Source organism: Dawidia cretensis (genome assembly GCF_018598175.1).
Lineage (GTDB): Bacteria > Bacteroidota > Bacteroidia > Cytophagales > Cyclobacteriaceae > Ohtaekwangia > Ohtaekwangia cretensis.
Genome location: NZ_JAHESE010000018.1, coordinates 57,672 through 115,342, shown reverse-complemented (window position 1 = coordinate 115,342; position 57,671 = coordinate 57,672). Strand labels below are relative to the sequence as shown.

The following is a 57,671-nucleotide window of genomic DNA, read 5'->3' as shown; positions in this document are numbered from 1 at the left end:
TATCCGGATGGAAAAAATTAAACCCATTATTTCCACCGAACATCATTTTACCATCCTTGGTTTTAAGTGCTGCATTTTGGATAAACTCATTCCCTTGTAGGCCATCGGTGGCCTGGTAGTTCCTTACCCTGTTTGATTTATAATTGAATTTGAATATTCCTTCCAATGTGCTTATCCAAAGGTTGGCGTGGTCATCTTCAATAATGGATTGTATGACGTTATTGGGAAAGCCGTTTTTAGTAGTGAAAATCTGGGCTGTAGCAGTTTGCGGATCAAACAGATTTAAGCCATTCACCGTACCGACCCAAAGGTTACCGGCCTGATCTTCAAATATTGAAAGAATATTATTATGGCTCAGACTTCCTGGTTTGTCATCACTGTAAAATCTGGTAAAGCTATTGCTGGTAGGGTCAAATAAATTCAAGCCACTGTCCGTTCCGATCCATAAATTTTTCTTTTTATCCTCGTAAATGGCGGTGACTACATTGCTGCTTAAGCTTTTTTCATTGTTCGCGTCAAATTTATATTGCGCAAACCGGCCACTCGCTCTATCCATTAGATTAAGACCGCCAACGTGAGTACCGATCCATAAATTCGCTTTACTGTCTTCAAAAATGTCCCATGCATTATCATGACTTAAACTACTTTTGTCATTAGGATCATGTTTATAGTGAGTGAGTTTATTGGTTTTTCTATCGTACTTGGTGACGCCTTTCAGGTATGCGCTGATCCAAATATTTTTCTGACGGTCTTCGTACACACATATGATCACGTTGCTGCTGATGGTATTGGGATCTTTGGGATCATGTCTAAAGTATGTAAATGTATTTGTCGATGGATTGAACAGGTTAACTCCGCCACCATCCGTGGCAATCCATATTTTTCCATCGGTATCTTCACAAAAACCTTTAATATTGTTATGGCTAAGGCCTGCAGAACAAGGTTCCTGTTGATAGTGTTGGAATTTTTCCAACCGTGGATTACAATAATTGATTCCTCCTCTGTGCACGCCGAACCATAGTGTACCCGTACGGTCTTCGTAGATCGCCGAAACGGTATTGTTACTGATGCTGTTTCTGTTGGCGACGTCGTGCGCATAGATTTCAAAAGTTCTCGTGAGCGGGTCAAAAAGATTCAGCCCTCTATTCTCTGTTCCTATCCATATATTACCCTTGCGATCTTTGTACATGGAATATATCATATCGGCGCTGATACTTTCCGGGCGACGAAAATCGTGTGTGTAGGCCAGGGTAAAAGCTTCCTTTTTGCGGTCAAATAGAACCAGTCCGTTACCCCATGTAGCGATCCATAAATTTCCGTGATGATCTTCCACTATAGAAGAGATCCGGGTTTGTTCGTAATGCTTAAACTTCTTTTTCTTCCGGTCAAAAAGATACAGCCCCAGCGCACGTGCTCCTATCCAAAGGTTACCCTGCGTGTCTTCATACAAACAAGTCGTCGGAATGTTTGCAAGGTGTACGATTTTGTGCTCATTGTTTAAAACATACACCCCCTCGGCCGTACCGATGTAGAGGTCGTTATGACTATCTTCGAGGATGGTATAAACCAGGCTTTCAGGGTGATCAGGATCCAGGCGAAATCTTGTGAACGTATCCATATCCCGGTTATATAAATTAAGCCCGCCACGCGTTCCAATCCACAGATTTTTATCATTATCTTCATAGATTGCAGTGATCATGTTATTGCTCAAGCTGCTGGAATCTTCGGAATCATTTTTATAAACAGTTATTTTTTCGCCATCGTATTTATTGAGACCATTATTAGTTCCAAACCACATAAACCCCTTATGGTCCTGGCCAATACATATACCATGATTTTGCGACAGCCCTTGTTCGCTGGTAATATGATGGAAAACCAGTCGTTGATTTTGTCCACAGACATTGAAAAAGAGAAATACACTCAAGACTATGAGAAGGGTCTTTCTTTTCATCAAATACGCCGTTAAAAAAATACGCTTGTCTATAAAAGATAACCTAATTAGGCCACAAAGTTGCGGTTTTGATCTTGACCGTGCAGATCCATCTAAACACTAGGCGGCTTAAATGCCCCGCTTCAACCACAAGCCTTACCAACCTGGCCAATAGCGACATAAGAAAGATAAGACCTCCTTTTGAAAATAAGAATAGCTGATCACATTTTTTACGCTCAAAAAGGGTCTCATAATCGCCCCGAAAACATGTTGGAACGCTACCTCAAGAAATTCCTTTGTCGTTTGTGGCTTCTTTCCACTGGCTTTTTCAAGTCATTAGAGGAGAAATTAATCCTCTCTGTGCAATCGCTACACGGAAAATAGCAACTCCTTGAATTACCTGATTAGTCACTCCGTTGGTTTTTAACTGCTCGGTAAAGTCCTCCATCCAAGACGACATGTACCGATTGTCTTGTATTAGTTTTGTTAGTCACTAGCCTTGGTTTATTGTGCTTTTAACAACGAAAGAAGATTGTTCAATGGAGCATTAATGGGCAAGAGTCACTTGCGGGGATAGCTGAGGAGCTTGACAAAAAAGCTTGCACCGTTTCCTGGCTCGCTTTCACACCAGATCTCCCCGCCCATTGCATCGACAAATTTCTTTACGATCGACAGCCCCAGGCCCGTGGACGATTCATTGCTCGTTGGTGTAGCACTTAATTTCTGATACTTTTTGAACAACTTCGTCTTATCACTTTCACTTATACCAGGTCCTTCGTCTCGAATCTCGCACAGTGCCGTCGTGTCGTGATGGGTGATTGTGATATAGATGTTCTTTCCCGGTGACGAAAATTTGATGGCATTTGAAAGTAGATTATCAATAACCTGGTCGGTATAGCGCAGGTCGGAATTCACCATGACATTTTCCGGTAAGGAGGTCTGAATCTGGATTTGTTTTCGGTTCACTTCCACAACGGACCGGTTCACGTTTGCCCTTACGACGTCTGAAAAATTTACGGGCTCGAGGATTACATTCAGCTGTGTTGCCTCGATCGCTTCAACATTCAGGATTTTATTGATCATATCGCTAAGACGTACACTACTTTGCTCTATCATATCAAAGTAGGTAGCAGATTCTTCATCGACCTTGCACGTCATCCTGACCAGCGAAATCATTCCTTTGATCTGGTTGACGGGACTTTTTAAATCATGCGCCACAATGCTAATCAGATTGTTCTTTTCTTCGTTTAGCGAAACTAAATCTTCATTCTTGCGTTCGATCTCTTCTTTTTGCTCGGTGATCTTTTGATTCTTCCGCTGTTGATTTTTGAAATTCCGATACGTCATAGCAGCTAAAAAAATCATGATGCAAAAAGCAGCCATGAGCGCGTTCCGAATCCATTTTTCTCTGGCGAGCATTTTTTCTTTCTCAAATAATTCCAGTTGCTTTTGAGAAATTTCATATTCTGTGCGCAGATCCGCCATTTTTTGTACGGCATCAAGGTTATTGACGCTGTCCCGGTAAACAATGTGATTTTTGTAATGCCGGAAAGACTCGCCCGTATTACCTGCGTGCATGTACAATTCTGAAAGTTTCAGACTGGATTCACTGATCTGTTCTTTCAGCCCGTAATGTTGGGCAAGTTGCAAGCTTCTGGTAGCGTAGTGCAGCGCGGTAGGTTTATCACCTTTTTGATGATGGATATCCGACATCGAAAGGAGATATACACAAACGGGGTAATAATCTCCTAATTCTTCCAATATGTGGGTTGCCTCTTTTATTTTCTGCTCGGCCAGGTTGTCTTCTCCAATATTGGCGAGCACCATACCAATATTTCCCAAGCTATACGCCTTTCCGATTAAATAGTCAGCCTTTTGGAAAATGATCTCTGCTTCCCGGAAGTACAGTAATGCAGAGTCATAAATCTTGGCGGTGTGGAATTCATCGCCGGCATTTAAGATGGCAGCTGCCAACGAAACAGAATCATCTGATTGCCGTAACGTTGAAATCGCCTTATTGAAATAAATCATCGCGTTACGATGATTACTGGCGCTACTGTAAATGCCGGCGATTGCTCCATAGGCATTTGCTTCACCTTGAAAGTACTGAGCTTTACGGGCGGCATCTATACTTCTAAGATAGGCCTCCAACGATTCTTCCAGATCGCCCAGCAGCTTTTTGGTATTGCCCTTTAGAAAAAAACCTCTGAACAGGTACAAGTGGTTGCCTGCTGCAGCGGATTGGGTTATGAGCTCTTCGGCATAATAAAGTGCCAGCTTGAGATCTTTAACCTCGTTAAACGCCAGATGCCTCAGTAATTCTAACGTTGCAGTGTCTTGCAGAGTCCCCTTTTTATAAATCTTGGCCAGGCTGTCCGCTACTTTTTGACTCTGACCAGAAACGTCGTGACAAACGAGACAAGAAAGAATAAACAAAAAATAGTACGCGATCCTCCTGCAGGGCATGGCAGTAGGTTACGGATTTACCCGGATTTTTGGGTCGGAGGTGTAAATGGTAGCGTCGCCTACTTTCAGGTAGTTGATGGTATAGGTTTCGGTCACTTCGCTGGAGGGTGGAACGGGATTAATGCTACCCTCCCAGCAAGTAGAATTCAAAGGGGTGGGGTCGGGGCTGAATACATCGACTCCATCGATCTCGGTGATGGCGGTAATCGAGGCTACGCCTGAATTGCCGCTGATCAGCCATGTTACGGTATCGCCGGCCTCTGTCGTAGTTAATCCGTCGTCGGACAATATCAAATCATTGTTGCTCTCAATTCCTGTAATGGTGATGAGGTGGTTTGCCATTTCTTTTTATAGTTGTTGGTAAAAAAATATTTCCAACAAGTTATCCATCCCCTGGCAATTTCCAATTTCGGTGGCATGAATATACTGTATATTTTCAGTGACGTTGCTGAAGGCAGAAACCTGGAAAAGGCCATCGGTGCGACTAGATAGTAATTGTTTGTGTTTGAAAATCAAATACTTACCTGCTATCACTTAGGTCGCTTGTTAAGGTGATACAGGGCATACAGGTGGCCGATTTAGAAATTCGGCGTGTTCTTTCCTGTCCGGAAAGTCGTTAGCGTCCAGTATGTTACCACGTTCCAGATAGGCGACAGTGTACTATGACGGCACGGTTCTACCGCTTGATGCGCTTCCTGATTCGGCTCAAGGAGGGATTGGTGATGCCCAGGTAAGATGAGATATGATAGGCTGGAATGCGTTCGACAATATTCGGATGTTCGTCTAACAACCGAATGTAGCGTTCTTCGTGCGAAAAGAACATAAATTCTTCAGTACGCGTTTGCGCATAGGAGAAAAACAACTCAGCCAGCAGTCTGCCAAATTTACTCCAGCTGGGATTTGAGTTATAGAGGTCATTAAGATCTTTATAGGAAATGGATACGATCTCGGAATCCTCCATGGCTTCTATGAAGTACCAGCAGGGATTGCGTGAAATGAAGCTCCTAAAGGAAACGACAAACTGATTTTCTGAAAAAAAGAAAAGGTTTTTATCTATCTGTTTATCCTGGTCATGATAATAAATACGGAATATTCCCTTCACCACCAGTCCCAGGTCACTGCAAACCATGCTCTGCATGTTGAAGAAATCGCCTTTGTTGATTTTCCGGGATTTCCAGAATGGCAGGCTCTTGTTGATGTCCTCATCTGCCAGTGCTGCGAAATTTCTCAGATACTGGGATAAGGTTTCATTTTTGTTATCCATTTGATTGTCGTATCAGTTTGTAAATAGCGGGCAAAACAGCACCAATTTCGGCAATCACCCGCGGCCTGATTTTAACTTAAGTTAAAATTCTGAAATATTTTTTAATACAGCAGGCTAATGGATGTACGATTATCAGTGAGCCTTGTAAAAATTTTCAGCATACGACGTAATCTTATGGCTGCCTCCATGGGCAGAGGGCAGTGCGCGTCAGCCTTTGTTGATTTTTGGCTCAGTTAAACGACCGTCGAAACTCCAACGGCGAAAGGTTGGTCTTTGTCTTGAAAAGTTTGCTGAAGGAAGCCAGGTGTTCGAAGCCGAGTTGATAAGCAATTTCGCTTACCGACAAGTCGGTGGTAGACAATTTTTCCTTCGCCAGCTCAATCAGTTTATTGTGCAAATGTTGTTGTGTACTTTGTCCGGTTAGCGATTTTAGCAGACTGCTCAGGTAATTGGGTGTAATGTGTAGTGATTCGGCAATATAGGTGACTGTCGGTAATCCTTTTTCGGTCAGTGCGCCGCTATTAAAATAATGGTTAAGTAATTCTTCCAGCCGGTATAGAATGTCGTGGCCGGACATCTTACGCGTGATGAACTGGCGCTGGTAGAATCGTTCAGCATATGTCAGCAGTAACTCCAATTGCGCAATGATCACGTTTTGACTAAACCGATCGATCGCACTATGATACTCATGTTGCATACTTTTGGCAATGCCGGTGATCATCGTCTCTTCTTTGTCGGAAAGATGCAAGGCCTCGTTTGCCGCATAGCCGAAGTATTCATACTGCTTGATCGTTTTGGCCAACGGCGTATTCCACAACAGATCCGGATGGAATAAGATCATCCATCCGGAAGGGTTGTGTACGTAGTCTTTTTCAACGTGTATCGTTAGCACCTGTCCCGGTGCCATAAAATGCAGCACACCCTCATCAAAGTCATGCGGCTGCTGTCCATACAACATTTTCAGGTGAAAGTTCTTCTTTAGGGAGATCGAATAAAAATCGAACACCCTGCTATAGGAACCCTCTGCCGGCGGCCCCAGCGCCTCGAGGTCGATGATCGTGATAAGCGGATGTTCAGGTTTTTGCAACCTGAACAATTTGTGGAACTCGCGGATGGACCTGATGCGTACGACCTGTTTGTTCATGCTACTCTAAGGTAACGCAATTATTTAACGTAAATATTGCCAGCCAGGTCGTCGGCAAGCGACACGTGTGATGGCCGCCATCCTAATTGCTCTTGCGTAACCTTGCTCGAGGCGGGACAGTCTATGGCGATAAAATGAGCAAACGGACCAAAGTGAGCGGATGCTTGTTCCGTAGCGATGGATGCGACTGGCATGTTGAGCTTTGAGCCTATTGCCTCCGTGATGGCTTTGAGCGTAATCGCTTCGTCGCCGACAGCATGATACCGCGCACCTGCCTCGCCGCGCTCCAGCGCTAATCGGTAGAGCCGGACAGCATCCAGACGGTGGACGGCATTCCAGCGGTTCAGGCCTTCGCCAATATAGGCTGCCACACCCTTTGCACGCGCAGTGTTGATGAGCATCGGCACGAAACCATGGACGTCGCCTTCACCATGAACGGAAGGAGAGAGCCTTATGGCCATAGCACGTACCCCCTGCGCTACGAAGGCCAATCCTGCATCTTCGGAAACACGCGGGAACTTCTCCCGGTCGTGCGCGCTGACCATATCTTCGGTGGCCAGGCGCCCTGGGCTGACCAGTGCGGTGCCGGAAGTAATAATGAATGGCCGGTTCGAGCCAACGAGCACCGAGCCGATGGCCTCAATCGCGCGGCGATCTATTTCGCACACCTCTTTGAATCGTGAAAAATCATGAACGAAACCAGCATGGACTACGCCATCTGCGGTGGCTGCTCCGCTTTTTAAACTTTCCAGATCTTCAAGATCGCCGCCGTAAACCTGGGCGCCTGCCGCGAGAAGCGCCTGAGCAGAAGCCTCCGAGCGTGCCAGTCCCAATACCTGGTGGCCGGCATCTATTAATTCCTGAACAAGGGCAGAACCAATGAAGCCTGTAGCTCCTGTAACAAATACTTTCATGTTGTGTTTTTTTACAACACAAACATCACGTAGCGTACGGAAACAGATTTAGCCAAATCTTGGATTGGTTTAGTTAAATCTTGGATAAGGAGATAATGGATTAACGAGAATGACTAGACAACCTTTTCGGCCAATCGGATCTGTAGTTTGACAGCCTTCAACGAAGAGAGTAAGCTGATCCACACGATGACCGCCAGCGTGGCAGACATTCCAATGCTCCGGAAGAGCACGTCTTTCACCTCGTCGCCGTGCAAGAACAAGTCTAGTATATCCGGTATTTCGAGTCCTTCGCGATAAAGAAGTGTGCCGATCGTTATATAGTTTGCCAGCAGGATACAAACAATGTTGGAAAGAACGATAACATATTTCATCGCTGGGCCCTGCTTGCCTTTAAAAAAGACGTAACCCTTAACTCCGAGGAATGCAATGAGCAAGGCCATTACAGCCGCCATTCGCTCTAAGTATACGGCTAAAAGGACCCATGCAACGATACCAGGTGCTGAGAATAAAATCGATCCGACGAAGCCGGCGATATAATTTTTTTCTTCTAGCAGGTTCTGCCGTTCTTGTTGACCTAACTCTTTTTCCTTGATACTGAAACATTGCTGACAAAGCATGACACCCGTTTCGGACTGGTTATAGGCGACCACGCCATCCCGCGAATTGCACGTAGAGCAAGTGTCACCCGCCATTGCGCCAATTGTTGCAAACTGGGCAGCCAGAAAATCGAGCAAGGCATATACAGTCTTACTTTTTGTGAACCGCCACACTTCGATAAACTGAATGTATACGGTGCGCTGTGATATTTCAAACTTCGTGAATCGCAGTATTTTCTTATTTTTTGTCAGTGTCTCCCATAGCTGTTGCCGTTGTTCGCCGGTAAGCGTGCCCATGTCAGCTTCTACATACTTGTACTGTGGATTGCCTAACAAAGGGCCATCGCCGATGGTGAATGAATACCCTTTGTAGAAGCCGAAAACAGAATTTTCGGTTTTATGCCAGCCCAGCGTGCGGGCAATCTTTTTAGCTTTTGGAAATAACATGACTCAGGTTAGCGATGCAAATTTCGGGGTTGCGCGGCGGAATGCAAAACATCGCAAGGATTTTGTCACATCAGAGCTTAACCCTAAAATCACGGGCAGGCTGTGGTAAAATCGCGGGCCAGCCTGGCCGTCCATCCGGCAGGCTTTTATAAAAATAGATACACCACAAGGCACCATCGTCGCCAGCGATGGATTGAGTGATCCATACAGCGACTTCGACACCAATCCAAACAACCAGGCCTACAACGGCATCGGCTGTGAATTTTACCTGGAGTGCGACGAGGTGATCGAAGACTTCCAGGTATTTCAGAGTTCCTGGCAGTTCCGGGTGTTATATCAGATGGCGCAACAGGCCGCCAGCAATCCAAACATTGGAGGCATCATCGAAGAGTATACCTACATTTCGACCGAGCTCTACGACTGTGACGACGTACCCGAAGCACTTGTCAACGAGGAGGGGCGAATAGGCGTACTCATCGGACTGCCGTCAGCCACCGTTCCTTCCAGGGTTCAGTTAAGCATAGAAAATATACGCCTGGTCAATGTAAAGCTCCTGACGCTTTCGGAATTGAGCTACATCGTACAAAACGGCCCCGAAGGAAGAATCAAATTAGGGGAGTTGTTGCTCCAGCAGGAGAAGTCCAGCAAATCGTTTCTGGAACGGCAGTCAGTAATTTGATCCGTAGTCAGCTATTACACCATACTTATCCCAAGACTGCCAGCACAGGTTGTAACTCGCCCGAAGGGGCAGACACGTGGCAAAGCCCTATCATATTACGCATGCCGCGCTCCGGTAAGCCGGAAATACAAATTAGGGCAGACTGCGTAATCGGTTGCGCATAAATCGCCCGTGGTTCCGCACACACGCTATCATAAAGTAGCATCAAGGCCAAAAAAATGCCGAAATCGATCGATTAAGTGTTTATCGATCGTTTGCATAAATAGTAATTGTTTTGTTTGAAATGTCTGATCGGAATCGTAAATATGCAATCGATTGCGCATAATGATGCGTATTTCACCCAATTTCCAACCAATCTAACCTATATGAATCCATATCCACATGTTAAACGATGGGTGTCGAGGGGTTCCGGTCTTATCCTGTTGTGCCTTGTCGTAACCTTGCACGGCAACGCACAGAACAAGGTCGTGACGGGAACGGTCAAAGACACCGACGGCGTACAAATGCCCGGCGTTTCCATCTTTGAAAAAGGCACCAGCAACGGCACAACTTCCGACGTCGACGGCAAGTTTTCCCTCTCCGTATCGCCCGGCGCAGTGTTGACATTTACCTTCATCGGCATGGCCGTAAAAGACGTGGAAGTCGGCAATCAAACCTCCCTGGACGTTGTGCTGGACCACGACGTCAGTCAGTTAGACGAAGTAGTCGTCATCGGTTACGGTACAGCCAAGAAATCGGACCTGACCGGTTCGGTGGTTTCTGTCACCGGCGACGCACTGCGCAAAGTTCCCCTTTCCAATGTAGCCGAGACGCTAACAGGCCGCATGGCCGGTGTACAGGTAACTTCTACGGAAGGCTCTCCAGACGCCGACATCCGCATCCGGGTTCGTGGCGGTGGCTCCATCACACAGGACAATAGTCCGCTATACATTGTCGACGGATTTCAGGTAAACTCCATTTCGGATATTTCGCCGTCGGATATTCAATCGATCGATGTGCTGAAAGATGCGTCCTCTACCGCTATCTATGGATCGCGCGGCGCCAATGGTGTAATCATCATTACAACCAAGAGTGGGAAGCCCGGTAAAGTGTCGGTTAGCTATAATACTTTTTATGGCGCCAAGCGTATTGCCAATACCTTAGACGTACTGCCGGTAGAGGACTATGTCAAGTGGCAATATGAATATGCCGTATTAGACAACGATCCGGGTGAACTCGAGTCGTACGAGGACTACTTTGGCACCTGGGCAGACCGCGATCTGTTTACCGGTATGAAAGGAAACAACTGGCAGGAACAAGTATACGGTCGTACCGGTCATGTCTTTAGCCATGATGTCAGCGTACGGGGTGGGGGTGACAAGTTCTCATACTCGGCCAACTACGCATTATACGATGAGAAGGCGATTATGATCGGCTCAGACTTTCGTCGTAACAACCTAACGATGAAGTTCAACAGCAAACCGGCCGAGCCGGTGGAGCTGACGTTTTCGCTCCGTTACTCGGATACTAAAATCGAAGGCAGTGGCGCAAATGAACAGAACGAAGTATCGGCGTCAGACTCGCGTTTGAAGCATGCCGTCACGTATTCGCCCATCCCGCTGGCGGGACTGACCAACGATGATACGAACGAAGAGATTTCCAGCTATTTGATTAACCCCATCATAGCGACCAACGATAACGCCCGGGAGCAGAACCGTAAAAACTATACCATGGTGGGCAGCGTGGCGTGGAATATACTCGACAATCTGCAGTTCCGATCGGAAATTGGTTTGGACAACGTGCGGTCGCGCGATAACCGTTTTTATGGATTGACGACATATTATGTGCAAAACGCACCAAGCGCCGAAAACCAGGATCATCCGGCGGTGATAATAACCCAGCAAGAACAGACACGGATTAGAAATGCCAATACCCTGAACTATAACTTCAAAGGCCTGCTGGGGCCGGATCATAACCTGAACCTGTTATTGGGGCATGAGACCATTCGTACAGAAAACACACTATTTACTTCGATCGTACACGGCTTCCCGACATTGTTTACAGCCGACCAGGCATTTAAACTTACTACGCAAGGAAAATCGCAAACCACGAACAACTTCTTAAGCCCTGACGACAAGCTGCTCTCATTCTTTGGACGCGCGAATTACGAGTTCAAAGGTAAATACTTACTCTCCGCCACGTACCGCGCCGACGGTTCCAGCCGATTTATGGACGGCAACCGCTGGGGATACTTTCCATCGGCCGCTGCCGCATGGAAGATCTCGAGCGAAGAGTTTATGGCAGGTACCAGCCGCTGGCTCGATCAGTTGAAATTACGCGTGAGCTATGGGGTGGCTGGTAACAACAACATTCCGGTAGGCCAGACGGTACAATCTTTTGAATCGAATACCAACACCTGGATCAACGGGTTTAGCAGCTATTGGTCAGCTTCGAAGTTCCTGGCGAATCCCGACCTAAAGTGGGAAACAACCCATACCCGTAACATCGGATTGGATTTCAGTACGCTGCAGGGACGTGTCAGTGGTACGGTTGATGTATATAAAAATAACACAACCGATCTGCTGGTAGAATTTCCGGTACCCGGCACCGGCTATACCAGCCAGTTCCGCAACCTGGGTGAAACGGAGAATAAAGGTCTCGAAACATCGCTCAAGTACATCGTTGTGGAAAAACCGAACTATGGTTTTGATGTAAGCGTCAACATCAGTTTTAACCGCAACAACGTCAAGTCGCTGGGCATGATGGAAAACTTTGGGCGGAACACCAACTGGGCCTCAACGGAAATCGGAAATGACTTCCTGATCGAAAGGGGCAAGCCCGTAGGCATGATGTATGGCTATGTATCCGACGGCCGCTACGAAGTGTCTGACTTTGAAGGTTACGACGCCGCCACCAACACCTGGATACCCAAGGCGGGGTTGGTTACGGCAGACGACATCGTCGGCAAGGCGGCCCCGGGCATGATGAAGCTGAAAGATGTTAAGACCGATGGGATCATCACCATCGATGACCGGGGGATAATCGGCAATGCCAATCCCAAACACACGGGCGGTATCATCCTGAACGGCTATGTATACGGATTCGACCTGACAGCCGCCTTCAGCTGGAGTTACGGAAATGATATATACAATGCCAACAAGATCGAATACACCTCGTCCAGCCCGCGCTATCAGTATAGAAACCTCAGCACAATCATGGCCGATGGCCAGCGCTGGACGAACATCGACCCCACTAATGGCAATCTTATAACCGATCCGGCATCGCTGGCGAGCCTGAATGCCAACACCACGATGTGGTCGCCGTATATGGACCGGTTTGTCTTCAGCGACTGGGCAGTGGAAGACGGCTCTTTCCTGCGGTTAAATACGCTGACGCTGGGGTATACCGTCCCATCCTCGCTTACCAACCGTTTGCATATTCAAAGCCTCCGGTTATACGCTACTGCATACAACGTATTTATACTTACCGACTATACCGGATTTGATCCCGAAGTGTCGACACGAAGAAATACGGCCCTGACCCCAGGGGTTGACTATTCGGCTTACCCCAGAAGCAGACAACTCGTTTTCGGTTTGAACCTTAACTTCTAAGCGCGATGAAATCAATCATACAAAAAGTAACCTATACCGCTGCAGTCGTCATGGCCAGTGTGTTAGGATCCTGCAGCGATTACCTGGATGCTCCTCCAAAATCATCGTTGGAAACTTCCGTCATCTTTTCGTCACCCGACCTGGCAAAAGGTGCTGTGGATGGGATCAAGCTCCCCTTCGGAGAGACCAACTCCTACCGCGGCCGTTTTCTGCCATGGTACGGTATGAATACCGATGTAGAGTGGTATAACTCATCGCAGACAGCGGGTGACAATGCCGACCTGGCGGTGTACAATGCCAAGCCGAATAATAGTAATATGAATACCGAGAACAACGCCTGGGCCATGATGTACTCCAGCATCGAGCGGGCAAACGTCTGTATTCAAGGCTTGCGTCAGTATGGAAACCCGCTGCCGGGTACAGAAACGGGCTATCTGTTGGGGGAGGCGCTGACGTTACGTGCCATCGTCTACGCCGACTTGCTCAAAACCTGGGGCGACGTGGTAGCACGCTTCGAGCCCATCGTGACCGAGACCATATACTTGCCTAAATCCAGCCGGGACGAGATTTATAAACAACTTCTTGCCGATCTGGAAGAGGCGGCGACCCTGGTGCCCTGGCCCAACGAAACAGATGAAACATCCAGCATCGAGCGGATCAACAAAGCGTTTGTCAAAGGACTGCGTGCACGCCTCTGCCTGGCGGCGAGTGGTTATTCGCAATACCCCGATGGAATTCGTCGAAGCAACGACGCCGCGCTTTCGGTTGCCACGCTGTATCCCCTGGCCTACCAGGAATGTCTGGATGTGATCAACAGCGGAACAGCAAAACTGGAACCGATGTTTGAGACCGTGTTTAAGAAAAACAACCAGGACAATTTGGAAGCGGGCGGCGAGACCCTGTGGGAACTGCCGTTTGCCGATGGTCGTGGCCGCGTGCTGTTTACGTTTGCTGTGCGCCACTTGAGCGCAGACCAACATACGGACCAGGCCCGCGGTGGGCAGGGCGGTCCTCTGCCATCCCTGTTTTACGACTACGACCTGAAAGACACACGACGCGATGTTACCTGTGTGCCTTATCAATATGGAACAGCCGTCGACAAATTCGCCAGGCAGGAGCTGGTAAATCTCAATACATGGTTTTTTGGTAAATATCGGTACGAATGGATGGCCCGGCACGTTACATCCACGAACGACGACGGCGTAAACAAACTATACATGCGCTATGCCGAAATTATATTCATGGCGGCAGAAATTGCCAATGAATTAGAAGGCCCTGCCGTTGCGGCGCCCTACCTGAAGCAGATTCGTCAACGCGCCTTTGCGGCAAGCGATTGGCCAACGAAGGTAGACGCCTATGTAAATGCCTTGAATACAAAAGAAGCCATGTTTAACGCTCTGGTGGAAGAGCACAAATTCGAATTTGCAGGCGAGATGGAGCGCAAGCAGGCCTTGATCCGCTGGAACCTGCTAAAGACAAAACTGGACGAAGCAAAAGCCGACATGCATGCGCTCCAGGATCGAACAGGCGACTATGCCGATGTACCCAGCACTTTGTATTATAAATACGCGGAAGACAAAGAAACGCTCCTTGTATACGGCTTGAATCGCAGCGAAACAGGCAGCGTACCGGCAGGTTATACGCAAACCAAGACCTGGACCGAACTGGTCGATACAAAGATCGAATCCCTCTATGCAGCCGATCCGGACACGCGACAATTCTGGCCCGTCTGGCAGGTGTTCCTCGACGCCAGCAATGGCAAACTGGTAAATGATTATGGGTACTAATACAACAGCGCAGTTTATGAAAAACAGATATATACGCAAGGCCCTTTTTGCAGGTCTCTTTTCCTGCGCCTGTATAGCGTGCGACGACCTGGCGGATCCGGTGATTGAAGAACTGGATGTAGCGCGGGCCTACACGCCCACGGCATTGACCGCCATGATACGGAACCTGACATCGATCGAGTTGACCTGGAAAACGCGTCCCGACGTCGACCACTATGTAGTGGAATTCAGTCAGGACAGCCTGGCCTTTAACTCCATCATTCGCACTGTAACAGTAACGCCCGACGAATTACCACTCGTGGAACCGTTTGGCAGCGAGACGCGGTACTCAGCCCGTGTCAAGGCAGTGAGCGCCGTCGGCGCGGCTGATTCAAAGTGGGCAGAAGTCACTATCGCTACGGCCACGGAGAATATTTTTCTGCCGATAGAGAACGGTGCCATCGGTAAAGCATCGGTCACGTTGAAGTGGCCGGCCGACAGCGACGTAACACACTTCGTGATCAGACCCGGCGACGTACGACGCGATATTGCAGAAGCAGAAGCTACGGCGGGAGAAGCCACGATAACAGGCCTGTCAGAAGCGACCAGCTATACCGTTACGCTGTATAATGCAGCCAGGCAACGCGGGCAGGTAACATTTGAAACACTGGTGGATGGTACTCCCGTGCAGCCGGAAGATGACCTGAGTGCCGTCATAGCGGCAGCCGCATCCGGCGATGTATTGGTACTATACCCCGGCGAATACAACGTGTACAAGGGGGTGATCAATATCGATAAGGCAATCTCCATACGGGGGCTTTATCCGTATGACAAGCCGGTAGTGCACGTACAGTTTGCGTTGCAGCCCGGTAGCGGTAACGTGACGGTAGCCAACCTGAATATGGACGGCACATATCCTACAACCGAAGGCACCCCGGAAACGCCGCTCGACTATGCCTTCGTACATAGCGCATCCGGTACCTTCGGAACGCTGACAGTAATAGGCTGTGAAATTCACGACTACGTAAAGTCACTTGCCTCGGGCGCAGGATCCGTGGTGGCCGAGATCCCGGGTATCTCATTTGATAATTGCGTGGTAACCAACATTCAGACAGTCTCCGCAGACTTCATTGATTTCCGGGGAGCCTATGTCGCCAATGTGACCCTGACCAACAGCACCTTTAACAACTGCGCACCGGGGCGTGACTTCATCCGGCTTGACGCCGCCGCCGGACTTTCCGGAACCGGAAAAACGTCAGCGATATTGATTGACCATTGCACGCTCTACGGTGTCTCTAACACGCAAGACCGCATCGTATACGTACGCTTTGCGAACAATACTCTGGACATCCGCAATACGCTGATCGCCGCCACCGACGGATACTATACTAACCAGTCGGCTTCGTCGCAGCCCGACTGTAGTAATAATAATTACTTTAACGCAGTCGGTTTTCATACGGAGGCATATGTAACCGGCGCGAAGATCGACCAGTCCGGAAACCACACAACGCTAGATCCTGGGTTTGCCGACGCGGCAGCCGGCGACTTCACCATCAGCAGCCAGTCTTTAATTGACAGAGCCGTGGGTGATCCACGGTGGAGAGACTAAACATAATAACAGGGGTGTGTGTTTGTGGGGCACACCCTTATTTTCGTATAATGAGAAAACATGAGGATTATTAAGATAGTAGCCATAGCCCTTGCCGCAATAGCATGTCGTCCTGTTACCGCGCAGCAAAAAACGTTGGCATTTCCCGGGGCAGATGGCTTTGGAAAATATACCAGTGGCGGCCGTGGAGGCAAAGTATATACCGTCACGACGCTGCAAGACGACGGCCCGGGAAGCTTCCGTGAAGCAGTCAAAGCGAAAGAAAAACGCATTATTGTGTTTGCCGTTTCGGGCAACATTGAATTGAAGTCGCCTATTACAATTCATCAGGGCGATTTAACCATTGCCGGCCAGTCGGCCCCGGGCGATGGCATCTGTATTCAGAACCAATCGGTGTCCATCCAGGCGAACAATGTCATCATTCGTTTTCTTCGCTTCCGACTTGGTGACCTGGCAGGTCAGGAAACCGATGCACTGGGAGGTACCAAATATTCCGAAAATGTAATCATCGATCACTGTTCCGTGAGCTGGGCTACCGACGAATGCGCTTCGTTCTATCGAAACCGGAACTTCAGCTTGCAATGGTGCATCATCTCCGAGAGTCTTAATAAATCGGTGCACACCAAAGGCGAGCATGGCTACGGAGGCATTTGGGGCGGCATGGGGGCTTCGTTCCATCACAACATCCTGGCGCACCATACAAGCCGGTTGCCGCGATTCAGTGGTTCATCTACAACGCCCAACCCACCCGACGAGCTCGTCGATTTTCGAAACAACGTGATTTACAACTGGGCGGGTAACAACACCTACGGTGGCGAACGCGGCAAGTACAACGTCGTCAATAATTATTATAAGGCAGGTCCCGCGACCAGGTCTAAGAGTAATTGGATGTTAAATCCCAGCGCGCCGTTTGGTAAGTTTTATGTTCACGGAAACATCTATTACGGCAACGAAGCGGTGTCGGCCGATAACTGGAAGGGCGGCATAAAAGCGGGTGACCTTGACTCCGTACGCGCTACATCGCCATTTAATGTGGAAACGATAAAAGAACAGTCCGCGCAGGCTGCCTTTGACGAGGTTGTAAAATACGCGGGCGCCAGTGTGAAGCGCGACGCCGTGGATAAACGCATTGTACACGAGATCTGCACGGGCACGGCCACATCCGGCCAGGGCGGCAATGGCATTATCGACTCGCAACGCGATGTGGGTGGATGGCCGATATTACAATCGACATCCGCGCCAAAAGACGCCGACGCTGACGGCCTGCCGGATGCGTGGGAAAAAAAACATCACCTGAATGCCACCGACCCGTCGGATGCGTCGAAGAAGTCTACTGACTCGGAATATACCTACATTGAGCGCTACCTGAATGACCTGGTGAAAGATGTTATTCCATAGCATGGTGCCAGTGGTTCACATACGAAAGCTGACCGTACTCTTCCTCCTGCTGTGCATGTTCTTTTCGTTGCGTGCCCAGCGGCAATCCGTGGTCGTGGCACAAGACGGCACCGGTAATTTCCGGACCATCCAGGAAGCCGTCAACGCCGCGGCCAACCATTCACAAACGCGTATCGTGATCGTTGTGAAGAGCGGTACCTATGTGGAAAAGCTGGTGATACCTTCCTGGAAGACAAACATCACATTAAAAGGGGCGGATAAAGAGCACACCATCATTACCTGGAACGACTATTCCGGCAAGGGTGAGATCAACACCTTCACATCGTATACGGTATTGGTGCAGGGAAACGAGTTTCGGGCGGAGAACATCACGTTTGAGAACTCGGCGGGCACCGGGGTAGGGCAGGCCGTGGCGCTACACGTGGAGGCAGACCGCTGTGTGTTCGTAAACTGTAAGATAGTCGCCAACCAGGACACACTATATGCCGGTGTCGACAACAGCCGCCAATACTATCAGAACTGTTACATAGAAGGCACCACCGATTTTATCTTCGGCTCAGCCACCGTAGTATTTGATGGATGTCATATTCATGGAAAGAAAAATTCTTACATCACGGCAGCCTCTACGCCACAGCGACAGCGTTTTGGTTTTGTGTTCAGGAATTGCACGATCACGACATCGCCTGAAACAACAAAGCTTTACCTCGGCCGGCCCTGGCGCCCCTACGCAAAAACTGTTTTTATTGAGTGTAACCTGGGCGCGGGCATTTTGCCGGAGGGCTGGCATAACTGGAATAAGCCCGATGCGGAAAGCACATCATTCTATGCAGAATACAAGTCTACCGGCGCCGGCGCCAGTCCCACGACGCGCGTTCCCTGGTCGCACCAGCTTACAGCAGCAGAGGTCAACGTCTATACGCTGGAAAATATCTTTGGCGATTGGAATGCTGTCGCGCAGGACTGAATCACCGTTATCGCGGCACTTTCGTCGTGCGCCCCCAGGCCCAGTAGAGAAGTACGCCCAGCCCGGGAATAAACACGACGAGGAGAAGCCACAGGATTCGGTTAGACTTCTCTTTAAAACGTCCGCTAAATATGTCGATGATCGTGAAGATAAAGAAGGCCACCCAAGCCAACGCCAAGATTTTCTCAAAAAAGCTGTTTCCGATGTATGCTATCATAAGTTGAATAATTCGGGGTAACCAGTCGGCCGGCGCACCAATACTCACTATTCAACACAAGCGCAGCCAATACAATAATAGTAAGTGAAGCTCGCGGATACCCTAAAATCTCCATAAAAAAATAGGAAAGCGCTACAAGTTACTCGTAACGCTTTCCATAGGCTCTGAAAGTCGGCAATGTTTAATTAATAGAGATACTGCAGCGCGATTCTATCGGCCGAGTTGAATGGTCTGTCGCTGCCATCGGTACAGGCCAGCATGTATGATCTGGCTGCCGCCGTCGCGCCTGTTGGCGTATTGGGGATGTGGTTAGCACCCACACCGGCAGTGCCTTCATTTGAAGCCGAACCGCCGCAGCTGATCGCACGGTTGAAATAATCTGTGTGACGTAAACCAATGCAGTGGCCCATCTCATGTGCAAGGATGGTGGCGATGCCATTGGCAGACAGTCCATAGGTGCTTTGCAGAATACCACTCATTTGAATGGCGCCGTACGGATTTCCTGAAGACGTCGGGAAACCAGCCGAGCCCAGCACACCACTGTTTTCCTGCGACGACGACAAACGTGTGATGCGGATCGTAGCACCATTGCTGCTGGTTGTCCTGGAGAAGGTAAGCCTGAGTCCTTCTGCATTGTAACGGGCAATGGCTGTATTCAACGCTGTTACATAGGTAGAACTAAAGTTTGTGCCAATATAAACCGATATGTTACGGCTGCCGCTTACCAGGTTGTTGGTACTATATTGCTCTGCCGTGGGCAGCGACTGACCGGGTTTCATCTCGGCCAGGTCTGCCTGGGTCAGGTAAATATCACCCTCGACCAGGTAACCATCTTCAAACTTAAAGGGAGCTTTATCGGTAACATCGAAGCCGAGCTCGACAAGCTTAGCCAGTACCTCTTTGGATACTTCGCTTTTTTTTATGGGAGCTTCGTTTTCAGACTCCTGGCAGGAGTCAACGGTGATGAGCAAGGCTAATAATAATGGGGTAATTGAAAGATACTTTTTCATTGGTTTAAAATTTAGGTTAACGAATAATGCGCCGACTCAGGAGCGCAATTGAAAGTATCATTAATCTGTCACTTATGAAAATAATCACCACGACTCTTTGTTGAATTATCGAAAGTATATAATTTTTGATCCGTTATATATATTTGATACCGGATATATGAGGTATTTAGAATTTGATAATACCGGATATGTAAGGTTAGGAGTTATGTATTATATTTATTCATTATGAGATGCTGCCATGTTTGTCTGTATTTGTTTTTTATAGCATTAACTGCCGCCCCGTTATATGCTCAACCAAAGTTGTCGCCAAAATTCATCAACCAGAGTACGCGTATTAGTAATCAGGAAATGATCTTTTCGGTCACGTGCAAAGACAGTACGGTCTTTAAACAGAAATATGCAACCAATACCAGCGTGCTGTATCATTATCAGGCAACAAACACATTTCGAATAAAGACCCGCTATGCAGTGGCAAAGGCAATGGCAGCAGATGCAAACGTTATCTTCGTAGATATTCAGCAAATGCCGAGGACTGAAGCGGGAACGGACTACGCAGATCAAGCGTATAATAGAATAGAGAAAGCGCACAGGGTTTTCCCGGGCTTGCGTGGAGAGAGTATCTCGGTCTCGATCAAAGAACAGCGCTTTGACACAGCCGACATTGACCTTGCAGACCGCTCGTTCGAAACGCGATTGGCATCATCCACCATGTCGCAGCATGCCACGACCATGGCAACCCTTATTGCAGGCGGCGAAAACACCGCCCCAACCGGAAAGGGTGTAGCACCTGCGGCGCGCATTACATCCGCTAACTTTGAAAACCTCCTTCCGGATCCCGATGCGATCTTCACCGGATACAACATCCGCCTGCAGAACCACTCCTATGGCGTGGACATCGAAAACTACTACGGCAACGAAGCCGCCGCATACGATCGGCAGATGACGGCAAATCCGGAGCTTATGCACCTGTTCTCCGTGGGCAATCTGGGAGCACAGTCGCCCGACCACGGAATCTACAGCAGCATGAACCTGGCCAACCTTTCCGGAAATTTTAAACAAGCCAAGAATCCCCTCACCATAAACGCCGTGGATACAACGCTTACCGTAAACATATTAAACTCGCGCGGGCCGGCATACGACGGCCGCCTCAAACCCGAGCTCACCGCCTTCGGTCAGGATGGAACGTCCGATGCCTGCGCGCTCGCCACAGGCATAGCGGCCTTGTTACAGGAAGCATATTACCAGGTGCACAATTTCCATCCATCGGCCGCTATACTCAAAGCGGTTCTCATTGCCAGCGCCGATGATGCAGGCCCGAAAGGGATCGATTTCACCTATGGCTATGGCAGCATAAATACTTACCAGGCGCTACAAACTATTTATGCTCAACAAACCCGCATGGTAACACTAGATAGCCGGCAACAGCGAAGTATACCCATTGCCGTCCCGCCACAGACCACCACGCTCCAGATCGCGGTCACGTGGGCCGACCCCGCCGCACAACCGGGCAGCCCTCAAGCCCTGGTAAACAACGTAGATGCCTATTTGTCGCGCGCAGGCAATACGTGGTATCCCTGGGTGTTAAGCTCATATCCCCACGCCGACTCACTCGCGGCTTCCGCCGGGCGGAAAAAGGATTCTCTCAACACGGTGGAGTACATCACGCTCACCGCGCCACCGGAAGGGCAATACGATCTTGTTATTACCGCGCCGGTACTCACAACTAGCCAGCCGGTAGCCATCGCGTACTGGTGGGAAAAAGAAACGACATTTGAATGGGATTATCCCGTGGCAGAGGAAGCGCTGCAATCGGGTAAGAATATAAAACTTTTCTGGAAAGGGAATAGTACACTCCCGGGCACCCTGTCGTTGCAGCTAAATCATGAAGACTGGAATGTTGTAAAACGAAATGTTCTCCTCCAGGCGCCATTCTCCTGGCAGGTGCCCGATACGTTGGGCATCGCGCGGCTAAAAATGACCGTGGGCGCCGAAGACTTTATATCCGATGAATTTACAATATCTCCCCAGCCCCGAATGAAGGTGGCCTTCCATTGCGACAGCGACTTCGCCCTGACCTGGAATCCGGTTCGTGGCGCGCAACAATACGAGCTCTATACCATGGGCGAGCGATATCTTGAAAAGCTCCTGACCACAGCCGATACCCTTGCCATACTTCCTAAAACATCCAGGACGAAATTTTTTGCCGTTGCGCCTGTGCTGGGCAACACAACATTCCTGAAAAGTCAGACGATAGACTACACCCTACAGGGTGTGCAATGCTACATCAATCTCTTTGAAGCGACCCGATCCGATGCCGCGCAGGTAAAGATCCAGCTGGACCTCAGCACAGTTGTCAACATCGATCACATCACGATCTATAAGACAACAGGTCAACAGCAAGTATTTGCCTCACACGTGCCGGATCGTTCCATAAACTTTCAATGGTATGACGACCAACTCATTGCAGGTGCCATGCAGTATCAAGCGGAAATTGTTTTACAAGACGGTACTGTGATCTTGTCCGCCCCGTCTACTATAAATATCGAGACAAAAGGCAAGGCAATTCTTTTTCCCAATCCCGTTCCTCCGGGTGAGCCGCTTACTATACTCTCAGAAGGCGCTGGATTTACAATCACAATATTCGATACCATGGGCAGCGCTGTACATAGCCAGAAACTGCAGGATGTCCTCGATGTTATCAATCTTCCTGCACTTCGCCCGGGTTTATACCTCTACCAGTTTCAGGATCCAGCGGGTAAGGTTGTGTATGGGGGGAAGTTTATTAGACGCTGATACGCGGCACGGACACAAAAAATCAGAGTATGTCAAATGCTCCCAACAACCGATAAACAATATATCCCACTGCCAGCACCCTTACAATCCAGCTAAAAGTGGATACCTTCAATTTCGCTTCTTCCATCGCCAGGGGAAGAACATCCTGGTTTATCCATGCCGAATTGAATTGCATACCGAATTGATAATACTGACTGTCGTTGGTCTGGATCTTGAGTATTTGCCCTTGTCCGAATAGAGAACCAATTTTCAAAAGATTCGCAGTCTTGATCATATCCAACGGAATATTCCAGTCGCCGCATTTTATTCTTTGGTCCGTGAGCATCACCACGGCTCTTTTGGCCCCAATCCATTGTGCACCCGTCTCGATCGCTTTATCGCCTTGCGTTTTAATTCCTTTTGCGCCGTCGGCAGCAAGTACTTTCTCCGAAGGATTTAGTCGTTGATAATTTTTCTTTGCTCGGTTAACGCCATAGAACAGGTCAACGACGGCTTTTTGTAAGTTGCTTATCATAAGATGCTGCTGTAATCACATTTGCGCGATCGCTGAGAAAATCAGCAGTAAATATATTCCGTGCCAGGGTATTGTCAAAATAAACAGGGCCAAACCGGTATTACCAAGGGCTAATCCCCGTCTCCGGCGAATTGTCATCGCTAAAGAATTGCCCCGTTGGGCCGTCTGGCCCAAACGTGGCTGCTTTTACCACGCGCGCAGCGGCATCCGGCACAGTGCCCGGACCTGAGTGATGGTTAAAGTCCGTAGCTGTATAACCCGGGTCTACCACATTTACTTTAAAGGCGGTATCGCGCAGGTCATAAGCCAATACAATAGTATACGCATTGAGCGCGGCCTTGGAGGACGTATAAGCAGCACCCTTTACATGGTAATATTTCCAGGTTGGATCGTTGTGCAACGTCAATGACCCAAGGCCTGAGGTAACATTCACAATGCGAGGCTCCGGTGACTGCCGTAGCAGGTCAATGAATGCCTGGGTGGTGTTAATCGCACCAAAGAAGTTGGTCTCAAAGACTTGTCTAAAGACCTTGGGATCTGTATCCAGCGACGTTTGCGGAAAGCTGCCGCTGATGCCTGCATTGTTGATCAGCACATCCAATGACTTCGTTTTGGTTCCCAATATTTTGCGTGCTTCCTGAATGGAGTCCAGGGCATCGACGTCAATGATGATCGGTTCTATGTGCTGCAACCCTTCGGATTTTAGCTGATCAACGGCTTGTTGACCTTTCTGCAGATCGCGGCAGCCCAGGTATACATAATATCCTTGCTGGAGCAGTTGTCTGGCGGTTTCGAAACCAATGCTTTTGTTTGCCCCTGTTATCAGTACTGTTTTCATAATTTGATTTTGTAACAGTACAAAAGTACAGGGCTCCATCAGCCCGGCAGTGACACATTCGTCGGTGTTAATGGTACATTTTCCGGATGTTGGTCCGGTAGCCCGCGGGTGTCACACCGGTTTCCCGTTTAAAAAATCGATTGAAGTAAGATGCGTCTGAAAAGCCCAGGCCGAAGGCAATTTCTTTCAGCGGGTGGTTGGTGTGCACCAGCATGCGCCGCGCCTCCATCACCAGGCGGTCGTGGATATGTTTGATCGCCGGCTTACCACTCTGGCCCTTTACTACCTCGCTCAGATGTCCGGCGGAAATATTCAGGAGCGACGCATAATCGCTTACTTCGTGCAGCTGTTGAAAGCGCTCATTGATCTTTGCCTGGAACTGCGCGAATAGTTGCTTGTCGATTGTCACGGTATCGTCTTCCTGAAATTGCTCGGTATACAGACGGCTTAAATAGGTAAGCAGTACCGTAAGGTGTGCGGCCAGCATTCGCTGTTGCCATTCACCGGGCAGCAGATACTCCGTACGGATCTTTTGCAACGTATCTTCTACCACGACCGCATCGGCCGGCGTAAGTTGCAGCGCGTGCCTGTTATGATAATTTTGGATGAGGGGCAGCGTGCTTAATGAAACGTTTTGCAACGATAAGAATTCAGGAGTAAAAGCTACGCCCGTACTCCACACTTGTTTTGCTTCCTCTTTGACAATGATCTGGCCCGGGCGTAAAAAATACAACGCATTCTTTTTGAGCACATACGGCGTCATGTCTACCCAATGACGGCCTGTGCCACGTTTGACAAAGACAAGCAAGTAATGATCCTTGCGATGAGGAATCAGAAACTCCGCCGGGTTGGGAAAGTTGCCTTCGTAGTTATACACTCTGAACTGTTTGTTGCCGGTGATCTCATCCGGCTCCAGCGGAAGCACCGGTATCGCCGGATTGGCCTGGATTACTTGCATACCCAAAGCTATGACATTTTTTACCGTTATTCCTTAATGTTTAAAGCCGCCGCAATAACCTTCTTATAGTTCGTCCCAATCGGTAATTCAACCGCATTAATTTCAACATCACTGGCAGTAAAAGCCGTGATCTTATCAGCGTTCACCAGGTAAGAGCGATGTATCCGAAGAAACCGTTTCCCATCGAGCATCCCTTCCACTTCCGAAATAGGCTGCTTCACAACAAGCTCGCGCCCCGTCATGTGCACGGTGATATAATCCTTGTTACTTTCGATATACAGGATCTCCGCTACATCCACCTTATGGTGCTTTTTATTCGACCGCAAATAGATAAAATCCAACGTCGGTTTTTCCGGCACCCGGTCGATGACCTTCGCCGGCCGCGCCAGTTGCAGATACTTTTCAACCGCCTTGAGGAAACGCTCAAAGGTAATAGGTTTTAACAGGTAGTCAATCACGTCAAGATCAAACCCTTCAATGGCGTAGTGACGGAAAGCGGAAGTAATAATGACTTTAGGAGGGCTCTTTAGATTCCGGATAAAGTCGAGTCCCGTCATCATCGGCATCTGGATGTCGAGAAACATCAGGTCGATGTCCTGGCTGTTGAGAATGCCAAAGGCCGCCGGCGCGTTGTTGCACGACGCCGTATGCTCGAACTGGTCAAGCTTGGCCAGATGACTCTCTACCAGCTCGCGGGCAAGAGGCTCATCATCGACTACCAGGCATTTTACTTTATCCATCGGTCTCGGTTTTTAGTGCAATATGATCTGTAGCGCAACCGTGTACTGGTCTGTGTTATCGTCGATCGATAAGGTGTGTTTCCCGGGGTAGATAAGCTCCAGCTGCCGGCGGATATTTTTTAAACCAATGCCCGGAGGCGTATTATCGTCCAGAGGAACCTTGGTATTGCTCACCGAAAAGATCAGTTTCGATTCGACCACCTGCAGGTCGATATTGATCGTAGCCTTTCCGATGCTTCTGTTCACACCGTGCTTGAATGCATTTTCGACAAGCGAAAGCATGATCAACGGGGCGACCGTAGCAGTGCCAGGGTTCGTGGGCGCTTTAAAGTGTATGCTTACGTCGTCGTTTATCCGCAGTTTTTCCAGGGCCAGGTAGTTTTCGATCAATTGAACTTCACCAAGCACCGGCACGGCATGGTCACTGCACCGGTATAGCATATAGTCGAGTGTTTCGGATAGGCGTGCGACGACCTCGGGTGCCTGCGGTGATGCCTTTAGTGTGAGCATATACAGATTGTTCAACGTGTTAAAAAGAAAATGTGGATTCAATTGGTTCTTCAGGAACGTCATTTCGGCTAACAGCATCTGCTTTTCGATCGCCTCGCGTTGTCGTTCTTTTTTGTGTTGTATTCGCACGAGCTTGATCAGGCCCATGATGGCAGCCGGTGTATAGAAGGACGTGATGTACATCAGGAATTTCGAAAATGAAAGATACATGGCCGCCGAGTGCACCGTATGACTTCTATAATAGGCAGGATACTTCGGCTCGGCGTAGAACACCCTGTAATACGAATTCCCGATCGATACGATGTAAGCAGAGACGAGCAGGATGACGATAAACTGAATGTATTTCCCCCGCATCAAAAATCGCGGAAGCAGAAAGTAGGTGATGAAATAGGCGATCAGGATTTGTACCGGCAGCTTGGTGAGGTACACCTCCAGGACGGCATACTTGTTTTCCGAAACTGTCCAGTTTTCCACAAGACCGTATACCAGGACGGCGACCCAAAAAAGGCCGTGCCATACAATCCGGGGGACCACGATGCGGTTTGTTATAGTGGGAATTCTGTCAGGCATAGATCAGATTCCAAAGATAGCGTTTACGATCGGTTTATGGCACCAGGCACAGGATCGGCCACAAATACCGGTCAACAGAAGACGAATAGGTTGCAATCGTCGACGAATGAAGATGGCAGACGGCGGTAACCCATTCGTCGATGGTTGATGCCCATGGCCGGGCCGTTACCGGGTAAACGTCGCCGGCAGGAATAGCGGTAGGGTGGACCGCGTATACTTGTGCAGTATACCATTCCGACATAGATGCTACAAAACTACCTAACCGCCGCCTGGCGCAATTTCAGTAAACGGCAATTTTACTCGCTTATCAATATGGTGGGGTTGGCGGTCGGCCTTGCCTGCGGCGCGTTGATTTACCTGTACGTCCGGCATGAAGTGAGCTACGACCGGTTTCACCAGAACGCGGACCGGATCTATCGCGTGAATGAATTTTTTGAAGGAGAAGGCGGAGCCGGCGAGCGTTCGGCCAGCATTCCCTTTCCCATGGCCGATGCGTTGAAGATCGACTACGACAACCTGGTCGAGGAAGTGGTGAGGGTGTATAATTTTCAATCGCCCATGCTGACCGTAGCCCATGAGCCCACGGATCGTGTTTTTAACGAGCGCAATTTTTTCTTTGCCGATTCCACCTACAGCCGTGTCTTCGATCTTACCATGATTGTGGGCAACAGCAGCACGGCCTTGAATAATTCTCATTCGGTTATTATTTCAGCATCCACCGCCCGGAGATACTTTGGAGCGGAGCCGCCGCTGGGAAAACTTTTACTTTTTCAAAACCAGGAGGATTTGATCGTGACCGGAGTATTCCAGGATGTGCCGGATAATGCCCACATGCATCCTGATTTTCTAGCTTCGTTTTCAACATTGAAGAGCTTTTACGGTGGCGATTATCCGCAGAGCTGGCACTGGAATCCGTGCTGGACATATGTGTTGTTAAAGGACAACGTTCAACCGGCATCCCTGGAAGCGCACCTCCCCAAGTTTGTAAAAAAACACCTCCCCGAGAGTTTCCGCGACGAGGTGAGCCTTCGTTTACAAGCGTTGACAGACATTCATTTGAAATCAGACCTCGAGTTCGAGATAGAAGCCAATGGAAACGCGGAAGACATTTATATCCTCACGGGCATAGCCGTATTTGTTTTACTGATAGCCTGTATCAATTTCATGAATCTTTCCACCGCGCAATCGGTGCGGCGGGCCAGGGAAGTAAGTCTGCGCAAAACGATTGGTGCGTCGAGAGCCCAGCTCATCGGGCAGTTCATGATTGAATCCGCCATAATTGGTGTGATGGCTGTTATCTTTTCCGTCATGTTACTGGTGCTGGCCTTACCGTACTTCAACCGATTTACCGGAAAGAGCCTGGCCTTTGATATCCTGGATCCGTGGCTTCTGGGTGGATTATTTTGGGCGGGGTTGATCGTTGCCTGGCTTTCATCGGTATACCCCGCACTGATCCTGAGCTCGTTTCAACCGGCGAAAGCATTGAAAGCCGGTAAGGCGATGGGGAAGGGGATATCACTCCGGGAAATTCTGGTCACGTTCCAATTTATGATCTCCATCGTATTGATCATCGTTACCGGTGTAGCGGTGAAGCAGGTCAACTTTTTGAGTAGTGGGTCGCTCGGATTTACGAAAGATAATATCGTAATGATACCGGTTATCCGAACGCCGATCGCACCATACTATAGAACCATGGTGGAAGAAGCACTGCAACAGTCGTCTATCGAATCCGTTACGGCGGTAGAAGAAATTGTAGGCGCCAAACACCAGGGCGGAAGTTATACCTTCGAAGGCATGGAAAAAGCGCAGCTCTTCCCACGCCTCAAGATCCGGCATGACTTTACCAGGACTTTTCAAATTCCCCTGCTGGCAGGGCGGGACTACAACCTCGACAATCGCGCCGACGATACCGTATCGGTGGTGGTGAATGAGACGCTGGTCAAAGGTTTTAAGTGGACGCCCGAAGAAGCGATTGGCCGCTTTTGCCAGGTGGGCGACTTCCGGGCACAGATCATTGGCGTTGTAAAAGATTTTAATTTTACCTCGAAACAACAGCCGGTGGCGCCGCTTGTGATTCAGTTAAACAACTCGCCCGCGGCGTTTAATCTTAACCTCAAATACATGGCCGTGCGCATCAAGCCCGGGACCCTGCAACAGTCACTCTCGACGCTGGAAGCCCTGTGGCAAAAATTTCTGCCCGGGCGTCCGTTTGAATATTTCTTTTTGGACCACGCACTCAGCAATAGTTATGCCTCCGAAGCTAATCTTATCAAAGTATCGACCGCCTTTTCTTTATTGGCCGTGGGGGTAGCATGTTTGGGACTGTTCGGGTTAGCATCTTTTCAGACAGAACAACGTAAACGCGAAGTTTCTATTCGCAAGGTTCTGGGCAGCTCTACCAACCAGGTGATTGTGTTGATGCTTTCCTATTATGTGAAACTACTCGGTGCAGCAGTGCTGATAGCCTTTCCGCTGGCGTGGTTTTCCACGGCGCGGTGGCTGTCGGGCTATGCGTATAGGATCGACGTACCCTGGGGGATTTTTTTCATAGCCTCGTTGCTGGTCACTGTCGTGGCAATGGTAACGGTAGGCTACAAATCCTACGCCGTGGCCAACGTTAACCCAGTGCAATCGCTCCGGTCAGAATGACGTTTGGCGACACGGTAGGGTATAATTTTACGTTTGGGTAAAAGTGGAAACTGTGCTGATTTATCGCCGGCTGCCGGCCAATCTGAACTTGATAGGAAGCACAAATCGGCTCTTTACAACCTGGCCGCGCACCAGGGCAGGCTTCCACCTGGGCATAGCGCTAACCACGCGGACGGCCTCGGCATCGAGGTCGCTGTTTACGTTCATCACCGGGGCTACGTTAGAGATCGTTCCATCTTCACCAACGTCGAACCTCGTAAAGACCGTTCCCTGTGCGCCGCTCCGACGCGCGTCGGCTGGATACTTTACATTTTGCTGTAGAAACTTCATCAGCGTATTCATGCCACCGATGTATTCAGCTTGTTTCTCCGGCATACTGTATACCGTGTCACCAGCGTGGACATCGTACTGGAGCGCTAATACATGGTCGCGAATTTCAGCATAGATCGTATCCCCCAGGGGGGACATTGATTTGATAAGCCCATGACCGTTGGTTAGCAACTCCCGACCATCCGGAGTATAATGTTGAAGGATGAGTACCTTGTCGTCCGACTGGTGTTCTTTTCGTTCACTTACTTTTCCGGTTTCGTAATATTCTGTAGAGACTCCCGTAGCATAGCCTTCATCATATTGTTTTTCTTCCCGAAGCATACCTGTTTCATAAAACCTTTTTACCGTGCCATGATAGACTATTTCCGGCGTATACTCCATGCACTCAGCGATTAGCCGCACCTTGCCGGAAGGCATGAAATATTCGCGAATGATAAACCCTTCACCTGCCTCTTGTACGGTCCGGTAATAGGCTGCAGCGGTAGGACCCGAGACTTCTTTGTTGGTCTTCGATAAATACGCAATTCTTTTTTCCTGTGATTGGGCGTATGTTACGCAAGAGGTTATGACAATAATGAGGAATAAGGATAGTATTTTCATGTAGCAGTGTGTTGGAGTTAACCGAACTTAACTTAATAACCGAGACCTAATTTAAACTTTATAGGTAATACAAATCGACTCTTGACGGCTTTCGCCCCGATTGTAGCGGGTTGCCAAGCTTTCATAGTGCCAATGACACGAACGGCTTCGGCGTCTAGTTCGGGGCTTACACTCTTAACAACGGTCATATCGGTAATCTTTCCGCGCTCATCGACAATAAAACTGGTAAAAACACTTCCCTGTATTCGCTTGTTGCGCGCTTCCGATGGATATTTCACCACCTTCATCAGGTAGTTCATCAATCCCACCATACCCCCTGGGTACTCCGCTTCTCTTTCTACGCTCGCATAGATCGTGTCTTCTGCATGGATGGAGTAGGTGTACCGTATGTTGTTGTCTTCAACCTCGGCATGGAGTGAATCGCCGTTTGCATTGACAATCCTCATAACACCCTTGCCGCTTGCGATTTGTTCATGGCCGTCGGGGCTATAGTATTGTAGGATGCAATCCCGATAGCCTCCCTGATATTCACTGCGTTCGCACGGTTTGCCAGTGTTGTAATATGTGGTAAACACGCCGAAAGCATGCCCGTGGTCGTATTGTCCCTCTTCCTGCAGCACGCCATTTTGGTAGTAACGTTTCATCTTGCCATGGAACACTACTGCTGGCACCAACGCGTTACATTCAACCTCCATGTACACTTTGCCGGACGGCACAAAATAATCGTGAAGAATGTACGCGCTACTGTCGCCATTTATCTGTATGGTACGATAATATGCGGCCGCCGTGGGACTTTTGGTCTGCAACCATTCCTTTGTGAAATAACCAATACCGGTTTCTCGCGATTGGGCGTACGAAGGGCTGACAATGAGTAAGATAGCGAATACTAAAACTGGCGTTTTCATGGTGTGGATTACAACAAAAATAGCAATTTAAATGTGCTCCAGCAATGATATAAATGCAAACGAGACTGCCTAATTGGACGGACTCACATGTATATAGAAATGGTAGAACGGTTAATCCAACACACTAACGTCGCCGCTGTTTGCGTTAACGGGAATACACCTCCGCATGAAGCCCAACCTTATGTCCCTCCAGGTCCAGGATCGTCGCAATAAACCCGGTATAGCAATCTTTCCCGTCAACACCTTTCCGCCTGACCTCTCAACTCGATCAAGCACCGTCTGTAGATTCAGACTCGCATTGATATATACCACCGTTCCATGTCCCGAAGGACTATTCTTATCCGACTTCGACAACACCCCCGTCACACGTTCCGAAGTAGGCTGCACCACCTTGGGATCATGCGGAAAGAAAATACCTTCATTTTCGTCGTCGTTTCGTGTCATCATTTTGATGTCCAGAATCGTTTCATAAAACGTCTTCGCGCGTATAGGGTCCGTGACCGGAATGTCAAACCAGGTGATTACATTGGTCTTTTGTTTCAAATACCCCATCGCTTGCCGCAGATACCCCATCGCCCTTGCGCCGGGTGTCGTTTTTCCATTGTTTTGGTGTTATGAAAGCGATACGACATTTTAAGAACACGCTCATGGCACAATGGCTTCTCCATGCGTTGTTACTTTGGGTTGGGGCTACAGCCTACATTCTTTTATTCTACTACTACCGTATCGTGGATAACGGAGGCTACTACATTTTTTATGAAGATGGAACGCCCTTTACACTATGGGACAGGTTTTATGATCTGAATGTCCACAATTTCTTTTGGGCTCAGGTGTTGCTCTTTACGCTGTTTGTGGAAACACTACGGCGTTGGGGATATGAGCAGAGAAGCCTTCGCAGCGTGTTGTTATGGATACTCTTTACAGGGTTTCTTGTTGCGGCGAGTATGGGCGTGTATGTCTATATCATCAACGGTCAAAATTGGAAAGCGTTGTCTGACCCGATGCCATGGATACTCTTTGTTCTGTATTCTGCGGCATACATTGTCCTGCGCGGATTTATCAGGCATAAATTGTATCGAAAAGATGTACAGCTGGCGCAGTCCGCGGCACATCTCGAGTCACTACGCGCACAGGTAAACCCACACTTCTTTTTTAACACCTGCAATTATATTTACGGCATGGCGCTTCGTGAGAATGCTCCACAAACAGCAAAGGCAATGGAGATGATGAGCGCGATGATGCGCTATAGCATGACTGTTATAGACGAGAACGAGGTGCTCCTTTCCGAGGAGTTAACGTTTATCAGGCATTACATTGAGTTACAAAAGATCCGGATTGCCCAGATAGATGCCATCCGCATCGATATCATGTTGCCGGAGCTGCCGGATCAAACCCTGCTGATTGCGCCAATGCTGTTCATACCCCTGGTTGAAAACGCCTTTAAATATGGTATCAGCGTTGATCGGCCGTCGTTCATAACAATCGTGATTCAGGTGCAAGGCAAAGAGCTAACAGCTTCTATCGAAAATAGCGTGCACGCGCATGTGGAAGCCGATCCGGGTATGGGCTCTGGCCTGGCAAACATTACCCGCCGGTTGCAGCTTTTGTACCCTACCAGGCACACGTTCACAATAACGCATTCGGCCACCGCCTTTTCTGTTTACCTTCGGCTAATGGCAGCGAAATGAAATATATCGAACAAAAACATGACTGACCTTTGGAAAAGATAGTACGGGCTATCGCCGTGGATGATGAGCCCATGGCATTGGAGATTCTGGAGCGCCATGCGCGTGGTGTAGCGTGGCTTGCGCTGCAGCGCACATTCATCAGCGCATCCGAAGCGATGATGTGGCTTCGCGAAAATCCTGTTGATGTTGTTTTTCTCGATATCCGTATGCCCGATGTGAACGGCCTGGAGCTTGCATCTGAGCTAACCGGCACCCACCAGTTTATCTTTACTACCGCATTTGCCGACCACGCCACCGCGGCGTTTGACTTACATGCCATCGACTACTTGCTGAAACCGTTCAGTGAACAGCGGTTCAAGACGGCCTGCGAACGGGTACTGGACCGCATGAAATCACAACCCCAGGCGGCACCGGAACAGGTGTCGCACCTGTTCATTAAAAGCGGATACGACCTGGTTCGGATCGATCTGAACAAACTTCTCTTCGTACAATCTGCTGACAACTACCTGGTCTTCCACGAGCCGGGTCGTCAGACGGTCGGACGGATGACGCTCACGTCAATCCAGGAACGGTTGCCCGCGGCGAGGTTCATGCGAATCCATCATTCATACATTGTATCATTGACGCACGTAGAAAGATTGGAGGACGGGGTGATGGTCATCGGCCGTTATAGGCTGCCGGTCTCGTTGAAGTATAGGAAAGAAGTTTTAAGTCGATTTAAATAGAGCATCTGGCGCCCGTCATGTTTATGCCGGGCGCCAGAGCAGGTATATACATCAGGCCGTTACCGGTTTTGGCTGGCGGTTGGCAAACCAGGTTTCGAATGTGATCTTGCCGAGACGAGCGTCGTTGCGCGGTATCAACGTTTTGGTCTGTAGGATTGCGCCAAAGTATCGCGCCTGTTCATCTGCCTTCACGGTGCGGGCGTCGCCTGTCTTTTGCAGATAGCGCTGGGCCAACTCGGATAAGCTGAAAAGCTCAGGTCCGGCGATCTCAAGGGTACTATTGGTCGGCTTGCCCAACGTTACCTGCGCCATGGCTGTCGCGACATCGTCTGACGTTATCGGTTGGATTTCCGCCGGCGACAAGTGGATCTCGGCATCTTTTGCAGCCGACGCAACAATGCTGCCAAGGAATTCGAAGAACTGTGTGGAATGTACGATGGTATAGGGTATAGCCGATTTTTTGATGAGGTTCTCCTGTGCCTGTTTTGCGCGGAAGTAACCGCTTTCCTGTAGCCGGTCTGTGCCTACGACCGACAGCGCAATATGATGTTTTATGCCTTCGGCTGCTTCTGCGGCCAGCAGGTTACGACCAGAGGTCTCGAAAAACTCCAGTACAGCCTTGTCTTCAAAGGAAGGAGAGTTGGCAACGTCTACCACTACGTCCGCGCCCTTCAGCGCTTCGGCCAGGCCTTCGCCGGTGATCGTGTTTACGCCGGAAGCCGGTGAGGCAGCATTTACGTCGTGTCCGAGGGTGCGCAGGTTGTTGGCCAGCTTTGATCCAATCAAACCTGTGCCACCGATGATTACAATTTTCATGATGTATGTGTTTTAGTGAGGTTGTCGAAAATTCAGGGTCATGGCTCACAGACAACCGACCTCCTGTTTTTGGACAAAAAGCCGTAATTTTTCGCAGAAAACTATGCGGTGTGGGTATCGACCGTGTGTAGCGAGGTGGACAGGCGTAAAAAATAGTTGCCCCCGAGCGTCCAATATGGGAAATTCGATTGTTCTCTTTAAAACGTACAAATCATGAACTGGTTTTTCCGCGCTTTAACAAGCTCTATTGGCAAGAAAATCGTGATGGCGCTGACGGGATTGTTCCTGATCAGCTTTTTAGTGGTGCACGGCGCTATTAATGCCATGATCTTTATCGATGACGACGGCGCCACCTTTACGCACTGGGCGCATTTCATGGCGACCAATCCTATTATCCGGACACTGGAGATTGTGCTGGTGCTTGGCTTTTTGTTCCATATTGCACAAGGCTTATTGTTGTGGAAGCAAAACCGGGCAGCACGGGGCGCGGTGCGATATCATGTTGTGACACCACCTCAGCAGAGCCGTTGGTATAGCCGGAGCATGACCTTGTTCGGTACACTGATCCTGCTTTTTTTGGTGATCCATACGTCTAACTTTTGGATTCCGAACCGAAAGCACCAATTTATGACGGGGGAGGAGCTGCCGTTGTATCAGATGATTTTGATAACGTTTCGGAGTCCGGTCGAGGTGGTAATTTATTTGTTCGGATGTTTTTCACTTTTCTGGCATTTGTTGCATGGGTTTCAGAGTTCCTTTCAGTCGCTCGGGTGGAAGCATGCGAAGTATAATAAGCTGATTGTGGTAAGTGGGATGCTGTTCTCTGTTGTGATATCAGTGCTTTTTGCGATGATGCCGATCTCGGTCTATTTTCAATGGATAGGATAGGCTGCTTCCGACCCGTTGGAGGTGTATCTAACGTATTGGCTACAATTTCGTCTAAAAGCGGAATAGCATAACAATAAACAACTGGATTCTGTTTTTCAACGACCACCGCTTTTGAGGTATACACATACCGCACCTCCGGCTCCCGATACCCTCCCAGGTCCTTTTCATTTTCTACCGCAGGAATAGTTTCTGTCACAACCTCATCGGCAATGGTCGCTTTATGGTTCCCAATTCCGCCGTCATCATTCCCATTGCCGGGCGTGTCTTCATTTCCGCGCAGCGCCAAAATCTTCGCGGCGCCAAACCGCGGTACTTCTTCAATTTCTCCATTTTTCCGAAACGCTCCGTACTCAATTCCGATCGACAGCATGAGCGTCCAGCGATCATCGGGTGGGAGCACATTCATAGCCAATTCCAATACTGTGCTTTTCATTCCCTCCAACGAGGGGCTCCAATCGGTTGAAACGCTTATCGAATTGTATCGCCGACTATACCATGTTGGCGGCAGATATTCCCTGGAGGGCACGTCAAACGTTACGTCCGGCACAATGCCCAGCGTAACCGTTAGGCGGAACATCGCATGGTTGTTGTGCGGAAAATAATTAATGTCCCGCAGCAGTTCCGGAATATCGATACGCGCCGAACGATCCTTACGATTCATCGTATAATATACCGGCGCGCGTACAATGGAGTCGAAACTGGCGGCTTTTCGGGTAGTACCAAAACCTTCCAGTAAGCGGGTGTTCTCCGATAGCGTAATACGACGGCGGCCCCATTCGCCGGTGCCATCGCGCAGTTGTACCTGGCGCATGACGCTATTGATGTCACTGCCAAAATTATAGTCGGATAGGTGCCGGATTTGAAGCAGCGCCATCCGTACATAACTACCGGTACGCGAGCAGCCGCCAAACTCCGACATGGTACGGCGTGTATTTACAAAGCGCTCGCTGGTTTTGATTTTTTCCGCGCTCGGACCGCCCTTACGTCGAACAACGATCTTGTCGACGCCGCGCATGCGATAGGCGCTTAGCATGTCCAGCTTACCGGTAAAGGCGAATGGTCCTTCAAGAAAAGGCATAGTTGATTGGTTTTAGGGTAACGAAAGGGTTTTAGACAACAGTAAAAATAGTAACGATGTCCAGATCGAATATACGGAAAGACCGGCAAATGGTTATATGTTGAATAATTTAAGTTTTTAGAAAAAAGATATTTATAAGAGATGTTCAATAGCTATATAATTATTGGTTATCTACGAATTAAAGCTTCATGAACTATTGGATATCTATTGAATATCCGAAAAGTTGAAAGGTTGTATACCGGACTTTTCAGGGGTTTGTCTCTACAGCGCTGCCTTTTTCGCTTGTATGCTGGTAGGTGGCACCAAGACCGCGGATGCCTGGGTGATTCGCAGGCGCTTTGCCCGGAGAATTGTGCCGGAATGGCAACAGGAAGGCGTCGCCCTTCTTACTAAAGACGCAATACGGAATTGTACCAGGGAGTTTCCGGATAAAATATAAAAATGGAGAAGGTCTTTTAAGGAAACAGTGTTTAGCCTACGGTTGGGGTCGTGTGAACAACAGCAGGTGAACTGGAGGGAGTCCTTTGGGTAAAAAAGTTGGTCTGATCTTCATAGATACTGCTAAAATTTATAAGTATAACGTTTATACTGGCGCACGATAACCGTTGCGGTAATTCGAACAATGTTATAGCATACTCAATTTACAACACCGTTGGAATATGCAAAGTATATTGTATGAAAAAAATTTCTTTTTGTAGATAAATAGTAGCGCACTACGGTGAGGCCACGGCACAGGCGAGGAAATCAACGGATCGGTCTTTTTTGGCGTTGCTGCTAAAGCTAAGCGAGGCGATATCCGAAAGTGCCACGAAAGACATTACCCGGACACCGGTCAGGAAAGACAAGCTGCACTTGTAGTGCCCCATTGGGCTCTGAGCTTCTAAAGGCTGCACTACCCCGCGGGCTATGGGCTATGGGACGACCACCTCGTGAATAACGCAGACTTGCGTCATAAAGCATACTTATGGTTTCACAATATAAACGGGCTGGTCCTTTTTCATTGTCTCGCGTGTGATCAAACCGACCTACGATACTGCGACGGCGTCATTTGAGTGGCCAATTTGAACGCTATGTTAAAGGAGGTCACGGTGCCAAAGCCACAGTCATAGGCAATTGTCTCAATCTTCTCTTGCCCATACTGTGGGTCAGTCAGGAGCGCTTTCGCTTTTGCAATCCGGTACTGATTTACGAATTCCGAAAAGTTCATCTGTGCACCTTCATTTATAACCTGCGACAGCTCGCGGGGGCTTGTAGATAAACTGTTGGCGATGCTCTTCAGGGTAATGGTGTTCTCGAGATATACTTGCTGCGTTTCAAATAGCTCCTTTACCTGTTGCAGCAATTGTTTAGACGCGCTTTGGCTCATTGGCGAACTGCCGTATTTCTCTAACGTAAAGACATGCCGCTTTAGTAAGAGAAACGAGAAAATATAAATCAGGAAGGAGAAGAACACCGCGCCAAGGATGTAGACAGGAATAATGCCGGTGAAGATTCCGGCATATACTATCCAAATGCAGGTGACGCCGATCGTGATGTTTTGGTACCAGGGCTTTAACCGCGCGCCTTGCAGACGGGTGGTGATGTAGTGCCAGCAGAAGGCGAGGTATACGGCCAGGTGCAAAAAAATCAACGTGGCGATGGCATAGGAGAGCAAATCGGCGCCGTTCGGGATCGCCCAGCATAATAATGCGACCAGCGCGAAGGGGATGATGTGAAGATATGCGCGGTGGCCAATATATTTTTTCTCGAATAGTGCCTGGCCGTATAGCCAGAGAAATGGTCCTGCGAGCAGTTTGCCGGAGATGCCTATCACGCGTACCCATGACGGTAACCAGCTGTAATTATCAATAACCGATTTGCTGGTTAGGAGAATCAACGCTACGAGTAGCCATGCCAGGAAGATATTGCCTCGTTTTTCGCGCAGGGAGAAGAGGTAGGCGCACAGGAAGAGCGCTTGTACGATACCCAGGCAACTGAGAACAAATACAACGTTTCCGAGCATGAGGCAAAATAGCAAATTTAACGTTGACGTTGGAATACGCACAGGAAAAATAGCGCGTTGCCTTGCGTTTCAAAGTTTTCGGGATAGCGATCGCCGGCGAGGTTGTAGCAGACGATTAGCTGGTCGTCCACCATTTTATAGATCGCTTTAAAATGTTTGCCTTTGTTTGCGCCGTCGCGGCTGTAGATGTCCATTTTGCCGTCACCGTAGGTTGAGTCGCCCCGGTCAGTGGCATAGGAAGTTTCAAATGTATACGTGCCTCCCTGTATGATGAGCTTGCTTTGGGAATCTGCCGGCAAAGGCTGCCCGTTCAATTCTTGTTTTACGGGAATCCATACGCCATCGAAGGTTTGTGCGGTAGAAGATGTGGCTGCGCTCATAGCATAGAGAAATAAAATAGTGAAGAGTATGTTCTGCATGACCGTGTTTTTTGTTCGGACAAAGCTAAAACGTGCCGGTGCGATAAAATTGTAAAAATGTTTCCTTGGCAATATCAATGAAGTTGGGGTGACGCCGGGTTTGGGGATACCGGTTACACAGTAGCCGGTATTGGTTGGGGGTTAGCCGCGTGCGGCTTTTGAAGTCGTTGATGAAATGTGCCTGGTCGTAGAAGGTGTGCAATGTGCCGAGGTCTTGCTGCGTATTTTGCGATATGGCCTTCAGGTGATGGTCAAACCGGATAATGCCCTGCATTTCCTTTACCGGCGAGCCAAAGTGTTTTAGTACTTCCTGCCACAGGCGTTTACGGGTATAGCCGGTGGCATGGCATAGTTGTGTTACCGTATGGGTCGGCAACGCGTCGGCCAGAAAGGTTATTTTTTTCAGTACGTCCGCGAAGGGTTTTTGCGCTTCACGGGTAAAATGACGTTCGATGGCGACGAAGTTGGCTGCGACGTCATTACGCATTTGCAGTTCTTGCTGCAACGCGGTAAGCGACGTCGGACCCCACGCCTCTGCCGGCAGTGCCGTTTCGTTGGTATCACGGACAGGTACGGAAGTAAAAAAAGGCAGCATACCGTGTTTTACCGCCAGGACATAAAACTCCGGTGTACCGTCGTGGCCGAGATAAAACGGTGTCTGATGTTTGCCGTTGATCCAAACCGTTGCCTTGTTTTCTCTTGGTATGTCGTCTTCAAAAGGACTGGAGGTGTGAAAATTGCCACCGACGTTGATAATGATATTTTGGTATACCCGCTGCAACGCCAGCCCTGTGCCCAGCCCGCGTAAGTATAGGATCACGTACACAAGCTCTTTGAGCGGCCCGGTGGGCACATACGATTGAATGACCGGTAACGCAGGCTCCATGTGTTGGGGAATCCGGGAATATATTTCCGGAAGGTTGGAAATATACTACTATTTCAGACTTTCTGGAAAGGTTGCCAGGCCAGACTGAAAGCCGGCCGGGCACCCTTTGGTTTATAACGTTATTCCTGCCGAAGTGCTTCGCTGGGATTGGTGGTGGCTGCGCGGAAGGAGAGGAAGCTTACCGTACACCAGGCGAGTGCTAACACCGATACGCCGGCGATGATAAAGCTCGTGGGGCCGATGCTGATGCGCTCGGTGAAGTTGATGAGCCAACGCGATACCAGGTAATACGTAATCGGGATGGAGACGGCAAAGGCGATCACAATCAGTCCAATGAATTCGCGGGAGAGAATCAGGATGATTTGGCTCACGGAGGCACCCAACACTTTGCGGATGCTCATTTCTTTTACACGGCGGGCGACGGCAAATGATGTCAGGCCAAACAGTCCCAGGCAGCCTACAAAGATGGCCAGGCCGCTAAAGACGCTGGCTACTTTGCCCAACTGCGCATCGGCCTGGTATAGGTTGTTATAGTCTTCTTCCAGGAAGGAGTAAGTGAATGGATAGGCCGGCGCGATCTGCTTCCATAATTTCTCGACGTCCGATACCAGCGCCGGTGTATTTTCCGATTGGACTTTCAGGGAGATCGTGTTATATGCCTGGCGTCGCAGGGTGAGCAGCAATGGCTCGATGGTTTGGTGCAAGGAGCGGTAGTGAAAGTCTTTGCACACGCCGATGACTGTACCCTTCTTGCCGCTGTGCTCGATCCGTTTGCCAATGGCAGTCTGCAGGGTCCAGCCGAAGTCTTTCATGGCGGTTTCGTTGACGATAAACGCGGTAGTGTCGTCGGCAGGGAAGTCGCGCGAGAAGTTACGGCCGGTCACCCCCGGTATGCCATACGCCGGCAGGAAGTCGTGGTCGATAAAGTTGGTGTTGATGTTGGTAGGGGATAGGTTGCCTTCTTTGGTTTCCAATTGTCCGAAGAGGTTGGTTGTGGCTTCACCCGGAACGCGGTTGGACGCGGTAACCGAAACAACGCCGGGAAGTTTCGAAAACTGATCTTTTACGACGTCTATGCGCTCGCGTATGTCGTTGTTGCCATTCAGGCGCACCAGCAACGTGGCATCTTTGCGAAAGCCCAGGCTGCGGGTGCGGACCAGCTCGAGCTGACTAAACACCAGCAACGTACCCGCGATCAGTGTGATCGAAATAACAAACTGTAATGATACCAGCACGCGGCGGAAAAACTGGTGGCTGAAGAAACCGCGCAGCGAAGGGCGGAAGATCTCCAGCGGCGAGAACCCCGAAATGATCAGCGCCGGATAGATGCCCGAAACAATACCCAGCAGCACAGTCAACGTAGCGAGGCCGCCAACAATGTAATGCACCGGTACCATCGACAGGCTCAGCGTGGTATCCAGCAGCGTATTGAACAATGGCAGCGCGGCCCACCCGATGGCTACGCCCAAGACGGTGGCAAGCAAGCTCACGATCAGGGACTCGCTGAGAAATTGTGCGATCAGTGTGCGGCGATGCGCTCCCAATACTTTGCGTAGCCCTACTTCTTTCAACCGCCGTGACGCGCGCGCCGTGGCCAGGTTTACATAATTGAAGCAGGCAATCACCAGAATAAACAGCCCGATGAAGGAGAGGATATACAGGTTGCTCAGGCTGCCGCGTTTGCCCCTTTCCCACGAGCGTGGGGTTTCTTTCATGTATATGTCGGTCAGCGCCTGCAACGGGAGGTCCTCGTAATACATGTCGCCCTTTTCGACGTTGCGTTCGATGAAGTCTTTCATCTTGGCGCGCAGGCCGGTTACATCGGCACCTTCGCGCAACAAGAGATAGGTATTAAAGCTGTTCCAGAACCAGGCAGTGCGTTCGGCGTTTTTATTATCGATGCTCCACGAGCTGAACGACATCAGCAGGGTGAATGGGAAATGCGAGTTCTCCGGTACATCTTCCATCACACCCGTGACTTTACACATATCGCCGTCTACGTCCAATGTTTGGCCGATGGGATCATCGTTCCCGAAGTAACGTATAGCGGTCTCCCGGGTTAATACTACACTCTTCGGTTCCGTCAGCGCGGTGCGCGCATCGCCGGCAATCAATGGCCAGCTGAATACCTGGAAGACCGTAGAATCAGCGAGTAAGCATGAAGATTCTATGAAAACCACATCGCCGCGTCGTACCACCATGTCGCCACCGACAAATCGCACATAGGCCTCTACTTCCGGAAAGTCTCGTTGCAAGGCAGGCCCCATCGGCGGCGAGCTCGCGGCCTGGAATAACAGCTCATTTTCGGTCTTTAAGTTCTCCACGATGCGGTAAATGCGATTTGCATTCTTGTGATAGCGGTCAAAGCTGCTCTCGTGGTATACATAGAGGGCGATCACCACAAACGAGGCCAGACCAATGGAGAGTCCCAGAATATTGATAATGGAAAACCCCTTGTTTTTGTACAGGTTGCGGATAGCGGCAACGAAGTAGTTTTTGAGCATAGGTGTAATGGGTGGGTATAGGGGAATATACTTGAATTTTTGCTGTTGGTTACAGGGAAGACCGAATTATTATTGAAAACGGATTGGAGTAATACTGTGCGTTAGCGGACGGTTTTAGGGAATACGTTAACTTTTGCGATATACGCAACCCTCTGCTATCTTTAATATTTAGGCGGCTTCTTAAAGGCGATAGCCGTCAATATGCCCATATTTTTAAACAAAAAAGACATGAAATTGATGAGATCGTTTTCGGTATTGTTGCTATTGGCTGCGCTGTGTTTTGCCACATCCTGTGGTAATGATGGCGACCCCGGGCCCGCTGGTGAACAGGGAGAGCAAGGAGATAAAGGTGATAAGGGAGATAAAGGGGATAAAGGCGATAAAGGGGACACGGGAGATACGGGCGAAGACGGCGCCGATGGAAATTCTTCCGTTATCTATTCAGATTGGTTGAATCTTGAATTCTTTCCAGATGGCGGCGAGCCGGCTGGCTATGTTTCATTGATTGATGCTCCTGCGCTTACCGATGCGATAATAAACAGTGGCGATGTGCGGGTATATGTCAATTTGGGCGCAGTCGTAGAGCCCGTTGTGGCTATGCTGCCCTATACATTCAAAAACGGTTCATTCGTACAGGCTACGTTGCTTACGCGGGCCATTCAACTGTATTCCAATCGGGATGCTTCTTCGTATTCGGACGAGAACGGCCTCGTTTTCTTGCAGTATCGTTATGTTATCATTCCGGGCACTGTAGCAGCCAGACAAACAGAGTCGATAAACTGGAATAATTATTCGGAAGTAAAGGCTTATTTGAACCTGGCAGATTAGTTAGCGGTGGATATGAGCCTCCCGGAATCTGGCGCAAATGTTGCGCCAATCCGCCAGTTGACGGAGTAGGCGTGTCACTTGTGCCTGCGCCAATGGGAGTTTGAAGACTCCCATCAGCGGTAAGTACGAGTCGCCTCCCCTTCGGTCAGAAGACTCGCGCCAGATACTTTACGCCATCTTAAATTGCAACGCCACCTTCGGAATCTGATTGAACAACTGGTTCCGTAAGGTATTTGCTTCTTCGAGTTCTTTCTTGCCGGTGGCGGTCAGAAAGAAGATGCGTTTTCTACGCCCGCCGCGTTCCTGGGTGGGGTCGCTCATTTGGGAGGTGACGAGGCCTTTTTCTTCGAGGCGTTTCAGGACGGCGTGGACGGCGCTGATGTTGAGGCTGCGGCCGGTCTGGCGCTCGATCTCGTCCATGACGGCTACGCCATAGGCTTGTTTGTATAGGATGCCGACGGTTAGCAGGATCAGTTCTTCGAGTTCGCCGATGTAAGTTCCTTTCATGATCGTATATACTTCGGGGCTTTATTCATTCTTTAATACTTCGGCCGGGTTGCTGTGCGCGGCACGCCAGGCCTGGTAGCCAATGGTGATAAAGGCAATCGCCGCCGCCGCGACTCCGGCCAGTACAAATAAACTGAAATCAATGTTTACCTGGTAGGCAAATCCCGCGAGCCACTGTTTCAGCAGGAACCACGCCAGCGGGAAGGCCAATACATTAGCCAACAGGATGAGGCTGAAGAACCCCTTCGAAAATAGTAGAAAGATTTGCGTATTGGAGCTTCCCATTACCTTGCGGATGCTCATTTCTTTTTTACGCTGCTCGGCCGTAAAGGTGGACAAGCCAAACAGACCCAGGCACGCGACCAGCATGGAGAGGCCTGAAAAGATCAGCGTAATCTTGCTCATTTTGTTTTCGGCGTGGTATAATTTCTCCAGGTTGCTGTCGAGAAAGAAATACTCGAACGGCCAGCCGGGTATCTGGGCTTTCCATTGTTGCTCCAGGGAGGCAATGGTCTCGGGCACCTGGTTGCCGGTTATACGAACGGCCATGTATTTCATAAAGATCTGGAACGCCTGACTGTTGAGATTGAGGTCCATGACCAGGGGGCGGATGGATTGATGCCGCGAGGCAAAGTTGAAGTCTTTGACCACGCCGATGATGGTACGGTTGGGGCGGGTACCGAATTTCTTGCCGACAGCCGCTTCGTTGGAGCCCCATCCCATTTGTTTCACCAGCGTTTCGTTGACCAGCAACGAGAGCGTGTCGTCCGTGCCGACGTCTTCCGAATAGTCGCGGCCCGCGACGATGGGTATGTCGAATGTTTTGAGGAAGTCGTGCCGCACGTTCATCCGGGGAAACGGTTTGGACTCGGGCATGCCCTCGAATATAAAATTACCTACCTGATGTTTAGAGCCGAGTATTTCTTCCATGGCAGTAACGCTGACCACATTCGCGTTTCGACGGAACTCGGTCCGCAGGGCTTCATACTTTTCGGCGACGGGCGTAAGCATGACGGGCACCATGATCACATTCTCGCGTGCAAAGCCGGTGTCGCTTTTTTGCAGCATATTGAGCTGATCGATTGCTACACCGGTGCCGATCAGCAGCATGATTGACAGTGTAAATTGCAACGTCACCAGTGCTTTGCGAAATATAGCACCCTTCTCCCGGCTTACGTTGGCCTTCAGCGCGGTGATCGGCAAAAATGATGATAATACCACAGCCGGGTACAGGCCGGCCAGTATGCCGACGCCCAGCGGCAGACCCAATAGCAACGCCAGGTAGAATGGCTCCAGCAGCGTGTGTGTGAAAATCGCTTTTTCGGCAAAGGTATTAAAGAAGGGTAGCGCAATAACGACCAGCGCTACGGCGAGCATTGCCGCCAACAAACACAACAGGATCGATTCCATTAAGAACTGCGTGACCAATTGGCCGCGTGGACTGCCCAGCGTTTTACGCATGCCCACTTCCTTGGCGCGCTTGGCCGCGCGTGCTGTACTGAGGTTGATGAAGTTGATGCAGGCGATGAGCAGTACAAACACGGCAATGGAACCAAAGATGTAGATGGTGGACTCGCGGCTGTTGGGCTGGATCTCGTAGTCCATGTGCGAGTGCAGGTGAATGTCTGCCAGCGCCATGAACTCCATCGTGACGTCGTTACGCACCATGTTGGGGAAATATTTTTGTACAAAGGCCGGCATCGCGGTGTGCAGCGTATGTACGGAACCGGGGTCTTTTAGGAGTAAGTATGTCCAGCATGGATTCCAATACCAGCTCGGGGGCAAGTGCCCTTCGTAAAATGATTTGAGCGTCTCAAAGGACACGAGAAAGTCGAATTGGAAGTGTGTGTTGGGCGGGATATCTTTTAGTACGCCGATGATGAGCAGGTTGGTGTTGCCCTGAAATTTCAGATACTTTCCAACCGGGTCTTCGTCCCCGAAATATTTGCGCGCCGCGCTTTCGGTCAGTACCATCGTGTGCGTGTCGTGCAAGGCCGTTTTACGATTGCCTTTGACCAACGGAAAGTCGAATACATCAAAGAAGGACGGTTCCGTAAAGAACAGCCGCGTCTCGTTAAATTCTTTTTTGTTTTTATCGTCGATCGTCGCTACAGCCAGCGTGGGAGCCTGAAAGTTATAGAAACGCACGGCTTGCTCTATCTGTGCATCGTAGTCGTTCAGCAACGCTTCGGCCACCGGAAACGGCTGACTCGCCGAGCGCTCGCCGATGCCGTCCGACTCGAAGATTTCGTGTATGCGATAGATCCGATCGGCCTTGCTGTGCATCCGATCAAAGCTATACTCGTCGTGGATGTAGAGGCTGATCAGGATAAAACAGGCAATGCCAATGCCCAACCCGAAGATGTTGAGAAAGGAATATCCTTTCTGTTTGATGAAGCCTCTTTTAAATACCGAGAAGTAATTGTGCAGCATCATAAGCGAGGAGGGGGATGAGGTTCGTGAACGTTTGATATTAGACCAGCGGAAGAAGCGGAGGATGTTCCACGTAAACTGCAGATCGGCCAGGACACGGCTGTGCATCTTCCGCGTGCGGAAATACATTTCGTACGCATCGCCCTGGATCTCTTCCAGCAGGGTGGGATTGCAGTACCACTCCAGGAAACGGTTGGGCCATTTGGGCGGGGATGTTTGTGCCATGCTTGTTCTACAAACGTGAAAGTAATGGATATGTTTCATGTTTGTAGAACGGATGATTGGATTGTTTGTAAACGGCTGTATTTCAGATATATGGTCAGCGATCTCCCGCTACCAGCAGGGCGGCGCCCATGATACAAATGATAGTGTACCCCTGAAGCTTAAGAACAGCCTGTGGTGCCATCACTTAGCCTGGTAGGCCTTCCAAACGAACGTTATAAGCAAATAGTAATTTGAGATTGAAAGGCGGATCCTCCGTTATCTATTATTTCATCGCATGAAAATAATCAAAATGTATCTTCGGTGAGTCGCAGCAAAAGACCTGCGTGGAGAATATGTTAACGGCCAGCGACAGCATTATTCCCTCCATCGCCTGATACCGGTAATATTTCACGATGGCTGTAAAGAAGGCAAACTTTCGAGAGCCGAATTCCTTAAATGCTCCGGCTTCAAAAAAGCGATAGCCAGGCATGTAATTAAAATTCGTGTGGATGCCCAGATTACCTTTCAGACGAAAGCGCTTGACAAGGCCGAGCGATCCGGACAGTCGCCAGGTGTCGTCGCGCGGAATTTCGTTGTTCAGGCTGATTTGATTGTAACCGGCGCCGACGTCCACTGCGAAACCTGCGGGCAGGTATCTGACCAGCAGCGTACGGTATTGTGTCCAGTGAAAGCCTGCGTCTCGATAGTTAAGCGAACGATAGGATAGAAAGATATTGTGAGCAAGTATACCAAGCTTGCCACGCATGTGTTTACTGATGGAAGCATCCAGACCATCGTTGCCGTCGCCTTTCCAATACTTAAAAGCCGTGAACATCATCCAGTCTTTGCTGCCGATCCCTTGGACCGGCATTACGGCCATGACGCCGGTGCGGGCGTACTTTGCATCGCCATAGTATCCGACGTCCAGACGCATCCGAACTTTGCGGCGGCGCAGTTCGTCGTCTACCGCTTGGTCTATGTGTAGGCTAATGGTGGTTTCTCGCGCGGTGTCCAACGTAACGGTCCTGGTGATGTAGCCGATGAACGATACATGGACTTCTGCCGTGGGTTTATGATATTTCAGGGAAAAGGCTCCGTTCATATCCGCGACGGTCTCATGGACTGTAGGTACATGGGCGACAACTACATTCGCGCCGATAACGTATTCGCCGGTCGTGCTGTCGCGTACGATACCCCGCAATACAAACTGCGCGTTGCAGACACTGAAGACAATAAAAAACAAGAAACAGGTTGTATAAATTCGTTTCATAGGGCGTAGGATTAAGGGCATATCGGTGTGATGCAGACACCGCCTTTTTTCCATACGCTGATGTGCTATTTTTTTTGACCACCGGGCGTTCTTTCCAGCATATAATTTGGCGCCGATGGGGAAGTTGGTGAATGCTTACTCGCGCCGCAGGCGCGCCATTCAATTCTGGCTCACAGACGGGAATTCTAATCCCTTAAGTCCTATAATAAATCGTACCCGTTCGCCAGAATTGCCAGCTACATCGCCAACCATCGCATCATACTGCATGTCGACGACACCATCGGTAGCGATCGCACGCACGCGCTCGACAGCCTGAATACTATCGTTGATATTCCCACCAAACCACAGCGGGTTCCCTTTCTGTCGCCACGTCACTAACCGGTACTCTTCTCCTGGCTGATGCACTCCTGCAGTATCGTGTGCAGCGGCCACCGCGAGCGCGTTACCATACAGCACGGACGTTGTCTGTACCGCTGTATTAAACAATGCGGTAATAATCGCCATGCCAGGCTCCGCATAAATAGCCTCCGGTGCCAATACAGGCCTGTCTGAAGAACCACAAGCCTGTAATAAGAGAAAGGACAAAAACAAAAGTATATTTCTCGTCTTCATAAAATATCGCATACTATATCCGAATTACTCTTTCGTAGGAATATCAAACACAAAACCATTCGAAGACGCCAGCTTGTGGCATTGGTAACATTCGACCGCGAACGTGATCGCCTTACCGTACGGAATCAACTGCGGTGTGTTGAACCGTGCGTAGCCCCAGCCGCCGGTTTCGCGAAACTTCTTGCTGTCGCGGATCATGAGCTGCACGTTGTTAAACTTGCCCGCGTGCACGTTTCCCACGCTGTCCACCGGCTGCTTATCCCATACGACCTTCACAATCTTCGCACCGTCCGGCCACGGGTTAATGGTATTCTTTTCGAGGGCCTTGACGGCAATGTCATTGCCATATATTAATCGCATGGTGCCGTTGTCGAATCGGTTGGTGGATGCAATCACCTTCCAGTTTTTGTAGTCGTCGAAGTAAGCAATGCCATTGATCGATGTCGGTGCGGCTTGCTTCGCGGAGGGTTTGGCGGTGGTATGGGCCACCGGCTTTATCACAGTCGGTTTCGGCTTGTTGGTCAATGCGGTGACATAGCGTTTAAGCGTATTGATCTCTTCATCGGTTACGCGGGCCGAGGGGTGCACCGCTGTATAGCTTGGCAGCGGCATACGGCCCTGGTCGACCATGTTGACGATATACCACAGCTTGCTGAGCTGCTCGCCGTGAGAGAGGCTGTCCCACTGCGAGAAGTTGAGGTGCCCGCGTGCTTCGGCGACGTCGGCCGCCACCTTCCAGGATACCGGGGCGACCTTGTCGTACCAGCGAATGTTGCTTTCGTTGGAATGACAATCGTAGCAGGCATGTTGGAAGATGGTCGTGACGGAGTCGGGGCCGGCGAGCGGGCCGGTAACCGGTGGGTTGGGAATCTCCGGACTCGTGAATTGCAACAGGAGAATAGCGACCGCTATCAGTGACCCTGCCAGGAGCAGGGCCTTGGAGCGTGAGCGGGTGAGACGTTTCATGTGTATAAAAACTACAGCGTTTCGTTTAGCAATGCATTGACGGCGGCTTCAAAGGTTGCTTTATACCTGGTGTGGTATTCACCCGCGCCGGGACCGTAGAAAGAAGTCTGAATGTCGCGCACGACGCCGTTTTTGTCGAGCATGATGGTGGTGGGGAATGCCTTCAGGTCGGTTAATTGAGGCAATGTCTTTTGCGTGCGTTGCGGGTCGCTGGCAGTAGCGCCGGTGATCAGCAGCGGGTATTGTACATCAAACTTTGTTTGGAACTTGCGCAGGCTTTTTTGTGAGCGTGCCGGGTCAGTGCTCAGCTCGTACGCGAGGGCTACGATCTCGACACCGCGATCGCGGTTGCGTTTGTAGTAGTCGCTTAAGAACGCCATCTCGTCCATACAGTTCGGACACCACGAACCCATGATCTGGACAATCACTACTTTTCCTTTGAAGCGGTTGCCGGGCAGCGATACCGTGTTACCGTCCAGGTCCTGGAAGCTGAAAGCCAGCTTGCCGTCATTGCCTTTCTTGACGGTGGTCACGTTTGGTGTAAGCGCTACGTTGGCATCTTTTACCGCCAGCCAGGTTTCAGCAACAGCCTCACCGTTGTAAAATACGCCGGTCATATGGTCGGAGTTGATTTTGGCACGGAGCAGTAACGCGTGACTGCCGTCGAAGGTCGAGAGGAACAACGAGTCGCCGGAGACGACACCGTCGAGGTAGCGATAGTCGGCTGAAGGTGTTAGTACCGAACCAGACAGGGCATTGCCTTGTTGCGTGAAGTCGCCGATAGCGTGACGCTTGGTTTGATTGGCGCGTGTGAATTCGATCTTCCATTTTCCCTGGGCCGGGCGCAGTGCCGCCGTGGCTAAGGGAAAGCGGCTACCGCCTGCTGATGCCGTAAACGGCATTGTCGTTTCTCCCGTCGCGTTCCCGGAAACCCATACGCCACGCAAGCGCTCACGTTGTGTTACCCGCGCTTTAAAGTACGACTCAAACACGGGCATGCGGATGACCACCGAGTCTTGCGTGAATACCGGGTCTTCGGTTTTGACACGCTCCGTGCCGTTTACAATGTAGACGCTGGTTTTGTTTGATTGGCGAACGACTTCGAATATGAACGGTATGGTGCGGCCGTCTTTGCGTTGCAGCATGGCGCGCCAGCGGCCGGGTTTCATGTCGGTTTGGGCGAGTGTGGTGAACGATAGGGTTACTAAAAGGCCGAGGAGTAGTGCGGGACGTGTCATGGTTGATATAGTATATTTTATAGTATCTGTTTATTCTATGCGAGACTGGCGCCATGGTGGGCACCCCGATGGGATCGGGGCGCCAGCCAGTGACTATGGGGTTATACTAATTCGATGGTTACGGCGATGTTGCCGCGTGTGGCCTTGGAGTAGGGACATGTTTGGTGCGCGGCTTCGATCAGCTGTACGGCAGTTTCTGTTTCCAGTCCGGGCAGGCTTACGTATAATCGTGCTTGCAGGAAGAATGCGTTGTCGGTGGTGCCGAGGTCTACTTCTGCGTCGACGGCAACGTCTTTGGGCAGGGCGATGTGCAGCGTGCGGGCGGCGTGGCCTATGGCCCCGATAAAACAAGCGGACCAGCCGGCGGCAAACAGTTGCTCGGGGTTTGTGCCCAGGCCTTTGCTGCCGGGAGGGGACAGTTTGATGTCCAGGTGACCGTCGTCGCTGTGTGCGGCACCGTCGCGGCCGCCAGTGGTGCGGGTCTTGCCGGTATAGAGTACGTTTTCGATGGGGGTGATACCCGAAGAGAGCGAATAATGTTTAATGGTTTCCATAAAGTGTATAAGTTGAATTGTATTTTTTTGGTTCTGTTACCGCCGCTTATTGCGTTGGTGTTGCAAAGAGAACGCGTCGGCGCCGCCCGGGTTGACAAAATTCCCGTGGGGTAGGCAAATCGGGGGGTGAGTTAGACAATGACCTGCGGCAGCCTGACCTGCCCCAGGCCTGTCCGGTTGGCGGTAGCCCGCGCCGGATTCGCGGTCGATATTGCCGGATCCGGCTACCCTGCATGTTGAATAATGGTGCTCTGTACGGTATTTTTAGCAGATATTTGCCGGTCCAGGCCCACAGCACCGCAGGTACAACCATCCGAATGAATACAAAGTCTTTTAAGATATCGCACAAAGTCATCTGGCTCAGCTCCATCTGCCTGGGTATCCTGACGTCGGTGCCCAAGTTTGCCGAGCATCATTTTAATCCCTACGAGGCGCTGGTCAACGCCGTCCTTACGGCGCTGTTTGCCATTTTTATATGGTATTACAACATTGCGACCATGCCGGCGTACACGTCGCGCGACGTGGCCCACGGCTTCTCGGTCATGCGGCTGACCAAAAGCCTGGGCGTGGGCATGGTGGTGATGTTCCTGCTGGCGTGTGCACAGCAGTATTTATTGTCGCACCTGCACTTTGGCTCCATGATGCTGATGATTGAGATCCGTGGCATCCTGGTCAACCTGACCTTTTATATGTTCCTGCACATGGTGCAGCAAAGCTACCAGAACCAGCAGGTAGGTATTGAGTTGGAGCGCATCAAGATGGACAACCTGGGTGCCCAGTACGAGCTGTTGCGCCAGCAGGTAAACCCGCATTTCCTGTTCAATAGCCTGAATACATTAAAGTACATGGTCGAAACCGGCGATCAGCACGCCGGTGACTTTATCCTGAAGCTGTCGGACTTCTATCGTTTTACGTTAGAGAATCGGAAGCTGGACCTCATTCGCCTGTCCGAAGAATTGGAGATATTGCAGGCCTATATGTTCCTGCTCAAGGCCCGCTTCGAAGAAGGTATAGACCTGGAGATCCGTATTGCCAACGAGCACCGGGCCTCGCTCGTGCCGCCGTTTACACTTCAACTGTTGGTGGAGAACTGCATCAAACACAACGTCGTGTCGCTGGACAAGCCGTTGCAGATAAGCGTCTACTCAGAGGGGGACTGGCTGGTCGTCGAAAACGGCCTGCAGCGCAAGCGTACGCCCGAGTCGTCTACGGGGGTGGGCCTCGAAAACATCAATCAACGGTATATGCACCTGTTAGATCAAAAGATAGAGATCCAGGCTACCGATACTATTTTCCGAATCAAACTTCCCGTCGTGCATGAAAATCCTCATCGTTGAAGACGAGCTCAAGGCAGCCAAGTCCCTGGCAACGCTGATCAGCGCGTTGCGGCCCAACGCTCTGATCGTAGGGCAGCTGCAGAGCGTCGAGCGCGCCATCGACTACCTCACACACAACCCCCAACCTGAATTGATCTTCATGGACATTCAGCTGGCCGACGGGTTGTGCTTCGAGATCTTCAAGGCTGTGCGCGTACAATGTCCCGTCGTCTTCTGTACCGCCTTTGGCGAATATACCATGGACGCCATCAAAGCCAACGGCATTGACTACCTTCTAAAACCCTTTTCCCGTCAGGACCTCCAACTGGCCTTCGAGAAGGTAGAAAGCTTCCGCAACTTCTTTCAACAACACGGCCAGCAGCTCGACCTCGAAGGCCTGCTAAAAAAGATTGGTGTGGACGAAGGAAAGAAGAGCTTCCTGGTATTTAAGAGTAACAAATATACTACGGTCCAGACGGATCAGATCGCCTTCCTTTACATCCGCAACGAGCTGTCTACCATTGTTACCTTTCAAGGGCAGGAGTATACAATCGATCAGTCATTGGACCAACTGCAGGCGTCGCTTTCGGCGAATCAGTTTTACCGGCTTAACCGGCAGTACCTGGTGAACTTTAGTGCCATTAAAGAAGTGGAGCACTACTTTGCGCGGAAGCTGTTTGTGAAACTGGCTGTTCCTACACCGGATAAGCTACTGATTGGGAAAGAGAAGACCAGTGGATTTCTGGCGTGGTTGGAAAATCGTTGATCGGACTTTTTATTCTAATCGCGTAGGGGCCACGCCAAACTTCTTTTTAAACGCAAACGAGAAATGCGAGAGATCTTCAAATCCTAAATCAAGGTATATCTCCGAAGGCTTCTTTCCTTGTTCATGAATCAAAAAACGCGCTTCCTGTAGACGACGTTGGATCAGCCAGCGACTTGGGGTCTGCTGAAAGATACCGGCAAACTCTTTCTTAAAAACCGACAGGCTTCGACCCGTGAGATAGGCGAAGCGCTCGATGCTCACGTTGAACTTGTAGTTCCGGTTCATGAACGCTTCGAGGTCGATTTTCTCCGGGGCGCCAAAGTCGAAGAGGATGGAAGCCAGTGTTGGGTCGGATTGTAAGAGGATTAATAGTAGCTCTTCGCGTTTGACCTGGGCAAAGGTTTCGTCGATCTTTCCGCCGGGGGTATAATACGGCATCAACGACTGAAGGAAGGCAGGCACCCGGTCGTTGGGTTGTAGCCGGAAAAATGCCTCGTGGTTGGACGCGGCGGCATCGGGTGTATGATGACGCTGTTGGAACAAACGCAGGAAGGCGGTGTCGAAGATGACGACGACCTTTTCAAAGGTATCGTTGTCTCTGATCTTTGTATAGCGAGCCAGGTGGTTTTTGCGCACGATGCAATATTCACCGGGGTGTAGGGTATAATGTGCGTGGCCATCATATCCGTGCAGGGTGCCTTTGGCCAGGTATAAAAAGAAATGCTCGGCTATAAATTGTTCCGGTGAAATTTGCGGACCGAGATAGCACGATGTGATTTGGTTTGCCTTCGTCAGCATACGTCAAAGATACTAAATATTAGGCGATGAGATCAAAGGCTACCATGCTTTCGGCGGCCGCTAGTACGGCCTCCTGATTATTGCGGGGCTTCCATTGCAGCAGTGTGCGGGCCTTTTCGTTGCTGGCATTCTTACGTTGCCCGAGCTGTGGCGCAATATTCCGCGCTCCTGCACTAAACCACGCCGCGACGCGCACGACCCAGTCGGGCATGGTGCGCGTCGATACGTTCTGTGCGGCGTTGCCAAGCTGACGCTTCAGCAGGTCCGCTACTTCCGGCAACGTCATTGTGCCGCCGGCGAGCGCCAGAAAGCGTTGGCCGTTGGCGTCGGGATGTACCATGGCACGCAGGTGCAAGTCGGCGACATCCCGTACGTCGACAATGCCGAGGGTGATCTTCGGAATGGCTTTGAGCGAACCGTCGAGTATACGTTTTAATAATATAAAGGCACTCGACATATCGCGCCCCAGCGTAGGGCCGAATATAGCCATGGGGTTGATGGCGGCCAGCTCCAGGTCACCGCCTTCTTGTTTGATGAAGTCCCAGGCCGCACGCTCGGCCAATACTTTCGAGCGCAGGTACGCAGAGAGGTGTTTATCCTTCGGATCTGTCCAGCAAGATTCGGTAATAGGTGTATTGACGTCCCGGTGGCTATAGCCCACGGCTGCGAACGACGATGTTAGCACGACACGCTTTACGCCTGCGTCGCGCGCTATACGCAACACCCGTAGCGTGCCTTCTACGGCCGGTCGGATTGTTTCGTCCTCGTCTTTCGGGACGGCCAGGGAGATTGGTGAGGCTACGTGTAGCACATACGTGCAGCCTTGTGTGGCTTCGCGCCAGTTCCTGTCGTCCATGAGATCGCATTGATAAAAGGAGATGTTGTGGTGGTGGGGTGTGATGCCGGCTACTTTTAGCATGTCTAATACTTCCTGCTTGCGGTCCATGTTACGTAGCGTTGTTTTGACCGTATATCCCTGGTGGAGTAGTTGCGCCAGGCAGTGTACGCCGACGAAGCCGCTGCCGCCGGTAACGAGGACTGATATTCCCTTGTTGTGGGTGTTCATGTTCTGTTGTGTTTGATGGTTCAAAATTCTATACAAAACGGCAGGGTGGCTTTGTTGAAAAGTTTGATGTTGCTTTGTTGAGAGGCTTGGTTGTCAGCCTTTGATCTTGTTCAGGATCATTTCAAACGATTGAATCTGGTATTTCTCCTATAAATTCCCGTAATTCCACGGACCGCGATTCCAGTTAAACCGATATTGCCGTGCCGTGTTACCGAAAACCGATTTCCAGATTCCTGGCTTTGTTTTGCCTGCTGTTACCGGCGTGGGGTTGGGCGCAGCAGTCGGATCACTTTCGCCACATCGGGCGCAGTGAAGGGCTTTCGCAAAGCAACGTCACCTGTATCTTGCAAGACTACAAGGGGTTTATGTGGTTTGGCACGCGTGACGGACTCAACCACTATGATGGTTATACGATCACCGTCTACCGCCACGATCCTGCCAACCCGCGCAGCCTTTCGCACAATTATATTCGCGCGCTGTATGAGGACAACCAGCATCGTCTGTGGATCGGTACCGACGAAGGACTGAATCTATATAACCGCACTACCGACGACTTCACCAGGTTCTTACCCGATCCGCAAAACCCCGTGAGCATCAGCTCCGGCAACATACGGGCTATTACGCAAGACAAACACCAACGGCTCTGGATCGGTACCGGTGGCGGTGGGCTCAACCGCTTTGATCCCGAACAAAACACTTTCTATACCTATCGGCATGATCCGCGCAGCGGCCGCTCCATTAGCAGTGACCAGATCGAAGATATACTGGAAGACCCCAGCGGTGCACTGTGGGTCGCGACGTGGAATGCCGGCCTGAATAAACTTGACCCCGCGACGGGCATCTTCGAACGGTATATGCACGATCCCGATCATGTGCAAACCCTCACGTCCGACAAGCTCAAAAAGCTCTACTTAGACCGACGGCAAGACCTTTGGATCGGCACCACCGAAGGTGGACTTAACCGCTATGACCGCCGCACGAACACATTCGCCGCCATCCGTGCTACCGCGTCCACGGCAGGCCTCAACAATAATGATGTCTTATCCATCGTCGAAGATGCGCGTGGCAACTTATGGGTCGGCACGCAGAACGGAGGCATTAATATACTCGACGCCAATCGGCAAAGCCTGCGCTATATCCACGAAGGCCCTAACCCCGAGGACCTCAACAACGGCTCCATCTATACGCTTTACCGTGACCGCCAGGGCGACATCTGGGTGGGGACCTTTAGTGGTGGTGTAAATTACTACAACAGCGCGCCGCCACGTTTTCACCATTTGCCCGCCGGCAATATCCTATCGGTGTACGAAGATCCTCACGAAACGTTATACCTCGGTACCGACGGCAATGGCTTGACCGTCTATGATCGGCACCAACATGCCACCCACCTGCGCCACCGCCCTGATGACAAACAAAGCATTGGCAGCAACTACCCCTTGTGCTTGTTTGAAGATCATGCCGGTCAGCTGTGGGCTGGGTGCTTTTACGGAAAGGCTTCCATGCTCCGCGCGGACTCACGCACCTTCTACACGCCACCCTTTACCATCGATGTAAAACACGTCGCGGTGATCGGGGAGGACTCTATCACGGGTAAGCTTTGGATGGGCACCTGGGGCGAGGGCTTAGTGGTATATGATCCGCGCATGAACACGTGGAAACAGTACTTACCCGAAGCAGGCAACGACAAAAGCATCAGCCATACGCTGATCTTCGCGATCTACCAGGATGGCCGCGGCGACCTTTGGATTGGCACCGAAGGCGGCGGCCTCAACCGCTACAACCGCGCGACCGATGACTTCACGCGCTTTGCTTACAGCCGCCCGCAGCACGGCAGCCTGGGCAACAACATCGTCAACGTGATCTATGAGGATGCGCGTGGTAACTTGTGGGTGGGTACGCAAGGCGGGCTTAACCGCCTGGATCGGGACACCGGTCAGTTTGAAAATTATACTACCCGCGACGGATTGGCTAACGATGTAGTGCAGTCGATCGAGGAGGATCACCATGGCCGGCTATGGCTAGGCACCAACAAGGGCATTTCCCGGTTTGATCCTGGCACTAAAACCTTTCGCAATTATGAAGTAGCCGAGGGAACACAACACAATGCTTTCAACCGGCAGTCGTCGTGTAAGAACCGCGCCGGTAGGTTGTACTTTGGTGGTATCAACGGACTCAGTTATTTTCACCCCGATAGCCTGACCGATAGTCCGGTGCATCCGCCGGTGTATTTCACCGAGCTGCAGGTCTTTAATAAACCCGTCAGCTTCCGCGAGAAGGACGGCCCCCTGGCACAGCCGTTACCGGAAGCCCAGGTGGTGACGCTGTCGTACGATCAGTCGGTCTTCTCCTTTGAATTTGTTGCCATCGATTACACGGCACCGGGTAAAAATCAATACGCGTATACGTTGGATGGCTTCGACAAAGACTGGAACGAGACTGGCACGCAACGCAAAGCTACCTACACCAACCTGGATCCGGGCGAGTATACCCTGCATGTAAAGGCCACCAACAGCGATGGCGTCTGGAATACGGAAGGCAACTCCCTGCGCATTATCATTACGCCACCGTTCTGGCAAACGTGGTGGGCGCGTGCGGTATATGGATTGCTCCTGGCAGGAGCGATCTTCGCGTTGCGCCTGATCGTGGTACAGCGCCTGCGTGTGCGTAATCAGTTGGAGATGGATCAGATCAAGTTGCGTTTTTATG

46 protein-coding genes (2 of these 46 cut by a window edge) are annotated in these 57,671 nt (G+C 50.2%); 15 read left to right on the top strand and 31 right to left on the bottom strand.

Annotated features, from left to right (window positions below):
* The 7 genes from KK062_RS17425 to KK062_RS17395 form a co-directional block, all read right to left on the bottom strand.
* On the bottom strand, positions 1 to 1,951 hold the 5' end (the start) of the coding sequence (locus KK062_RS17425) for a hybrid sensor histidine kinase/response regulator (protein ID WP_254085612.1). The gene continues 2,228 nt to the left of window position 1, outside the view; 1,951 of the gene's 4,179 nt are visible here — the first part of the coding sequence; its start codon is at positions 1,949 to 1,951; the stop codon falls past the left edge of the window.
* Between the two features lie 540 nt (positions 1,952 to 2,491).
* Complete coding sequence (locus KK062_RS17420; RefSeq protein WP_254085611.1) at positions 2,492 to 4,396, bottom strand: sensor histidine kinase; 1,905 nt, start codon at positions 4,394 to 4,396, stop codon at positions 2,492 to 2,494.
* 9 nt (positions 4,397 to 4,405) lie between these two features.
* Positions 4,406 to 4,738: a hypothetical protein gene (locus tag KK062_RS17415; RefSeq protein ID WP_254085610.1), complete on the bottom strand. Its 333-nt coding sequence runs from the start codon at positions 4,736 to 4,738 to the stop codon at positions 4,406 to 4,408.
* A gap of 334 nt (positions 4,739 to 5,072) precedes the next feature.
* Positions 5,073 to 5,660, bottom strand: coding sequence for a Crp/Fnr family transcriptional regulator (locus tag KK062_RS17410; protein WP_254085609.1), 588 nt, complete (start codon positions 5,658 to 5,660; stop codon positions 5,073 to 5,075).
* Between the two features lie 229 nt (positions 5,661 to 5,889).
* Positions 5,890 to 6,804, bottom strand: coding sequence for a helix-turn-helix domain-containing protein (locus KK062_RS17405; protein WP_254085608.1), 915 nt, complete (start codon positions 6,802 to 6,804; stop codon positions 5,890 to 5,892).
* Positions 6,805 to 6,824: 20 nt separating this feature from the next.
* Positions 6,825 to 7,718, bottom strand: a complete 894-nt coding sequence (locus tag KK062_RS17400; protein WP_254085607.1) for an SDR family oxidoreductase — start codon at positions 7,716 to 7,718, stop codon at positions 6,825 to 6,827.
* A 113-nt stretch (positions 7,719 to 7,831) separates the two neighbouring features.
* Positions 7,832 to 8,761, bottom strand: coding sequence for a hypothetical protein (locus tag KK062_RS17395; protein ID WP_254085606.1), 930 nt, complete (start codon positions 8,759 to 8,761; stop codon positions 7,832 to 7,834).
* A gap of 193 nt (positions 8,762 to 8,954) precedes the next feature.
* Here KK062_RS17395 and KK062_RS17390 point away from each other — a divergent pair, with 193 nt between their 5' ends.
* The 6 genes from KK062_RS17390 (at position 8,955) to KK062_RS17365 (ending at position 18,767) form a co-directional block, all read left to right on the top strand.
* Positions 8,955 to 9,440: a hypothetical protein gene (locus KK062_RS17390; RefSeq protein WP_254085605.1), complete on the top strand. Its 486-nt coding sequence runs from the start codon at positions 8,955 to 8,957 to the stop codon at positions 9,438 to 9,440.
* 365 nt (positions 9,441 to 9,805) lie between these two features.
* Entirely contained in the window at positions 9,806 to 13,030 is a 3,225-nt protein-coding gene (locus KK062_RS17385; protein WP_254085604.1) for a SusC/RagA family TonB-linked outer membrane protein, read from the top strand.
* Between the two features lie 5 nt (positions 13,031 to 13,035).
* The gene (locus KK062_RS17380) at positions 13,036 to 14,817 is read left to right on the top strand and encodes a RagB/SusD family nutrient uptake outer membrane protein (protein ID WP_254085603.1); all 1,782 of its coding nucleotides are present in this window, start codon (positions 13,036 to 13,038) and stop codon (positions 14,815 to 14,817) included.
* A gap of 16 nt (positions 14,818 to 14,833) precedes the next feature.
* Positions 14,834 to 16,405 carry a DUF5123 domain-containing protein gene (locus KK062_RS17375; protein WP_254085602.1) on the top strand — a complete coding sequence of 524 codons (1,572 nt, stop codon included), beginning with the start codon at positions 14,834 to 14,836 and terminating at the stop codon, positions 16,403 to 16,405.
* A gap of 60 nt (positions 16,406 to 16,465) precedes the next feature.
* Positions 16,466 to 17,803 carry a pectate lyase family protein gene (locus KK062_RS17370; RefSeq protein ID WP_254085601.1) on the top strand — a complete coding sequence of 446 codons (1,338 nt, stop codon included), beginning with the start codon at positions 16,466 to 16,468 and terminating at the stop codon, positions 17,801 to 17,803.
* Positions 17,790 to 18,767 (top strand): pectinesterase family protein, encoded by a 978-nt coding sequence (locus tag KK062_RS17365; protein WP_254085600.1) that lies wholly within the window; start codon positions 17,790 to 17,792, stop codon positions 18,765 to 18,767. Before KK062_RS17370 ends, KK062_RS17365 begins: the two co-directional genes overlap by 14 nt.
* Before the next feature lie 7 nt (positions 18,768 to 18,774).
* Here the strand turns inward: KK062_RS17365 and KK062_RS17360 are convergent, their stop codons facing one another.
* A complete protein-coding gene (locus KK062_RS17360; protein ID WP_254085599.1) occupies positions 18,775 to 18,984 on the bottom strand; it encodes a PLD nuclease N-terminal domain-containing protein in 210 nt (69 codons plus the stop codon).
* A gap of 185 nt (positions 18,985 to 19,169) precedes the next feature.
* Positions 19,170 to 19,994 (bottom strand): M57 family metalloprotease, encoded by an 825-nt coding sequence (locus tag KK062_RS17355; RefSeq protein ID WP_254085598.1) that lies wholly within the window; start codon positions 19,992 to 19,994, stop codon positions 19,170 to 19,172.
* Between the two features lie 348 nt (positions 19,995 to 20,342).
* Between KK062_RS17355 and KK062_RS17350 the strand changes: the two genes are divergently transcribed.
* Positions 20,343 to 22,787: a S8 family peptidase gene (locus KK062_RS17350; protein ID WP_254085597.1), complete on the top strand. Its 2,445-nt coding sequence runs from the start codon at positions 20,343 to 20,345 to the stop codon at positions 22,785 to 22,787.
* A 22-nt stretch (positions 22,788 to 22,809) separates the two neighbouring features.
* Here the strand turns inward: KK062_RS17350 and KK062_RS17345 are convergent, their stop codons facing one another.
* The 5 genes from KK062_RS17345 to KK062_RS17325 all read right to left on the bottom strand — a co-directional run bounded on the left by KK062_RS17345 (position 22,810) and on the right by KK062_RS17325 (position 26,917).
* Positions 22,810 to 23,301: a hypothetical protein gene (locus tag KK062_RS17345; protein ID WP_254085596.1), complete on the bottom strand. Its 492-nt coding sequence runs from the start codon at positions 23,299 to 23,301 to the stop codon at positions 22,810 to 22,812.
* Between the two features lie 100 nt (positions 23,302 to 23,401).
* Positions 23,402 to 24,139 (bottom strand): SDR family oxidoreductase, encoded by a 738-nt coding sequence (locus KK062_RS17340; protein WP_254085595.1) that lies wholly within the window; start codon positions 24,137 to 24,139, stop codon positions 23,402 to 23,404.
* Positions 24,140 to 24,206: 67 nt separating this feature from the next.
* Positions 24,207 to 25,097, bottom strand: a complete 891-nt coding sequence (locus KK062_RS17335; RefSeq protein WP_254085594.1) for a helix-turn-helix transcriptional regulator — start codon at positions 25,095 to 25,097, stop codon at positions 24,207 to 24,209.
* Between the two features lie 26 nt (positions 25,098 to 25,123).
* Positions 25,124 to 25,837: a LytR/AlgR family response regulator transcription factor gene (locus tag KK062_RS17330; protein WP_254085593.1), complete on the bottom strand. Its 714-nt coding sequence runs from the start codon at positions 25,835 to 25,837 to the stop codon at positions 25,124 to 25,126.
* 12 nt (positions 25,838 to 25,849) lie between these two features.
* Positions 25,850 to 26,917: a sensor histidine kinase gene (locus tag KK062_RS17325; protein ID WP_254085592.1), complete on the bottom strand. Its 1,068-nt coding sequence runs from the start codon at positions 26,915 to 26,917 to the stop codon at positions 25,850 to 25,852.
* Between the two features lie 243 nt (positions 26,918 to 27,160).
* On the opposite strand from KK062_RS17325, the gene KK062_RS17320 reads away from it, so the two are divergent.
* Positions 27,161 to 29,566: an ABC transporter permease gene (locus KK062_RS17320; protein WP_254085591.1), complete on the top strand. Its 2,406-nt coding sequence runs from the start codon at positions 27,161 to 27,163 to the stop codon at positions 29,564 to 29,566.
* 60 nt (positions 29,567 to 29,626) lie between these two features.
* On the opposite strand, the gene KK062_RS17315 is transcribed toward KK062_RS17320, so the two are convergent.
* The 3 genes from KK062_RS17315 to KK062_RS17305 all read right to left on the bottom strand — a co-directional run bounded on the left by KK062_RS17315 (position 29,627) and on the right by KK062_RS17305 (position 31,944).
* Positions 29,627 to 30,496, bottom strand: coding sequence for an energy transducer TonB (locus tag KK062_RS17315; protein ID WP_254085590.1), 870 nt, complete (start codon positions 30,494 to 30,496; stop codon positions 29,627 to 29,629).
* A 32-nt stretch (positions 30,497 to 30,528) separates the two neighbouring features.
* Positions 30,529 to 31,401, bottom strand: coding sequence for an energy transducer TonB (locus KK062_RS17310; protein ID WP_254085589.1), 873 nt, complete (start codon positions 31,399 to 31,401; stop codon positions 30,529 to 30,531).
* A 111-nt stretch (positions 31,402 to 31,512) separates the two neighbouring features.
* The gene (locus KK062_RS17305; RefSeq protein ID WP_254085588.1) at positions 31,513 to 31,944 is read right to left on the bottom strand and encodes a VOC family protein; all 432 of its coding nucleotides are present in this window, start codon (positions 31,942 to 31,944) and stop codon (positions 31,513 to 31,515) included.
* 71 nt (positions 31,945 to 32,015) lie between these two features.
* On the opposite strand from KK062_RS17305, the gene KK062_RS17300 reads away from it, so the two are divergent.
* Both KK062_RS17300 and KK062_RS17295 read left to right on the top strand, forming a co-directional pair.
* Positions 32,016 to 33,089: a sensor histidine kinase gene (locus KK062_RS17300; protein ID WP_254085587.1), complete on the top strand. Its 1,074-nt coding sequence runs from the start codon at positions 32,016 to 32,018 to the stop codon at positions 33,087 to 33,089.
* 29 nt (positions 33,090 to 33,118) lie between these two features.
* A complete protein-coding gene (locus KK062_RS17295) occupies positions 33,119 to 33,814 on the top strand; it encodes a LytR/AlgR family response regulator transcription factor (protein ID WP_254085586.1) in 696 nt (231 codons plus the stop codon).
* 51 nt (positions 33,815 to 33,865) lie between these two features.
* On the opposite strand, the gene KK062_RS17290 is transcribed toward KK062_RS17295, so the two are convergent.
* Positions 33,866 to 34,630 (bottom strand): SDR family oxidoreductase, encoded by a 765-nt coding sequence (locus tag KK062_RS17290; RefSeq protein WP_254085585.1) that lies wholly within the window; start codon positions 34,628 to 34,630, stop codon positions 33,866 to 33,868.
* Between the two features lie 213 nt (positions 34,631 to 34,843).
* On the opposite strand from KK062_RS17290, the gene KK062_RS17285 reads away from it, so the two are divergent.
* A complete protein-coding gene (locus tag KK062_RS17285) occupies positions 34,844 to 35,518 on the top strand; it encodes a succinate dehydrogenase cytochrome b subunit (protein WP_317195789.1) in 675 nt (224 codons plus the stop codon).
* Positions 35,519 to 37,611: 2,093 nt separating this feature from the next.
* Here KK062_RS17285 and KK062_RS17280 read toward each other — a convergent pair.
* From KK062_RS17280 to KK062_RS17265, 4 genes are all read right to left on the bottom strand, one after another.
* Positions 37,612 to 38,598 (bottom strand): helix-turn-helix domain-containing protein, encoded by a 987-nt coding sequence (locus KK062_RS17280; protein WP_254085584.1) that lies wholly within the window; start codon positions 38,596 to 38,598, stop codon positions 37,612 to 37,614.
* 17 nt (positions 38,599 to 38,615) lie between these two features.
* Positions 38,616 to 39,017, bottom strand: a complete 402-nt coding sequence (locus tag KK062_RS17275; RefSeq protein ID WP_254085583.1) for a TIGR03067 domain-containing protein — start codon at positions 39,015 to 39,017, stop codon at positions 38,616 to 38,618.
* A gap of 25 nt (positions 39,018 to 39,042) precedes the next feature.
* Positions 39,043 to 39,903: a helix-turn-helix domain-containing protein gene (locus KK062_RS17270; RefSeq protein ID WP_254085582.1), complete on the bottom strand. Its 861-nt coding sequence runs from the start codon at positions 39,901 to 39,903 to the stop codon at positions 39,043 to 39,045.
* 119 nt (positions 39,904 to 40,022) lie between these two features.
* Complete coding sequence (locus KK062_RS17265; protein WP_254085581.1) at positions 40,023 to 42,407, bottom strand: ABC transporter permease; 2,385 nt, start codon at positions 42,405 to 42,407, stop codon at positions 40,023 to 40,025.
* A 228-nt stretch (positions 42,408 to 42,635) separates the two neighbouring features.
* Here KK062_RS17265 and KK062_RS17260 point away from each other — a divergent pair, with 228 nt between their 5' ends.
* Positions 42,636 to 43,235, top strand: coding sequence for a hypothetical protein (locus KK062_RS17260; protein WP_254085580.1), 600 nt, complete (start codon positions 42,636 to 42,638; stop codon positions 43,233 to 43,235).
* 168 nt (positions 43,236 to 43,403) lie between these two features.
* On the opposite strand, the gene KK062_RS17255 is transcribed toward KK062_RS17260, so the two are convergent.
* The 7 genes from KK062_RS17255 to KK062_RS17225 all read right to left on the bottom strand — a co-directional run bounded on the left by KK062_RS17255 (position 43,404) and on the right by KK062_RS17225 (position 51,019).
* Positions 43,404 to 43,742, bottom strand: coding sequence for a PadR family transcriptional regulator (locus KK062_RS17255; protein WP_254085579.1), 339 nt, complete (start codon positions 43,740 to 43,742; stop codon positions 43,404 to 43,406).
* 21 nt (positions 43,743 to 43,763) lie between these two features.
* A complete protein-coding gene (locus tag KK062_RS17250) occupies positions 43,764 to 46,400 on the bottom strand; it encodes an ABC transporter permease (protein ID WP_254085578.1) in 2,637 nt (878 codons plus the stop codon).
* Between the two features lie 262 nt (positions 46,401 to 46,662).
* A complete protein-coding gene (locus KK062_RS17245) occupies positions 46,663 to 47,649 on the bottom strand; it encodes a carboxypeptidase-like regulatory domain-containing protein (RefSeq protein WP_254085577.1) in 987 nt (328 codons plus the stop codon).
* Positions 47,650 to 47,808: 159 nt separating this feature from the next.
* Positions 47,809 to 48,153, bottom strand: a complete 345-nt coding sequence (locus KK062_RS17240; protein WP_254085576.1) for a hypothetical protein — start codon at positions 48,151 to 48,153, stop codon at positions 47,809 to 47,811.
* Positions 48,154 to 48,285: 132 nt separating this feature from the next.
* Entirely contained in the window at positions 48,286 to 49,227 is a 942-nt protein-coding gene (locus tag KK062_RS17235; RefSeq protein WP_254085575.1) for a heme-binding domain-containing protein, read from the bottom strand.
* A gap of 11 nt (positions 49,228 to 49,238) precedes the next feature.
* Positions 49,239 to 50,465, bottom strand: a complete 1,227-nt coding sequence (locus KK062_RS17230; protein WP_254085574.1) for a peroxiredoxin family protein — start codon at positions 50,463 to 50,465, stop codon at positions 49,239 to 49,241.
* Positions 50,466 to 50,566: 101 nt separating this feature from the next.
* Positions 50,567 to 51,019 carry an organic hydroperoxide resistance protein gene (locus tag KK062_RS17225; RefSeq protein ID WP_254085573.1) on the bottom strand — a complete coding sequence of 151 codons (453 nt, stop codon included), beginning with the start codon at positions 51,017 to 51,019 and terminating at the stop codon, positions 50,567 to 50,569.
* A gap of 317 nt (positions 51,020 to 51,336) precedes the next feature.
* On the opposite strand from KK062_RS17225, the gene KK062_RS17220 reads away from it, so the two are divergent.
* Together KK062_RS17220 and KK062_RS17215 are read left to right on the top strand one after the other, a co-directional pair.
* Complete coding sequence (locus tag KK062_RS17220; protein WP_254085572.1) at positions 51,337 to 52,356, top strand: sensor histidine kinase; 1,020 nt, start codon at positions 51,337 to 51,339, stop codon at positions 52,354 to 52,356.
* The gene (locus KK062_RS17215) at positions 52,337 to 53,101 is read left to right on the top strand and encodes a LytR/AlgR family response regulator transcription factor (protein ID WP_254085571.1); all 765 of its coding nucleotides are present in this window, start codon (positions 52,337 to 52,339) and stop codon (positions 53,099 to 53,101) included. Before KK062_RS17220 ends, KK062_RS17215 begins: the two co-directional genes overlap by 20 nt.
* Positions 53,102 to 53,110: 9 nt before the next feature.
* Here KK062_RS17215 and KK062_RS17210 read toward each other — a convergent pair whose 3' ends face one another.
* Complete coding sequence (locus KK062_RS17210; protein ID WP_254085570.1) at positions 53,111 to 53,899, bottom strand: helix-turn-helix domain-containing protein; 789 nt, start codon at positions 53,897 to 53,899, stop codon at positions 53,111 to 53,113.
* Between the two features lie 19 nt (positions 53,900 to 53,918).
* A complete protein-coding gene (locus KK062_RS17205; protein ID WP_254085569.1) occupies positions 53,919 to 54,965 on the bottom strand; it encodes an SDR family oxidoreductase in 1,047 nt (348 codons plus the stop codon).
* Positions 54,966 to 55,165: 200 nt separating this feature from the next.
* Between KK062_RS17205 and KK062_RS17200 the strand changes: the two genes are divergently transcribed.
* Positions 55,166 to 57,671: the 5' portion of a two-component regulator propeller domain-containing protein gene (locus tag KK062_RS17200; protein ID WP_254085568.1), read on the top strand. It continues 1,574 nt past the right edge of the window; only the first 2,506 of its 4,080 coding nucleotides appear in the window; the start codon lies at positions 55,166 to 55,168; the stop codon falls past the right edge of the window.

What these genes read in the sequence shown, in the direction of transcription:
- KK062_RS17420 (WP_254085611.1), bottom strand. Translation starts at nt 4,396, where the DNA reads ATGCCCTGCAGGAGGATCGCGTACTATTTTTTGTTTATTCTTTCTTGT.
- KK062_RS17205 (WP_254085569.1), bottom strand. Translation starts at nt 54,965, where the DNA reads ATGAACACCCACAACAAGGGAATATCAGTCCTCGTTACCGGCGGCAGC.
- KK062_RS17335 (WP_254085594.1), bottom strand. Translation starts at nt 25,097, where the DNA reads ATGCAAGTAATCCAGGCCAATCCGGCGATACCGGTGCTTCCGCTGGAG.
- KK062_RS17215 (WP_254085571.1), top strand. Translation starts at nt 52,337, where the DNA reads ATGAAAATCCTCATCGTTGAAGACGAGCTCAAGGCAGCCAAGTCCCTG.
- KK062_RS17265 (WP_254085581.1), bottom strand. Translation starts at nt 42,407, where the DNA reads ATGCTCAAAAACTACTTCGTTGCCGCTATCCGCAACCTGTACAAAAAC.
- KK062_RS17210 (WP_254085570.1), bottom strand. Translation starts at nt 53,899, where the DNA reads ATGCTGACGAAGGCAAACCAAATCACATCGTGCTATCTCGGTCCGCAA.
- KK062_RS17245 (WP_254085577.1), bottom strand. Translation starts at nt 47,649, where the DNA reads ATGAAACGAATTTATACAACCTGTTTCTTGTTTTTTATTGTCTTCAGT.
- KK062_RS17395 (WP_254085606.1), bottom strand. Translation starts at nt 8,761, where the DNA reads ATGTTATTTCCAAAAGCTAAAAAGATTGCCCGCACGCTGGGCTGGCAT.
- KK062_RS17375 (WP_254085602.1), top strand. Translation starts at nt 14,834, where the DNA reads ATGAAAAACAGATATATACGCAAGGCCCTTTTTGCAGGTCTCTTTTCC.
- KK062_RS17380 (WP_254085603.1), top strand. Translation starts at nt 13,036, where the DNA reads ATGAAATCAATCATACAAAAAGTAACCTATACCGCTGCAGTCGTCATG.
- KK062_RS17220 (WP_254085572.1), top strand. Translation starts at nt 51,337, where the DNA reads ATGAATACAAAGTCTTTTAAGATATCGCACAAAGTCATCTGGCTCAGC.
- KK062_RS17385 (WP_254085604.1), top strand. Translation starts at nt 9,806, where the DNA reads ATGAATCCATATCCACATGTTAAACGATGGGTGTCGAGGGGTTCCGGT.
- KK062_RS17365 (WP_254085600.1), top strand. Translation starts at nt 17,790, where the DNA reads ATGTTATTCCATAGCATGGTGCCAGTGGTTCACATACGAAAGCTGACC.
- KK062_RS17270 (WP_254085582.1), bottom strand. Translation starts at nt 39,903, where the DNA reads ATGGAGCCTGCGTTACCGGTCATTCAATCGTATGTGCCCACCGGGCCG.
- KK062_RS17255 (WP_254085579.1), bottom strand. Translation starts at nt 43,742, where the DNA reads ATGAAAGGAACTTACATCGGCGAACTCGAAGAACTGATCCTGCTAACC.
- KK062_RS17275 (WP_254085583.1), bottom strand. Translation starts at nt 39,017, where the DNA reads ATGCAGAACATACTCTTCACTATTTTATTTCTCTATGCTATGAGCGCA.
- KK062_RS17370 (WP_254085601.1), top strand. Translation starts at nt 16,466, where the DNA reads ATGAGGATTATTAAGATAGTAGCCATAGCCCTTGCCGCAATAGCATGT.
- KK062_RS17235 (WP_254085575.1), bottom strand. Translation starts at nt 49,227, where the DNA reads ATGAAACGTCTCACCCGCTCACGCTCCAAGGCCCTGCTCCTGGCAGGG.
- KK062_RS17405 (WP_254085608.1), bottom strand. Translation starts at nt 6,804, where the DNA reads ATGAACAAACAGGTCGTACGCATCAGGTCCATCCGCGAGTTCCACAAA.
- KK062_RS17340 (WP_254085595.1), bottom strand. Translation starts at nt 24,139, where the DNA reads ATGAAAACAGTACTGATAACAGGGGCAAACAAAAGCATTGGTTTCGAA.
- KK062_RS17330 (WP_254085593.1), bottom strand. Translation starts at nt 25,837, where the DNA reads ATGGATAAAGTAAAATGCCTGGTAGTCGATGATGAGCCTCTTGCCCGC.
- KK062_RS17320 (WP_254085591.1), top strand. Translation starts at nt 27,161, where the DNA reads ATGCTACAAAACTACCTAACCGCCGCCTGGCGCAATTTCAGTAAACGG.
- KK062_RS17415 (WP_254085610.1), bottom strand. Translation starts at nt 4,738, where the DNA reads ATGGCAAACCACCTCATCACCATTACAGGAATTGAGAGCAACAATGAT.
- KK062_RS17280 (WP_254085584.1), bottom strand. Translation starts at nt 38,598, where the DNA reads ATGCTCGGAAACGTTGTATTTGTTCTCAGTTGCCTGGGTATCGTACAA.
- KK062_RS17260 (WP_254085580.1), top strand. Translation starts at nt 42,636, where the DNA reads ATGAAATTGATGAGATCGTTTTCGGTATTGTTGCTATTGGCTGCGCTG.
- KK062_RS17400 (WP_254085607.1), bottom strand. Translation starts at nt 7,718, where the DNA reads ATGAAAGTATTTGTTACAGGAGCTACAGGCTTCATTGGTTCTGCCCTT.
- KK062_RS17350 (WP_254085597.1), top strand. Translation starts at nt 20,343, where the DNA reads ATGATCTTTTCGGTCACGTGCAAAGACAGTACGGTCTTTAAACAGAAA.
- KK062_RS17310 (WP_254085589.1), bottom strand. Translation starts at nt 31,401, where the DNA reads ATGAAAACGCCAGTTTTAGTATTCGCTATCTTACTCATTGTCAGCCCT.
- KK062_RS17345 (WP_254085596.1), bottom strand. Translation starts at nt 23,301, where the DNA reads ATGATAAGCAACTTACAAAAAGCCGTCGTTGACCTGTTCTATGGCGTT.
- KK062_RS17360 (WP_254085599.1), bottom strand. Translation starts at nt 18,984, where the DNA reads ATGATAGCATACATCGGAAACAGCTTTTTTGAGAAAATCTTGGCGTTG.
- KK062_RS17410 (WP_254085609.1), bottom strand. Translation starts at nt 5,660, where the DNA reads ATGGATAACAAAAATGAAACCTTATCCCAGTATCTGAGAAATTTCGCA.
- KK062_RS17240 (WP_254085576.1), bottom strand. Translation starts at nt 48,153, where the DNA reads ATGGCGATTATTACCGCATTGTTTAATACAGCGGTACAGACAACGTCC.
- KK062_RS17325 (WP_254085592.1), bottom strand. Translation starts at nt 26,917, where the DNA reads ATGCCTGACAGAATTCCCACTATAACAAACCGCATCGTGGTCCCCCGG.
- KK062_RS17355 (WP_254085598.1), bottom strand. Translation starts at nt 19,994, where the DNA reads ATGAAAAAGTATCTTTCAATTACCCCATTATTATTAGCCTTGCTCATC.
- KK062_RS17230 (WP_254085574.1), bottom strand. Translation starts at nt 50,465, where the DNA reads ATGACACGTCCCGCACTACTCCTCGGCCTTTTAGTAACCCTATCGTTC.
- KK062_RS17300 (WP_254085587.1), top strand. Translation starts at nt 32,016, where the DNA reads ATGAAAGCGATACGACATTTTAAGAACACGCTCATGGCACAATGGCTT.
- KK062_RS17225 (WP_254085573.1), bottom strand. Translation starts at nt 51,019, where the DNA reads ATGGAAACCATTAAACATTATTCGCTCTCTTCGGGTATCACCCCCATC.
- KK062_RS17285 (WP_317195789.1), top strand. Translation starts at nt 34,844, where the DNA reads ATGAACTGGTTTTTCCGCGCTTTAACAAGCTCTATTGGCAAGAAAATC.
- KK062_RS17250 (WP_254085578.1), bottom strand. Translation starts at nt 46,400, where the DNA reads ATGGCACAAACATCCCCGCCCAAATGGCCCAACCGTTTCCTGGAGTGG.
- KK062_RS17315 (WP_254085590.1), bottom strand. Translation starts at nt 30,496, where the DNA reads ATGAAAATACTATCCTTATTCCTCATTATTGTCATAACCTCTTGCGTA.
- KK062_RS17290 (WP_254085585.1), bottom strand. Translation starts at nt 34,630, where the DNA reads ATGAAAATTGTAATCATCGGTGGCACAGGTTTGATTGGATCAAAGCTG.